General features: G+C 72.4%; 46 protein-coding genes, 1 tRNA gene, 1 other RNA gene and 2 pseudogenes (1 of these 50 only partly in view). 15 read left to right on the top strand and 35 right to left on the bottom strand.

Annotation, left to right across the window (positions count from 1 at the left end; genetic code table 11):
• Both MNY60_RS07740 and MNY60_RS07735 read right to left on the bottom strand, forming a co-directional pair.
• Positions 1–76, bottom strand: the beginning of a protein-coding gene (locus tag MNY60_RS07740) for an RNA polymerase sigma factor (protein WP_242360317.1). The gene continues 641 nt to the left of window position 1, outside the view; 76 of the gene's 717 nt are visible here — the first part of the coding sequence; it begins with the start codon at positions 74–76; its stop codon lies beyond the left edge, outside the window.
• Positions 77–178: 102 nt separating this feature from the next.
• Positions 179–3913: a chemotaxis protein CheB gene (locus MNY60_RS07735; protein ID WP_242354084.1), complete on the bottom strand. Its 3735-nt coding sequence runs from the start codon at positions 3911–3913 to the stop codon at positions 179–181.
• A gap of 272 nt (positions 3914–4185) precedes the next feature.
• Here MNY60_RS07735 and MNY60_RS07730 point away from each other — a divergent pair, with 272 nt between their 5' ends.
• From MNY60_RS07730 to tesB, 5 genes are all read left to right on the top strand, one after another.
• Positions 4186–4485, top strand: a complete 300-nt coding sequence (locus tag MNY60_RS07730) for an AtpZ/AtpI family protein (protein WP_242336707.1) — start codon at positions 4186–4188, stop codon at positions 4483–4485.
• A gap of 202 nt (positions 4486–4687) precedes the next feature.
• Positions 4688–5800: an acyl-CoA desaturase gene (locus MNY60_RS07725; RefSeq protein ID WP_242336704.1), complete on the top strand. Its 1113-nt coding sequence runs from the start codon at positions 4688–4690 to the stop codon at positions 5798–5800.
• A gap of 151 nt (positions 5801–5951) precedes the next feature.
• Positions 5952–6146 (top strand): hypothetical protein, encoded by a 195-nt coding sequence (locus MNY60_RS07720; protein WP_242336702.1) that lies wholly within the window; start codon positions 5952–5954, stop codon positions 6144–6146.
• A 30-nt stretch (positions 6147–6176) separates the two neighbouring features.
• Positions 6177–6605: a GFA family protein gene (locus tag MNY60_RS07715; RefSeq protein WP_242360316.1), complete on the top strand. Its 429-nt coding sequence runs from the start codon at positions 6177–6179 to the stop codon at positions 6603–6605.
• 62 nt (positions 6606–6667) lie between these two features.
• On the top strand, positions 6668–7549 hold the full coding sequence (gene tesB, locus MNY60_RS07710; RefSeq protein WP_242354109.1) for an acyl-CoA thioesterase II: 882 nt from the start codon (positions 6668–6670) through the stop codon (positions 7547–7549).
• A gap of 49 nt (positions 7550–7598) precedes the next feature.
• On the opposite strand, the gene MNY60_RS07705 is transcribed toward tesB, so the two are convergent.
• Positions 7599–8861, bottom strand: coding sequence for a M20 family metallopeptidase (locus MNY60_RS07705; RefSeq protein ID WP_242354123.1), 1263 nt, complete (start codon positions 8859–8861; stop codon positions 7599–7601).
• A gap of 198 nt (positions 8862–9059) precedes the next feature.
• On the opposite strand from MNY60_RS07705, the gene MNY60_RS07700 reads away from it, so the two are divergent.
• From MNY60_RS07700 to MNY60_RS07690, 3 genes are all read left to right on the top strand, one after another.
• Complete coding sequence (locus MNY60_RS07700) at positions 9060–11087, top strand: autotransporter assembly complex family protein (protein WP_242336694.1); 2028 nt, start codon at positions 9060–9062, stop codon at positions 11085–11087.
• Positions 11088–11201: 114 nt separating this feature from the next.
• Positions 11202–15800: a translocation/assembly module TamB domain-containing protein gene (locus tag MNY60_RS07695; RefSeq protein WP_242360315.1), complete on the top strand. Its 4599-nt coding sequence runs from the start codon at positions 11202–11204 to the stop codon at positions 15798–15800.
• A 152-nt stretch (positions 15801–15952) separates the two neighbouring features.
• On the top strand, positions 15953–16639 hold the full coding sequence (locus MNY60_RS07690; RefSeq protein WP_242360314.1) for a Crp/Fnr family transcriptional regulator: 687 nt from the start codon (positions 15953–15955) through the stop codon (positions 16637–16639).
• Between the two features lie 48 nt (positions 16640–16687).
• Here MNY60_RS07690 and MNY60_RS07685 read toward each other — a convergent pair whose 3' ends face one another.
• The 5 genes and pseudogenes from MNY60_RS07685 to MNY60_RS07665 all read right to left on the bottom strand — a co-directional run.
• Entirely contained in the window at positions 16688–17701 is a 1014-nt protein-coding gene (locus tag MNY60_RS07685; RefSeq protein ID WP_242360313.1) for a hypothetical protein, read from the bottom strand.
• A gap of 183 nt (positions 17702–17884) precedes the next feature.
• Positions 17885–18304 carry a co-chaperone YbbN gene (locus MNY60_RS07680; RefSeq protein ID WP_242360312.1) on the bottom strand — a complete coding sequence of 140 codons (420 nt, stop codon included), beginning with the start codon at positions 18302–18304 and terminating at the stop codon, positions 17885–17887.
• Positions 18305–18306: 2 nt separating this feature from the next.
• Positions 18307–18813, bottom strand: coding sequence for a DUF4395 family protein (locus tag MNY60_RS07675; protein ID WP_242360311.1), 507 nt, complete (start codon positions 18811–18813; stop codon positions 18307–18309).
• A gap of 473 nt (positions 18814–19286) precedes the next feature.
• Entirely contained in the window at positions 19287–19502 is a 216-nt protein-coding gene (locus tag MNY60_RS07670) for a hypothetical protein (RefSeq protein WP_242360310.1), read from the bottom strand.
• Between the two features lie 60 nt (positions 19503–19562).
• Positions 19563–19682: pseudogene (locus MNY60_RS07665) on the bottom strand (transposase domain-containing protein); the annotation flags it as partial.
• 100 nt (positions 19683–19782) lie between these two features.
• On the opposite strand from MNY60_RS07665, the gene MNY60_RS07660 reads away from it, so the two are divergent.
• Entirely contained in the window at positions 19783–20148 is a 366-nt protein-coding gene (locus MNY60_RS07660; RefSeq protein WP_242360309.1) for an OsmC family protein, read from the top strand.
• 786 nt (positions 20149–20934) lie between these two features.
• Here the strand turns inward: MNY60_RS07660 and MNY60_RS07655 are convergent.
• Positions 20935–21489, bottom strand: a complete 555-nt coding sequence (locus MNY60_RS07655) for a hypothetical protein (RefSeq protein ID WP_242360308.1) — start codon at positions 21487–21489, stop codon at positions 20935–20937.
• 51 nt (positions 21490–21540) lie between these two features.
• Positions 21541–21936, bottom strand: a complete 396-nt coding sequence (locus MNY60_RS07650) for a hypothetical protein (protein WP_242360307.1) — start codon at positions 21934–21936, stop codon at positions 21541–21543.
• Between the two features lie 591 nt (positions 21937–22527).
• On the opposite strand from MNY60_RS07650, the gene MNY60_RS07645 reads away from it, so the two are divergent.
• On the top strand, positions 22528–23037 hold the full coding sequence (locus tag MNY60_RS07645; protein WP_242360306.1) for a putative zinc-binding protein: 510 nt from the start codon (positions 22528–22530) through the stop codon (positions 23035–23037).
• Positions 23038–23397: 360 nt separating this feature from the next.
• On the opposite strand, the gene MNY60_RS07640 is transcribed toward MNY60_RS07645, so the two are convergent.
• Both MNY60_RS07640 and MNY60_RS07635 read right to left on the bottom strand, forming a co-directional pair.
• Positions 23398–23471 (bottom strand) — tRNA-Pro (locus tag MNY60_RS07640).
• A gap of 216 nt (positions 23472–23687) precedes the next feature.
• Entirely contained in the window at positions 23688–24182 is a 495-nt protein-coding gene (locus MNY60_RS07635; RefSeq protein ID WP_242360305.1) for a flavin reductase family protein, read from the bottom strand.
• Between the two features lie 488 nt (positions 24183–24670).
• Here MNY60_RS07635 and MNY60_RS07630 point away from each other — a divergent pair, with 488 nt between their 5' ends.
• Positions 24671–25267, top strand: coding sequence for a sensor histidine kinase (locus MNY60_RS07630; protein WP_242360304.1), 597 nt, complete (start codon positions 24671–24673; stop codon positions 25265–25267).
• A 126-nt stretch (positions 25268–25393) separates the two neighbouring features.
• Here MNY60_RS07630 and MNY60_RS07625 read toward each other — a convergent pair whose 3' ends face one another.
• The 5 genes from MNY60_RS07625 to MNY60_RS07605 form a co-directional block, all read right to left on the bottom strand.
• Positions 25394–25951: a hydrolase gene (locus MNY60_RS07625; protein WP_242337971.1), complete on the bottom strand. Its 558-nt coding sequence runs from the start codon at positions 25949–25951 to the stop codon at positions 25394–25396.
• Between the two features lie 67 nt (positions 25952–26018).
• Positions 26019–27671, bottom strand: a complete 1653-nt coding sequence (locus tag MNY60_RS07620) for a thiamine pyrophosphate-binding protein (protein ID WP_242355218.1) — start codon at positions 27669–27671, stop codon at positions 26019–26021.
• A gap of 91 nt (positions 27672–27762) precedes the next feature.
• Entirely contained in the window at positions 27763–28098 is a 336-nt protein-coding gene (locus tag MNY60_RS07615; RefSeq protein WP_308197060.1) for a YfhL family 4Fe-4S dicluster ferredoxin, read from the bottom strand.
• 150 nt (positions 28099–28248) lie between these two features.
• Positions 28249–28437, bottom strand: coding sequence for a YfhL family 4Fe-4S dicluster ferredoxin (locus tag MNY60_RS07610; RefSeq protein WP_242337976.1), 189 nt, complete (start codon positions 28435–28437; stop codon positions 28249–28251).
• Between the two features lie 140 nt (positions 28438–28577).
• Entirely contained in the window at positions 28578–28958 is a 381-nt protein-coding gene (locus MNY60_RS07605) for a hypothetical protein (protein WP_242355216.1), read from the bottom strand.
• A 68-nt stretch (positions 28959–29026) separates the two neighbouring features.
• Between MNY60_RS07605 and MNY60_RS07600 the strand changes: the two are divergent.
• Positions 29027–29623, top strand: a pseudogene (locus MNY60_RS07600) (SAM-dependent methyltransferase); the annotation flags it as partial.
• A gap of 319 nt (positions 29624–29942) precedes the next feature.
• On the opposite strand, the gene tyrS reads toward MNY60_RS07600, so the two are convergent.
• From tyrS to ssrS, 4 genes are all read right to left on the bottom strand, one after another.
• Entirely contained in the window at positions 29943–31193 is a 1251-nt protein-coding gene (gene tyrS, locus MNY60_RS07595; RefSeq protein WP_242360303.1) for a tyrosine--tRNA ligase, read from the bottom strand.
• Positions 31194–31196: 3 nt separating this feature from the next.
• The gene (locus MNY60_RS07590) at positions 31197–31991 is read right to left on the bottom strand and encodes a TIGR00282 family metallophosphoesterase (RefSeq protein ID WP_242338020.1); all 795 of its coding nucleotides are present in this window, start codon (positions 31989–31991) and stop codon (positions 31197–31199) included.
• A gap of 35 nt (positions 31992–32026) precedes the next feature.
• Positions 32027–32647 carry a 5-formyltetrahydrofolate cyclo-ligase gene (locus MNY60_RS07585; protein WP_242355210.1) on the bottom strand — a complete coding sequence of 207 codons (621 nt, stop codon included), beginning with the start codon at positions 32645–32647 and terminating at the stop codon, positions 32027–32029.
• A 4-nt stretch (positions 32648–32651) separates the two neighbouring features.
• Positions 32652–32845: non-coding RNA, 6S RNA (ssrS, locus tag MNY60_RS07580), on the bottom strand.
• Positions 32846–33038: 193 nt separating this feature from the next.
• Here ssrS and MNY60_RS07575 point away from each other — a divergent pair.
• Positions 33039–33950 carry a serine/threonine-protein kinase gene (locus tag MNY60_RS07575; RefSeq protein WP_242355208.1) on the top strand — a complete coding sequence of 304 codons (912 nt, stop codon included), beginning with the start codon at positions 33039–33041 and terminating at the stop codon, positions 33948–33950.
• 81 nt (positions 33951–34031) lie between these two features.
• Here the strand turns inward: MNY60_RS07575 and MNY60_RS07570 are convergent, their stop codons facing one another.
• The 9 genes from MNY60_RS07570 to glgX form a co-directional block, all read right to left on the bottom strand.
• Complete coding sequence (locus tag MNY60_RS07570; RefSeq protein WP_242355206.1) at positions 34032–35174, bottom strand: cysteine desulfurase family protein; 1143 nt, start codon at positions 35172–35174, stop codon at positions 34032–34034.
• Positions 35171–36298 carry a bifunctional oligoribonuclease/PAP phosphatase NrnA gene (locus MNY60_RS07565; RefSeq protein ID WP_242355204.1) on the bottom strand — a complete coding sequence of 376 codons (1128 nt, stop codon included), beginning with the start codon at positions 36296–36298 and terminating at the stop codon, positions 35171–35173. Before MNY60_RS07565 ends, MNY60_RS07570 begins: the two co-directional genes overlap by 4 nt.
• Positions 36295–37125 (bottom strand): deoxyribonuclease IV, encoded by an 831-nt coding sequence (locus MNY60_RS07560; RefSeq protein WP_242371308.1) that lies wholly within the window; start codon positions 37123–37125, stop codon positions 36295–36297. Before MNY60_RS07560 ends, MNY60_RS07565 begins: the two co-directional genes overlap by 4 nt.
• A gap of 232 nt (positions 37126–37357) precedes the next feature.
• On the bottom strand, positions 37358–38119 hold the full coding sequence (locus MNY60_RS07555; RefSeq protein ID WP_242337994.1) for a Fic family protein: 762 nt from the start codon (positions 38117–38119) through the stop codon (positions 37358–37360).
• 419 nt (positions 38120–38538) lie between these two features.
• Positions 38539–39453, bottom strand: coding sequence for a branched-chain amino acid transaminase (locus tag MNY60_RS07550; protein ID WP_242337996.1), 915 nt, complete (start codon positions 39451–39453; stop codon positions 38539–38541).
• Positions 39454–39551: 98 nt separating this feature from the next.
• Positions 39552–40979 carry a patatin-like phospholipase family protein gene (locus MNY60_RS07545; protein ID WP_242355200.1) on the bottom strand — a complete coding sequence of 476 codons (1428 nt, stop codon included), beginning with the start codon at positions 40977–40979 and terminating at the stop codon, positions 39552–39554.
• 68 nt (positions 40980–41047) lie between these two features.
• Positions 41048–44092 carry a bifunctional [glutamate--ammonia ligase]-adenylyl-L-tyrosine phosphorylase/[glutamate--ammonia-ligase] adenylyltransferase gene (gene glnE, locus MNY60_RS07540; protein ID WP_242360302.1) on the bottom strand — a complete coding sequence of 1015 codons (3045 nt, stop codon included), beginning with the start codon at positions 44090–44092 and terminating at the stop codon, positions 41048–41050.
• An 8-nt stretch (positions 44093–44100) separates the two neighbouring features.
• A complete protein-coding gene (locus MNY60_RS07535) occupies positions 44101–45525 on the bottom strand; it encodes a sigma-54 dependent transcriptional regulator (protein ID WP_242338002.1) in 1425 nt (474 codons plus the stop codon).
• Positions 45526–45603: 78 nt separating this feature from the next.
• The gene (glgX, locus tag MNY60_RS07530) at positions 45604–47739 is read right to left on the bottom strand and encodes a glycogen debranching protein GlgX (protein WP_242338004.1); all 2136 of its coding nucleotides are present in this window, start codon (positions 47737–47739) and stop codon (positions 45604–45606) included.
• A gap of 243 nt (positions 47740–47982) precedes the next feature.
• On the opposite strand from glgX, the gene MNY60_RS07525 reads away from it, so the two are divergent.
• Positions 47983–49098, top strand: a complete 1116-nt coding sequence (locus MNY60_RS07525) for a glycosyltransferase family 4 protein (protein WP_242355194.1) — start codon at positions 47983–47985, stop codon at positions 49096–49098.
• 338 nt (positions 49099–49436) lie between these two features.
• A complete protein-coding gene (locus MNY60_RS07520; protein ID WP_242338008.1) occupies positions 49437–50336 on the top strand; it encodes an RNA polymerase factor sigma-32 in 900 nt (299 codons plus the stop codon).
• Positions 50337–50406: 70 nt separating this feature from the next.
• Here MNY60_RS07520 and MNY60_RS07515 read toward each other — a convergent pair whose 3' ends face one another.
• From MNY60_RS07515 to MNY60_RS07495, 5 genes are all read right to left on the bottom strand, one after another.
• Positions 50407–51171, bottom strand: coding sequence for an SDR family oxidoreductase (locus MNY60_RS07515; protein WP_242338010.1), 765 nt, complete (start codon positions 51169–51171; stop codon positions 50407–50409).
• A 123-nt stretch (positions 51172–51294) separates the two neighbouring features.
• On the bottom strand, positions 51295–52821 hold the full coding sequence (locus MNY60_RS07510; RefSeq protein ID WP_242338012.1) for a PAS domain-containing sensor histidine kinase: 1527 nt from the start codon (positions 52819–52821) through the stop codon (positions 51295–51297).
• A complete protein-coding gene (locus tag MNY60_RS07505) occupies positions 52818–53471 on the bottom strand; it encodes a hypothetical protein (protein ID WP_242338014.1) in 654 nt (217 codons plus the stop codon). Before MNY60_RS07505 ends, MNY60_RS07510 begins: the two co-directional genes overlap by 4 nt.
• A gap of 29 nt (positions 53472–53500) precedes the next feature.
• Positions 53501–54925 (bottom strand): BamA/TamA family outer membrane protein, encoded by a 1425-nt coding sequence (locus tag MNY60_RS07500; protein WP_242355192.1) that lies wholly within the window; start codon positions 54923–54925, stop codon positions 53501–53503.
• A gap of 85 nt (positions 54926–55010) precedes the next feature.
• A complete protein-coding gene (locus MNY60_RS07495) occupies positions 55011–56951 on the bottom strand; it encodes a serine/threonine-protein kinase (protein WP_277956894.1) in 1941 nt (646 codons plus the stop codon).
• Positions 56952–57261: the final 310 nt, after the last annotated feature.

The raw sequence follows: 57261 nt of genomic DNA, 5'->3' as shown, positions 1-57261 counted from the left end.
CACGGTGGACCACGTCCGCATCCGAGGCGCCGCTCGCCTCGAAGGCCTTCGGTCGTGCGTCAGCGCTGAGAGCCATGGACCTGCCTCCTTGCTCTCCATACGATGCGCCGGCGGCGCGCGGGTTACACGGGTAGCCGCCCGGGTTGGAAGCACGCCCCGTCAGAGCACCCCCCGGTTGTCACCGGGCCGCGACTGGACCGCCGCCGCGCGGCGGCGTCCGGCGCGGCGCACGGTCCATCGCCTCCTGGAGCTCCTCGACCGTCGCCGGCTTGGTCAGGTGCGCGTCGAACCCCGCCTCCGCGGCGCGCCGCTGATCCTCCGGACGGGCGTATCCCGTGAGCGCGATGAGGAACGTGTCCCGCAGGCCGGGTTCGCTCCGCATCGCCTTCGCCACCGCGTAGCCGTCCATGCGCGGGAGCCCGACGTCGCAGACCACCACCTCTGGCATGAGCTCCCGGGCTCGCTCGATCCCCTTCGGACCGTCGTGCGCCAGGAAGACCTCGTGGCCCTCCATCTCGAGCGCGAGCTGCAGGCTCTCGGCGGCGTCGAGGTTGTCCTCGATGACGAGCACACGGCGGGGGCGCGGAGGTGACGCCGGCGCGACCTCGATCCCCGCGGGCGCCACCGAGAGCGGCAACCGCACGATGAACTCGGTGCCTGCGCCCTTGCCGCCGCTCCTCGCCTCGACCGTGCCGCCGTGCGTCTCGACGAGGCCCTTCACGAGCGCGAGACCGAGCCCGAGCCCGCCGAGGCTGCGATTGAGGGTCGCGTCGGCCTGCGCGAACGGGTGGAAGAGGCGCGGGACCATCGCAGGCTCGATGCCGATGCCGTTGTCCCGCACGCGCAGCACCGCGAACCCCTCGACCGCGTCGAGTGACAGGCGGACCGAGTCGCCTCCGGAGGTGAACTTGGCCGAGTTCTGGAGCAGGTTCCCGATCACCTGCGCGAGGCGCGTCGCGTCGCCTTCGACCCACAGGGGCTCGTCCGGGAGCGCGACCTCCAGCGCGACCTCGCGCGTCGTGAAGAGGCTCCGGTGGTCGTCGGCGGTGCGCTGCGAGAGGGACCGGAGGTCCACGGGCCGACGCTCGACCTGGAGCTTCCCGTTCGCGATGCGCGTCACGTCGAGCAGGTCGTCGACGAGGCGAGCGAGGTGCCCCACCTGGCGGGCGATGATCTGGTGCGCTCGCGCCGCCGCGTCCGCGTCCGCGGGCGCGCGCTCGAGGACGTGGAGGCTGCTCCGGATGGGCGCGAGCGGGTTTCGCAGCTCGTGGGACAGGACGGCGAGGAACTCGTCCTTCCGCCGGTCCGCGTCCCGCAGGGCCGCCTCGGCGCGCTCCCGCTCCCCCACGGCCTGCCGCAGGGCCGCCTCCGCCTCCTTCAGCCTCGTGACGTCGATGAAGGAGACCACGACGCCCGCGACGACGTTGGACGGCGTGCGGTACGGGTTCATGCGCATGAGGAACCAGCGCCCTCCCTGCGCGAGGCCCACCGTGCGCTCGACGGGCTGGAGCGTCGCGAGGACTCGCTTCACCTCCTGGGGCACGTCCTGCGCGTCGAACAGCGCGGCGAAGTCCGAGAGCGGCCTCCCCACGTCGCCGTCGGCGAGCCGGAAGATCGCCGTCGCCGCCGGCGTGAAGCGCGCGATCCGGGACTCGCGATCGAGGAAGATGGTCGCGATCTGCGTGCTCTGGAACAGGTTCTGGAGGTCGCCGTAGAGCAGCTCGAGCTCGTCCACCTTCTTGCTGAGCTCGGTGTTGAGCGTGTTGAGCTCCTCGTTCACCGACTGCAGCTCCTCCTGCGAGGTCTGCAGCTCCTCGTTGGACGAGTGCATCTCCTCGTTCATGGACTGTAGCTGCTCGTTGGACGTGCGGAGCGCCTCGTTCGCGTTCTCGAGCTCCTCGATGGTGACCTGGAGCCGCTCCTGGGTGCTCTCGAGATCGCGCTGCAGCAGCCGGTGGCGCTCCAGGGTCGGGGCGTCGAGCGGCGTGCCGTGCGCGATGGGAGAGGCCTGCAGCTCCTCGAAGACGACGAGGAACAGCGCGTCCGGATCCTGCTCCGTGGGCGGGAGCGGCCGGACGACGAGGTTCAGGCGACGCTGGACGCCCTCCGCCTCGACCACCACGTCCTTGTACGTGACCGGCTTCCCCTGGCGCGCCGCGTTGTGGAGGGCGGCGGAGAGCTCGACGCGGAGCTCGCGCCGGGCGAGGTGCATCAGGTTGGTGGCGGGTGCGCCGGCGCGGGGCGGCAGGAAGTCGGACAGCTTCGTCCCCCAGTAGTACCGGATCTCCCCGCGCGCATCGACCACCACCGAAGGCGGCGCGTACTCCTCGAGCACGATCCTTCGCGAGCGATCGGCGGCGCTCTTCACCTCGGGATCGCCTCGCCGGCTGGGCGGCGCCAGCTCGAGGGGAGGCGCCCGCCGCCCCGGAGGCAGGATCGCCGGACGCCGATCCACCTCGCGCCGCCGGAACACGCGCTCGGTCTTGTCCACGACCTCGAACAGCTCCAGCTCGCGCGCGTCGATCATCTCGGCCTTGCCGAGGAGGAGGTAGCCGCCCGGCCGGAGCGCGTAGTGGAGGAGCCCGATGATTCGCTTCTGGAGGTCGGGCTCCAGGTAGATGAGCAGGTTGCGGCAGGACACGAGGTCCATCCGGGAGAACGGCGGATCCTTGACGAGATCGTGCTCCGTGAAGATGCAGAGGTCGCGGAGGGGCTTCGTGACCGTGTACGTGTCCCCGCGCCTCGTGAAGAACCGCTCCAGCCGCTCGGGGCTCACCTGGCGCTCGACGACGCTCGTGTACTGGCCTCGCCGCGCCTCCGCGAGGGCAGACGCGTCGATGTCCGTCGCGAAGACCTGGAGCTGCGGCGGGCGCTGGAGGCCGTCGCCCTCGCAGAGCAGCATCGCGAGCGAGTAGGCCTCCTCTCCGGAGGAGCAGGCCGGCACCCAGACGCGGATCCCGTCGGCGCCGCGCCGCTTCAGGAGGTCGGGGACGACGATCTGCTCGAGGATCCGGAACGGCGCCTCGTCGCGGAAGAAGCTCGTCACGTTGATGGTCAGGTCCTCGGCGAGGCGGCGGGCCTCGTCGGCGTCGCCCTCGAGCAGGGTCGCGTAGTCACGGACGGTGGCGGTGCCGGTCGCGCCCATGCGCCGGTGGAACCGGCGGAGGATGGTGCTGCGCTTGTACCGGCTGAAGTCGTGGCCCGTCGTCCGCCCGATCACCTCGAGCGCCCGGTGGAGCCCCTCCGCCTCGCCCCGCGCGCTCTCGGGCGGGTGGCGCCGGCGCTCGGCAGCGAGCTCGCCGAGCGCCGCAGGGATCTCGCTCGCGGGGAGGACCTGCTCCACCATCCCCGTCGCGATCGCGGCGGCAGGCATGCTCTCGTACCGCGCGTCGCCGGGGAGCTGCGCGAACGTCCTGCCCCCGTGACGCCTCACGGCGGCGATGCCGAGCGCGCCGTCGGAGCCGGTCCCGGAGAGCACGACGCCGACGGCGTTCTCGCGCTGGTCCTCCGCGAGCGAGGTCAGGAACGCATTCACCACCAGGCGAGAGCCCTTCGGCTCCGCCGGGACGAGGCGCAGGGCGCCGCCCTCGACGACGAGGCCCGTCCCCGGTGGAATGACGTACACGTGGTCGCGCTCGACGCGCTGCCCTTCGCGCACGGTCTCCACCGGGAGCTTCGTGGCGCGGGACAGGATCTCGACGAGGCTGCTCTCGTGCTCGGGAGAGAGGTGCTGGACGAGGACGTACGCCAGCCCGCTGTCCGACGGGAGCTGGCCGAGGAAACGCTCGAACGCCTCGAGGCCGCCCGCAGAGGCGCCGACGCCCACGATGAGGAGACGCTCGCCTTCCCGGGCGCGCCAGTCGGCTTCATGCTCGTCGCTCGGATGGGGCGGTACGGAGCTGCGGTCGGGCATGGGGGCGCCGTCCTCTACCGGCTGTGTAGCAGGTTCGGGTGCCCCCAGCCCGGTAATGGACCCGAGGGGCGTCAGATGGGCCGTGCGGACGTCTGCCTCGGGGAGCGATGGGGCGCGACGAGCGCGCGCGGGGATCGCGCTGGCGTTACGTTCTCCTCGACCGAGCGTTGACGTCCTGCTCGGCGATCCGGCCCCCGCGCCGAGCCGCGTCCGACTCCCGCCTCTGGACCGCTCCGCTGACCTCCACGTCGAGAGGGTCGAGGAGAGACCGAATGGCACAGCGAGCGCGAGCCCCGACCGGCGGGCCGGGCGGTGGTGGTGCGGCGGACCCCGAGCGCGGGCTCTCGAGCCTCGCAGCAGGGTACCGGAAGGCCGAGCCGTACATGGCCGCGTCGAGCACGCTGCTCGCCTCCGTCGCGGTCTTCACGCTCCTCGGCTATGGGCTCGACCGCTGGCTGGGGCACTCCGTGCAGTGGATGCTCGTCGTGGGGGCGGTGATCGGCATCGGGGTGGGGTTCACCGCCTTCTTCACGAAGATCGCGGCAGCGACGCGCGCCGACCATCGGACGTGAGAGTCCGCTGGCGAGAGCCCGACTGTCTCCAAGTCATCGACCGGAACGGCCGCCTCCTCGACGAGGGCATGACGGCGCGGGCGCCCGCGCGCCGCGCTCGCCGCCGCCCTCGCCCGGAGCATCGTGACCCGCTCATGACAACGAGCGCACAGGTAGGACCGTCACGAGGCTCCGCGGCAACGCCGCGGGAACGGGGGAACGGGTGACCTTGTCAGCAAAGCAGTCGCAGTCCCTGCGGGCGGAGCTCGATGCGCTCCGGCAGGAGTACGTGGCGAAGATCGGCGCGCGCGACGCCGACTACATCCGGACCGTCAGGGCGGTCGCGCGGATCTCCCGCGTGGCGGGGCGCCTCCTCATCCACTTCAGCCTGGAGCCGATCAGCTGGGCAGCCGGCGTCTGCGCGCTCGGCACCTACAAGGTGCTCGAGAACATGGAGATCGGCCACAACGTGCTGCACGGTCAGTACGACTTCATGCGCGACCCATCGCTCAGCTCGGCGACCTACGAGTGGGACATGGTCGGCACGGCGAAGAGCTGGAAGCGGGCCCACAACGCCAGGCACCACGTCTTCACGAACGTCATCGGTCGAGATCGCGACTTCGGCTACAACGCCTTCCGCTTCTCCGCGGAGGTGCCGTGGAAGCCCATCCACCTGCTCCAGCCGCTGGTGAGCCCGCTCAGCGGGCTCTTCTTCGAGTACTCCATCGGCGCCTACGACCTCGGCCTCCTCGATGGGCTCGGCCCGCCGTCGAGCGAAGCGGCCAGACGGCGGCGTCCTCGTCGCGAGGTGGCCCGCGATCTCTGGGCCTTCGCGCGAAAGGCCGCGCGGAAGGGGTTCGTCGAGTACGTCTTCTACCCCGCCCTCGCGGGTCCGCTCGCGGTGAAGGTCCTCGCCGGGAACGTGCTCGCGAACGCGCTCCGAAACGGCTGGGCGTACGCCGTCATCTACTGCGGCCACCTCACGGAGCGGACGGCGACCTTCCGCGAGGAGGAGCTCGCGGGCGAGGATCGGGCCGGATGGTACTTCCGGCAGATCGCGGGCAGCAGCAACTTCGAGACCGGGCGGCTCGGCCACGTGCTCAGCGGTCACCTCGGGTTCCAGATCGAGCACCACCTCTTCCCGAACGTCCCCGCCTGGCGCTATCCGGAGATGGCCCCTCGCGTGCGCGCCATCTGCGAGCGCCACGGGGTCCCGTACACGACGGGCTCGCTGGCCTCGCAGTTCGCGAGCGCGATGCGCCGGCTCGTCCGGTTCGCCGTCCCGCCGCGCGAGGAGCGTGGCGGCGGAGCCGTGGCGGCCGCGAGCGCGGCGTGACGCGCGAGGGGGCGCGCAGCTCCGGCTCCAGCTCCCCAGGCGCGCGCTGGCGCGCGTGCGCCCGGGAGGCAGGCACCTTCGTGTCAGCCCTGAACGCCTCGGTCTGCCGGTGCGGCGTCCGCTTATATGCAGGCAGAGGGGAGGGCGATCCATGGCAACCCGGACGAAACGAGAGTCCACGGCGCTCGACGAGCTCAAGGCCGTCAGGGGTGCGCTCCTGGAGCTGGCGCGCGCGCTGCTCAACGCGGCGACCACGACGTTGACCGCCGCCGCGGGAGCGATGACCGCGCTCACGGACGAGGCGCTGCGCAGGGTGCGGACGTCGACGCGGAAGAAGACGGCGTGACGGGGGCGCTTCACGCGCGCTGAGCTTCTCATGCGATTCGAAGGACGATGTCACTGCGGCAACCTCGAGGTCACGTTCGAGACGTCGCAGCGGCCCGAGGCGCTCGCGCCGCGCGAGTGCGGATGTACGTTCTGCCGCCGGCACGGTTCGATCGCGGTGTCGGACCCGGCGGGCTCGCTCGAGGTGCGGATCCGCGACGCCGGGGAGGTCTCTCGCTACCGCTTCGGTCTGCGCACCGCGGACTTCCTCGTCTGCCGTACGTGCGGCGTGTACGTCGCGGCGGTGAGCACGATCGAGGGGGCCACCTACGCGACCCTCAACGCGAACGTGCTCGACGCGCGGGAGGCGTTCACGCAGCGCCCCGTGCCGGTGGCCTACGACGGCGAGACCGCGGAGGAGCGGCTCGGGCGCCGCCGGCGCGCGTGGACCCCCGCGGTCGTGCGAGGCAGGCCTCGCTGATCCTCTCCGGGCGCGATCCACGCGGTGTCGAGTAAGCTTGGCGCCGGGGAAGGAGAGGACGAATGGACCCGTCGCTGAGCGCGCTCATCCGGCAGCTCGATCTGGAGCAGCTGGAGGTGAACCTCTTCCGGGGCGAGTCGAGACACCTCGGCTCGCCCCGGGTCTTCGGGGGACAGGTGATCAGCCAGGCGCTGGTGGCGGCGGAGCGCACCGTGGACGGTCGCCTGCCGCACTCGCTCCATGCCTACTTCCTGCTGCCCGGCGACGTGACCGCGCCCATCGTCTACCAGGTGGATCGGATCCGCGACGGGCGGAGCTTCTCCGCGCGACGCGTCCAGGCCATCCAGCACGGGCGGCCCATCCTCTCCATGATCGCGTCGTTCCAGAAGCCGGAGCCCGGCCTCGAGCACGCCGCGTCCATGCCGGAGGTGCCGCCGCCGGAGGCGCTCGCGAGCTACCCCGAGCTGGTCGAGCGCTGGCTCGCCGACGCGGGCTCCGTGCCGCCGCAGACCGCCGAGGCGATGCGCACTCCCGGGGCGATCGAGTTCCGGCCCGTCGAGCCGCAGAACCCGCTCCGCCGCGTCCACGGTGAGCCGCGCCAGGCCGCCTGGTTCCGCGCCGTCGATCGCCTTCCAGACGATCCCCACCTGCACCGGTGCATCCTCGCGTACGCGTCGGACTCGACGCTGGCGGGCGCGCCGCTGCGGCCGCATGGCAGGAGCTGGTGGCAGCCGTCGATGATCGTCGCCTCGCTCGACCACGCGCTCTGGTTTCATCGCCAGGCGCGCGTCGACGAGTGGCTCCTCTACACAATGGACTCTCCGTCCGCGCAGTCCGCGCGGGGGCTCGCGCGCGGGCTCGTGTTCGACCGCAGCGGGCTGCTCGTGGCGAGCGTGGCGCAGGAGATCCTGATGCGCGACACGGGCCCGGCACGGTCCGCCTGACGGCGCCGGGATCGACGCCCGAGCCGGAACCCTGCCGCGAGCGCGGTGTTCATGGCGAGAGCCAGGCCATCGCGGCGGCGACTGCCGCCTCCACGCCCGTGCGCAGGGTCGGGTGCAGGACCGGCGCGAAGCGCGGGTTGTGGTTGGTCGGAAGGTCGCCCATTCGGCCCGCGTCCCGGGCCCGCCGGTACGCCTCGGGATCGGTGCCGCCCACGAACCAGAACACCGACGGCACGTGCCACTCCGCGCCGAAGCAGCCGAAGTCCTCGCTCGCCGACGTCGGCTCCACCTCCCGCACGCGTTCGGCGGGGAAGGTCCGCTGGAACGACGCGACCACGCGGCGCGTCGCCTCCGGGTCGTTCCGGACGGCTCCGTAGCGGTCGAGCGGCGTGATCTCCGGCGGCCGGGGCGCCCCGGACGCCGCGGCCTCCGCGTTCACGATCCGCGCGATGGCGGCGAGCACGCGAGCGCGGACGCCCTCGTCGAAGGTGCGGACGTTCAGCTTGATGAGGGCGTCCTCGGGGATGACGTTCTCCTTCGTGCCCGCCTGCAGGGCGCCGATCGTCACGACGGCGGCCTCGGTCGCGGCGAGCTCCCGGGAGACGATGGTCTGGAGGCGGAGGACGGTCGCCGCCGCCATCACCACGGGGTCGATGCTCGCCTGGGGCATCGACCCGTGGGCCCCGCGCCCGAAGAGCCGGATCTGGAGGCTGTCGCCGGCGGAGGTCATGACGCCGGCGCGCCAGCCGAGGACGCCCGCGGAGCCGACCATGACGTGCTGCCCGAGGACGACGGCCGGCTTCGGAAACCGGGTGAAGAGCCCGTCGTCGATCATCGCCTGGGCGCCCGCGGCGATCTCCTCCGCCGGCTGGAAGACCGCGAGCAGCGTCCCCCGCCACGCCTCGCGCGCGCGGCCGAACAGGGTGGCCGCGCCCGCCAGCCAGGCGACGTGCACGTCGTGGCCGCAGGCGTGCATCACCGGGACGACCTTGCCGTCGCGGTCGGTGGACGTGGCCTTGCTCGCGTAGGGCAACCCCGTCAGCTCCTCGACGGGCAGCGCGTCCATGTCGGCGCGCAGCATGACGGTGGGGCCATCGCCGTTGCGCAGCAGGCCGACCACGCCGGTCTTCCCGAGGCCCGCCGTCACCTCGTAGCCCGCCGCGCGAAGCCGCTCCGCCGCGATGCCCGCCGTCCGGGTCTCCTGCATCGAGAGCTCGGGGTGCGCGTGGAGGTCGGTGTAGAGCCGCTCCAGGTCAGGGAGCAGGCCGTCGAGCGGAGTGAGCACACCCTTCGCGCCGAGCGCATGCGCCACGTGCTCCTCCTTTCGACGCGCATCCGCGTCGCCACGGAGTCCCGATCCTTCGGGACAGGTCCGTTCTTCACTCACGGCGCGCGCGTTTGCACGGTCAAAACACGGGTTCGCCGAACGAATCCATCCGAGTCGGAAACGAGAACGGGTGTCCTGGAGTGGGGCATGAGCGCGCGACCGTGCGCGACAAAGCTTGTGTGGATGGTCGAGCGACGACGGATCTGGCGGGTGGTGGCCGTGGTCCTGGCCATGGGCTGCGCGACGGGGGGAAGGCGGGAGGGGCCGGAGGTGCACTCGGTGCGTATCGAGGGCGCGAGGAAACTCGAGGAGGGGGACATCAAGAAGCGTCTCCTCACCGCGGAGAACAGCTGGGTCCCCTTCTCCAAGAAGCAATACTTCGACGAGAGCGCGTGGAAGACGGACCTCCGGCGCATCGAGAAGTTCTATCGGGCGCAGGGCTACTACCAGGCGAAGGTCACCGCCACCGAGGTGAAGCCCCGCGGGCGCAAGGCGGTGGACGTCCGCGCCACGGTCGAGGAGGGCGAGCCGACGCGCATCCGCTCGGTCGACCTCCTGGGGCTCGACGATCTCCCGGAGAAGGACCGGAAGCTGCTGCGCGACCAGGTCGGGCTCGAGGCAGGTCAGATCTTCATCGTGGATCGCTGGGAGGGGCTGAAGGAGAAGCTCCTCCACACGCTTCGAGAGCAGGGCTACGCCGCGGCCACGGTGCAGGGCGAGGTCGAGGTGGGCCTCGACACCCGCGCAGCCGATGTCAGGGTCAGCGTCGACCACGGTCCGCGATACCGGTTCGGCGCGCTGTCCGTGAGGGAGCACACGCCCTCGCGTGTCCCGCCCTGGCGTGTCACCGAGCAGGCCGCGGCGGACACGACGCCGGGCGACTGGTACTCCTTGAAGGCGCAGAGCGTCGCGGAGGCGCGCGTCTTCAGGATGGGAGTGTTCGGGGCCGTGAAGGTGAGCCCCGGGGAGCCCGACCCAGGGACGCTCACCGTCCCGATGCAGGTGGACGCCCAGGAGTCTCGCTTCCACACGCTCAGTGTCGGGGGCGGCATCGCGGTGGACCAGACGAGCCAGGAGGCCCGCGTGAAGTCGACCTACGTCGACCGCGACTTCCTGGGATCTCTGCGCAAGCTGACGCTCGACGCCGTGGTCGGCTACGCCTGGATCCCGACGTTCTATGCGACGAGCGCGTCGGGCGCCCAGAGCGGCGTGGTGGGGAGCCTCGGCGCGGAGCTCGAGCAGCCCAGGTTCTTCTTCCGCGACCTGAAGCTCGACGGCAAGCTCACCGCGGAGCGGGGGATCGAGCCCGCCTACCGCTACTACGGCGGTCGCGCGAAGGCGGGCGTGGTCTACGCGCCGACGATCAACCTGTCCATCACGACCTCCTACAACCTCGAGCTGTATCGGCTCGAGTCCGGGTCCGCCCAGCTGGCCGGCGGCGCACCGACGCTGCTCTTCGGTTGCCCCGAGAACTGCGTCCTCTCCTACGCGGAGGAGCTCGTCGAGTGGGACGAGCGAGATGACCGCCAGGAGCCCCACCGCGGCTACTACCTCGCCCTGGCGTTCCAGGAAGGTGGCGGAATCCTGGGCGGCAGCTTCTCGTACTTCCGCATCATCCCCGAGGCCCGCGGCTACCTGTCCTTCCTCGAGCGCGACAAGCTGACGTTCGCCGCGCGGCTGAAGGTGGGGACGCTCATCCCCAGCAGCGGGGGCGACACGGCGAGCCCCATCGTCTCCCGCTTCTTCTCCGGCGGGAACGGAATGCGCGGCTTCAACAACCGCAGGCTCTCTCCCCAGTTCGTCGTTCCTCGGCCCGGGTCCCCGACCTCCGGCTACACCGTACCGATCGGCGGCAACGGCCTGTTCGAGTCGTCGTTCGAGGTTCGCTACGGTCTCACCGGCGCCCTGGTGCTGGCGGCGTTCGTCGACGCGGGCTTCGTCACGCGCGAGCACATTCGCGCCAGGGCCTTTCGCGACGACATGCTGCTCGCCTTCGGTGGTGGCCTCCGGTACCGGACCCCCGTCGGCCCGATCAGGCTGGACCTCGGCTACCGCCCGGACATCGGCCCGCCGCTGGCGGTGGTTCAATCGCCCGGTACATCGCTCAGCTACCCGAGGCGGTCGAGCTGCTTCGGGATCGGAAGGGGACCCAGCGCCGGAGCCCCCGAGGGCCCGTGCGTCATCCACATCTCCATCGGAGAGGCCTTCTAGCGCGACGCACGCCCGCCGGCCGGGCTGGCCCCCACGCGCTCGCCGCGGTTCCGGCCGGGACCCCGCGCCCCTAACGTATGAATGAACGGTTCTGTTCGGGCGAAGGGGCGGAGCTTGGCCTCAGGGACGTCGAGGAGCGGCGAGCCACGGAGCACGCGGCGGCGCCGGTGGCTGTGGCGGCTGGGGATCGGGGCCCTGTCGCTCGTCGGCGTCGTGCTCGTCCTCGTGCTGGGCGCGCTCGCATACCTCGCGACGCCGGCAGGGGGAGAGCGGCTTCGAAGGATCGTCCTCGAGCAGGCGAACGCCGCCATCGAGGGCACGCTCACCGTTCGAGAGCTCTCGCTTCGCGGCGGGCACCTGATCCTCCAGGGGGTGGTGCTCCGCGAGCCGGATGGCGGGATCGTCGCGCGGGTCTCCGAGCTCGAGGTTCGCCTCCGGCTTGCTGAGCTCGTCCACAAGCGCATCGACGTGACGCTCGTCCGCCTCGACCGGCCGGAGCTTCAACTCCGCCAGGATGAGCGCGGGAGCAACCTTCAGCGGGCGATCGCGGCGCGGAACCCGACGCCCGAGCCCGAGGGGGAGAGCCAGAAGAGCAGCCTGGGCTTCGTGGTGGAGGACCTCCGGATCGTCCACGGCGTCATCGACGTCGTGCAGCGCTCCCCGGATGCGTCCCGTCACGTCCACCTGGACGACCTGGGAGCAAGCGGCTCGGCCTCGCTCGTTGGAGATGCGCTCCGCGCGCAGCTGGAGATCACGGCCGGCGTCGCGGCTCCCTTCGAGGGTCCCTTTCACCTGAGCCTCCACGCCACGGGCGCGGGTGAACGGAAGGACGCGCGGCTCGGGCTCGAGCTCGGGACCGCGAGGCTCGTAGCCATGGCGCACGTCGAGAGCGAGACCACCGCGGACGTCCAGATCGAGTCGCTCGTCATCCCGCCGGAGATCGCCGACGCCTTCTCTCCGGGCTACCCGCTCCGCGCGGACGCCTCGCTCTCGGCGAAGGCCGTTCGGAAGGGCGATGCGCTCTCTCTCCGCCTCGACGCCAGGGCCGCCTCGGCGACGGTGCGGGCGGACGTGACGCTCGACCTCGTGGCGAAGACCCTCCACGAGGCGACGGTGACGGTTCGCCACGTGGATCTGAGCGAGCTCTTCCGCGGCGGTCCCTCGTCCGACGTGGCGCTGAACCTGGTCGCGTCGGGGGGAGGAACCTCTCTCGAGGATATGGCCGGCCGGCTGGAGCTGACCGTGCCCCCCTCGTCGATGGCAGGGGAGACCATGGGTCCGGTGCGCGTGCTGGCTTCGGCGAACGATGGCGAGCTGCAGCTCTCCGAGCTGCTGGTCAACGTGCCCGGACTGCGGATCGAGGCGAGAGGGCAAGGACGAAAGGAGCGGCTGGCCTTGGGTGGAAAGCTCGTGGCCAGAGACCTCGAGGCATTCGGCCGGACGCTGGGCAAGCTCGTCGGCCCCGGAGCGCGCTCCATGAAGGGCCGCGGATCAATGGGCTTCGCGATCGGGGGTTCGGTCGAGCACCCATCGATCACGGCGCACGGCGGCTTTCCGTTTCTCGCGTATCAGAAGAGCACGGTGGCCGGTCTCGCGCTCGACCTGAACGTTCCGGACTTGAAGGCGCCGACCGGGGTGAGGACGCGCCTCGCCGCGAGGAGGCTGGCGCTCTCGCCCGGGAAGGTGTTCCGGGCGGTGCACCTCGCGGTGGAGGGGCGTCGCCAGGACCTCACGCTGGACGCGGCCGTGCACGGCTACGCGGAGCTGAGCCTCCGTGCGCAGGCCACGCTCTCCCGGGATGGGCGCGGTGGGACGTTGACGGCGCTGTCGCTGGGTTACCCGGAGGCCCAGTGGTCCCTCGTCGCGCCGGTCCGGCTCGAGTCTCGCGCCGGCTTGCTCTCGGTCTCGCCGTTGACCTTGAGGTCCGGTCAGGAGGCCATCTCGTTCAGGATGCTGAAGCGCGGAACGAAGCTCGACGCGTCACTCGATCTCCGCTCGCTCGATCTCGGGAGGCTCCCGAAGGCCCTCGTCGACCCTGCGCTCGCGGTGGGCGGGGTCCTGGATCTGGAGGCGCGTGTGAGCGGCCCGAGCTCGAAGCCGGAGGCGAAGGCGCGGGTCGACCTTCGGGGCGGGCGCTTCAAGAGCTATCACGACGTCGAGCTTCACCTGGATGCGTCGTACGCCAAGGACCAGGCGAAGGGAACGCTCGCCGCAAATGGCGAAGGGATCAGGCTGACCGGCGCCTTCGACGTCCCCGTGAAGGCGCTTCAGGAGGGGCGGCACGTCCCCGTGAACGTGGACATCCGGATGGCCGAGCTGCGCCTCGACGAATCGCTGCGGAAGCTCGGTATCGAGAAGCCGATCTCCGGGCTCGTCTCGGCGGAGGTCTCGCTGAGAGGGACGGCGGACGACCCCAGGCTGAAGGTCGCGCTCGAGGGCCGCAGGCTGCGGGTGAAGCAGCTCGCGGCCTCGGAGCTCGACGTCGTCGCGAAGAGCGCAGACGACGGCCGGCTCGGGCTGCGCGTGGACCTGGGGATGGAGGGAGAGAAGAGCTTCATCGAGCTCGCGACGCCGTTCACGCTCGGCCAGCTGATCCGCCAGCCGCCCACGCTAACCGCGCTCATGGCGGCCGAGGTCCGGCTCGAGGCGGACGTCCGCGAGGTTCCGCTGAAGCTCCTCGCCGAGGCCGGAGTGAGTGACCGCCCGCTGGATGGCACGCTGAGCGCGCGGGTGCACGTGACCGGCTCGGCCAGGACTCCTCGCGGTGAGGTCTCCATTCGCGGGCGAGGCCTCGCGACGCGGGGCGTGACGCCGCTCGATGCCCTCTTGCGTCTCCAGCTCGGAGACGAGCTTCAGGCCGAGGTCCGGGCCGAGCGGGAGCGAAAGTCCATCTTCACGGCCAGGGCGCGCGTCCGCGCCGATCCGAAACAGCTACAGGACAGCAGCCGCCTGGCAGGGACGCCGCTCTCACTGGAAGCGAACCTCGGTCCGCTCTCCTTGTCCGAGGTTCAAGCCGCGGCTCAGCCGGCGAACGAGGACCCTGCGCAGGCCCCTCCTCGAGTTCGCGGCACGCTCACGGGGCGGCTCGGCTTGAGCGGCACCCTCCACGACCCGCGGCTGACCCTTCGGATGCGTGTGGATGGGCTCGGCGCCGAGACTGGACCCGACGGACAGGTGGTGGTCGCGCTGGACTATGCGGATGCGAAGGAGATGCTCGACCTGTCGCTGACGTCGAAGAACGGTGGCGCGCTGCACGTCGCGGCCACCGCACACGTGGACCTTTCCTACCCCGCCGTGGGTCGGACGGAGCGGCTCGATACGGCGCCGGTGGTCGCGACACTCCGGGCGAAGGACTTCGACCCGGCCTTCCTCTCGAACCTGAGCGGCGCCGTGGAGAAGGTGGGCGGGCTCGTGTACGCGGATGCCCGCGTGAGCGGGACGATGGGCGCGCCGACGGTGAATGGACGGCTCGAGTGGAAGGATGGCCTCGTCTTCACCCGAGAGAACGGCGAGTTCACGAAGGTTCACCTGCTGGCAAGGGGAGACAACGACCGCATCGAGCTACAGGACCTGTCCGCCACGGCCGGAGGCGGCACCGCGAAGCTCTCGGCGCAGGCCACGCGGACCGGCAGCAAGGCGTTCAAGCTTCACGCCGAGGCAGCTCTGGACAAGTTCCCCGTGGTGACCCAGGGGCAGGTCGCCGCGACGCTGTCGCTCCGGAGCACGGCGGACGGCAACGTCTCCCCCACCGACGTGACCATCAGGAACCTCAACATCCCCGAGGCGCACGTGGTCCTCCCCGACGTGCAACGAAAGGACTTGCAGAAGCTGGACGATCCTCTGGACGTCGTCTTGACGATGAACGGGAAGCCGGTCCGTGGCACGAAGCGCAAGGCGCCAGCGGGAGCGAGCGGCGAGACGGGGCTGGTTGCCTCGCGGGAAGCAGGGACGGGATCGACCGGCTCGGGGCGCGCGGGGACGCAGCTCACCGTCCTCGTGAATGCTCAGAGAAACCTGTGGGTCAAGGGCAACGACGTGAACATGGAGCTCGGATTCTCCGACGGCTTTCGCATCGAATACGCCTCGGAGCCGAAGCTCTTCGGGGACCTGAACGTGATCCGGGGGCGGCTCGAGGTGTTCGGGCGGCGCTTCGACCTGCAGCGCGACTCGAAGGTGTCCTTCAAGGGGCCGGCGATGGCGCCGGGCCTGAACGTCTCCGCCATCTACAAGAACGAGATCGAGCAGGTGACGGTGCACCTCGACGTGCGAGGCGAGCCCAGCAAGCTGCAGCTGCTGCCGACCTCGGAGCCGCCGCTTCCGGAGACGGAGATCTACACGCTGCTCGCGACGGGCCACACGTCTCTGCACCGGGGGACGGGGAAGACGTCGACCTCGGGAGAGGCCGCCTCGCTCGTGGGCTCCTTCGCGGCCTCCCAGCTCAAGACGACGCTCTCCAGCAAGCTCCCGCTCGACGTCCTCTCCATCGAGGCGGGTGACAGCGGCGTCGCAGGCACGAAGCTCGAGGCCGGCACCTACGTCAACGACCGCTTCTACGTGGGCTTCACCGGCAGGATCGGAGCGGACCCCTTGCGCGGGGAGAACTCCAACCAGGTGGACCTCGAGTATCAGCTCTCGAAGCGCTGGAACGTCAACGGCAGCTACGGGGACGCCCGCGCGGGCGAGGCCAGCGTGAACTGGCAGAAGGAATACTGATCGGAAAGGGATCGCTCGGGGCCGCTGTCGGGGGGCCCCGGTCCATACCGATTGCGATCCCGGTGCTCGCGACGGGGCCTCCGGACCGCGAACGCCGAACGCGCTGCGGCGAGCGTTGGGTGTAGAACCGACCTGCTGGAGTTCCCGGCCCGATGCCCACACGTCCCCTCGCCCCATCGGAAGAGCGCAAGCGTCTCGCGCGGGAGATCTGCGCGCTGCTCGCGCCGTACGCGCACCGCCGCACGTTCGAGGCCGGGAGCCTCCTCTGGCGCGAGGGCGACGACTCCGGGATGCTCGTCGCGCTCGAGTCCGGGCGCGTGAAGATCTTCCGCGCCCTGCCGACTGGGAGCGCGGTCACGATCTATCTCTTCGGCCCCGGAGACGTGTTCGGGTTCATGCCGCTCCTCGACGGCCGGCCGTACCCCGCAGGCGCCCAGGCCCTGGAGGAAGCGACGGGTCTCGTGGTGTCCCGGAGCGATCTGCGGAGCGCGTTCGAGCGCGACCCGCAGGTCGCGCTCGCGGTTGTGAAGCTCCTCGCGACCCGGGTCCGGGAGGCGTTCGACCGCATCGAGCGGTCGTCGGTCCCCGAGGTGCTGCCGCGCGTCGCGGCGGCGCTCGCGGCCCTGCTTCCGGACGGTCCGGACGCGGGTCCGCTCGTCGTGGTCGAGCTGCCGGTGCGCGCGCGGGAGTTCGCGGCCGTCATCGGGGTCGTGCCGGAGAGCCTCTCCCGCGCGCTCACGAAGCTCGTCGAGGCCGGGGTGCTTCACCGGCTCGGCCCGCGCAAGCTCCAGGTCCTGGACGCCGGCGCGCTCCGCAAGGCCGCGGGTGCGCCAGGCTGACGTGGCGCATCCCGCGGCTCGGCCGGCGCCGGCGGGGACGGGGGTTCCCTACAGCCCGAGCTGCTCGCGCAGCTTGGCCAGCCCGCCGGCGTCGTTCACGTCGAAGCTCCAGGTCTGCAGCTCGCGCTCGAGAAGCTCGGCGGCGACCGCGGCTGTGAATGGCGCACGGCCGCTCGCAGGGCGGGAACCGATGGCGCTCTTCAAGTTTCGCCGGTGCAGCTTCGGGGACACCTCGTAGATCCGGGCGAGGATCCCGAGGTCGAAGGTGGCGCCGCGGGGATCGCCCGACGCGAGCGCCTCGGGCAGGGGCTTCGGCCGGAACTTGCACTTCTGCGACATGAACGGGCAGGTCACCTGCGCCTGCTGCTGCCCGTACTCGAAGAACATGTTGCACTGCGCGCAGAAGTACCGGCCCATGGGTCCCGCGCTGACGTCCATGAAGTGCAGGTCCATGCGGACATCGAGCTCGAGCGCCCGCGCCACGCGCTCGGCGCCGGCCAGCAGGGCGCTCCGGCTGCGCTTCTTGTCCGGCATCTCCCGTCCCCAGAGGCGCTGTGCGTCGAGGAGCAGGAACGTCAGACCGGTCTCGGTGCTGCGGGTGGCCACGTCGAATCCGGACGTGTAGATGAGGTACGACTTGATCGTCTCCAGCGGGCTGGCCCGGTACTGCACGTTCCACTCCGCGAGATCGGCGAGGAAGTTGTCCGCGAACGCGATGCCGAGGTCTTCCGGGCTGGCCGCGCGAGCGACCGCGGAGGCGAGCAGGGCCTGCGCGAGCTTCGGGTAGAACAGCCCGATCCGCTCGTAGAACGCGGTGGAGCCCGGCGGCAGCGTCTCGATGGCGATCGGCGTGTTGACGCACATGCTGGGCATGTACGGGCACACGGCGTCTTCCATCTCGAACATCTTCTTGCACATCGCGCACCAGTAATGCCCGGACGGCGACTTGATGCCCCCGGGCATGGCCTCGAGCATGGCCTTCATCCCGGCCGCACCTTCCATACCTCCGGGCATTCCCGCCGCGTGTCCTCCGGGCGTGTTCACCTCGTCGTCGTGTTTCATGATCTTTCTGCCTCCAGTGAAGCCGTGGTGCCCGAGTCGAGCTCCCCGCGAGCACGAGTGACGATGCGACCCGAGCGGTTGCGCACGTTCGACCCTACCCGCCGGCCGCCGGTTCCCTCGAGCAGCCGCCCGTTGACTGCAGTCAACGCTTCGCCTCCGGGGGACACCCGCGCCGCGCCAAGATCACCTCCGATGCCCGTCCTGGGAGGACACCTGGCGCCGCAACGTCGGCTCGCTGGCGAGGCCGTTGTTCACGTGTTCCACCTCGCCGCTCGAGCCGATCACGTAGGTGCTGGGCACCGTGCTCACGCCCCACGCGCGCGCGACCTCCCCCCTCTCGCTCACGTCGATCGAGATCAGGTGCAGCCGGTCTCCGCCCTCGCGGGCGAGCAGCCTCTCGAGGATGGGCCTCTGGGTGGTCCGGCACACCGCGCAGGATGGGGAGTGGAAGTAGACGATCGACACCTTCCCCGGCTCGAGCCCGGCGAGGGGACGCGCCCGGCTCGCCCTGAGCTTCTGCCACCGCTTCAGCGCCGCGGCCGCGAGCGCCAGCGTGAGCAGGATCGCCACGGCATGGAGGCCCCGCTCCGCGATCGTCCCCATGCTCACCGCCCTCCGCTCCGGGGCGGACGGATACCGGGGAAGGCCGCGCCGATCGGAGCGCGACCGAAGAACCCGCGCGCGCCGAGGCGATGGAGCACGTAGTACGTGAAGCAGCCGGCGCACCAGCCGAAGAAGGCGATCCCGCCGAGGATCGCCACGGTCAAGGCGAGCATCCACCCCGCGGTCGCGTGCCCCTTCGCGAGCAGGAAGGCGGCGACGGCGAGCACCGAGAATCCGAAGGCGGCGGCGAAGCGGTGGGGCTCCGGATTGTCCACGCGCAGATCGGGCGCCACGAGACCGAGGGGCCTCAGCACCCATCGGTACAGGAGGGCGTAGGGCCCCAGGGCGTCGTGCAGCGCCGTCAGCAGCAGGAACCCGCCCTGCAGCGCCACCAGCCGCCAGTCGTCGATGACGTAGGCCCCCACCAGCACCAGCGGCCCCAGGGCCTGCTGCGTTCGGATCTCGCTCTGGTCGAGCCAGCGACTGCTTGCGTCGGCGTTCCGGTCCATCGTTCCACTCCCGCGTCGTGCGACCTCCGATGCGCCCGGTGGCGGAGACCGCCTCCGCCTTGCCGGCCGATCGCGAAGCGTGCGCGCCGGTAGGTGCCGCCTGGGGCGCCGGTCGGTGCGGAAGAACGAGCGCACGTTGAGCGCGGTCAACGACCGTCGAGTCTGGTGGAAGCGCCGCGGTGTAGCGCCGGCACGTGCGGGCGCTGGCACGATCGCCAGGGTCCCTGTCAAAGACCGATGCCGTCTTTGACGAAGTGGAAGGTGGTCCCGCCCGGCCGCTCCCAGGGGTCACGCTTCTCGTCGTCACGACGAAGACCGGCGTGTGGAACGGCGCCTCCTCCGGCCACGCCTGCTCGCCGAGGTCGACCATGCGGAGATGTTCCGCTCGAGTCATCGTTCGGCCGGCAGCGAATCGGGATCGCGCGGGCGTCGCGGAGATCGGCTTGCGGCACGCCGAAGTGGTACCTACAACCTCAGTTGTAGATGCAACCGTCGTTCGCCAGCGCGTGCGCCCGCGAAGAAGACGCGGCGCAACGATCCTGCGCGAGCGAGAACTCGTCGATCAGGCCGGCGTTCACGTCCTCTCTCGCCCGTGCTGTTCGGCTCCGGAATCCGCCCGCGATGCGGACGTCCCGGTCGCCGGCGGCCTCGCGGGCCTGGTCGAGCGCGGGCGCGAGCGTGATGGGCAATTGATCGCGAAGTTGAAGGCGTAGCGCGCGGAGCTCAAGAAGGCGCTCGAGTCGCGGCGTTCAGTCGTGCGGCAGCAGGTCGTCGATCCGCGAATCCGGGTGGGTCTGCACGCGTATGAGCACGTCGCCGAGGTACTCGACGGGGTTCACTCCATTCGCCTCGCAAGTCGCAATCACCGCGATCTTCTCGGCACTCCTGCCGAGGAGGCCACCCGGAAGAACCGTGCATCAGGAGTGGGGCGAGACTTTCCCCCTGCCCATGGCGACTCCAGCGCAGGCGGTGAGCGAGTACGACGTTACGGCTCGCTCGACCGACGTGTTCGGCCGCGTCTTGTGCGGCATCCGGGACCACCACTTCATCATCGACGGCCCGGTGATAAACGGCGCGCCCGGCGAAGAGGTGACGCCCGTAGAGGTCTCGCTCTCCGCCGTCGCGGCCTGCGGGGTCGAACTGATTCAGGCGCTTGCCCGGAAGGAAAACATGCCGCTGCGGACTGTGGGCGTGAAGATGCACGGGGTCCTTGACCGAGCCAAGCAGCCGCGCAGCGACGTGAGGACGCTCAACTCCGTCGCCATGGACTTCACGCTGGGAGGCGTGGACGACTCGCAGGCCGCCGTGCTCGTAGCAGGCTTCAAGCGGCTCTGACCGCTGTATGGCGCGGTCGCGGTCGCGATCCCCGAGGTGCTGGTCCGCTACGCCGTTGCATAGCGTTGCAGCTGCGCGACGCCGGGCCCGGTGTGTCGGGGTGGCGCGTGTCTACCCTGACCTCGAAAGACATGAAGTCGCCGAGGTCGAGCCTGCCCGCTTATCGAAAGCCGCGTGCGGCGCGGTATCTACCGCATCGTTCACTGTCCGCCCGGCGAGCACGAGGAGCTCGCCGAGGTCTGGCTCTGGTCGAAGCAGGCGGGCGTTCTCGCACGAGACGGCGCCGTCGCTCCACGGCCTCTCCGATGTCCTCCCGAAGCGCGTCCACCTCTCGGTCCCGGCTGACTGGCGGCGGAGGCGCCCTCACCCGCCCGACTCTACGTACCTCTTGGCGCGTCGGCAGGGAGGCAGGACACCGCATTGGCCAGGGGTTACTGCCGACCCGAAGGCATCAACGCAGCAAGCGCGAGACAGCCGAGACCAACGCCAAGCAGGATGAGGCCTGGCCGAGTGAACGCGCCCGTCATCGCGACTCTCTCGAAGAAGCTCTGGGTGAGGGCCTTCGGACTTGCGCGGGGAAATGGCAGCGCCATTGCTCCGATCGCGGCAACGCAGATGCCTACGACCAGCAGGATCTGTCTCGCGCGTGCCACAGGAACGAGCATACCGGGTGTATCGAGCCTGCGGGAATACTTGTCGAGACGTGCCAGGAAGATCGGTAACGGCCCGCGGCGGGGCCCGGTGTTCGGGTCGTGATGATGGGCGCGCGGTGCGCGTGGACGCTGTTCAGGCGGGCCCCAGACGCGGCTTGAGCGATTCAACGATCGAGGACGCCTCGTCCTCGTCGACGGTGAAGATCCGGATCGTGCGGCCGCCATGGTCGAACGCGACGACTCCGTTCCCGAATCCCCAGTACCTCATGCTCCCCGCGAACGAGAAGGGCTGGAGCGGCGCGGCCGCGACGCGAAGTGCCCGGACCTGATCGAGAGGGTACTCACGCGTGCGACCGATCCCGAGCGCGTGCTGGCGGATCCTCAGGGTCCGGCCGCTGATCTCGAGCGTCTCGCGCCCGAACGCGTTCCACAGGAAAGCGGCGATGGCGAGGGCGCCGCCAAACGTCCAGGCGCTGAGCCAGACCACGAGAAACCCGATCGGTCTGGGCGAGTTGGAGATCTCGGGGGCTCCCGCGAGCGTGCCGATCACTGTGATCTCGCCGAATGCCCAGCCAGCGAGCCACACGGGAAGGAAGAGAAGCATCGGCCAGTTCTTCCGGACCGCCACGGTGATCCGGATGCCCCCGGGAATCGTTTCGGTGACCGCGCGACCTCGATGCTTGGACATGCGCCTCGCCAGGCCACGGGTTGCGTCGCAGGCGGGGCCAAGGACCAGGGCTTATCCATCCCAACCCAGGAGCAAGCTGGCGAGCAGGAACAATGCTCCCGACATGCCCAGCACGCCCAACCAGACACGCCAAGGCTCACCGCGGTCTTCGCCGTCTTCCCGGCCCGTGCGGTAGATCGGTACGCCGATCCGTTCGAGGGTCGCTGCTGAGGCGATGAAGAAACCGAGCGTGACGCCGATCCGGGGGAACGCCCAGATCGCCCGGGACATGTCAGCGGTCTCCGGGTCCAGCGCGGTCGCTCGAAACCACAGAGCTGCCGCAACTGCGGCGCCGACGAGCGTCACAGCCAGCAGCAGCTGGCCCGGGCCGGTCAGAATGCGATCTATGGGACTCGCGTCACCCGGTTCGTCATCGCGACAAGCATTCGGCTGTTCGGGACCGGACACGGCAACCCTCCCCGGCCCCACTCTATCCGATCACCGTCACCCATGGCGGAATCGAAGTTCATGACGCGGCGCCGTCTCCGAACGATGGCAGCGCGCGACACCATTCGCAGCGCAGGCTCGCGATGGGCTATGACTTTGGGTCGCGGCTCGCGATGAACGTGGACGTGGCGAAGCTGCGAAGCCTCGCCGCGCATCGACCCATCGTCATCGGTGACGGCTCGATGGTAGGAGCGGGCAGCGTCGTGCTCGACCCCGTGGCGCCGCACACGCCGTCGCGGGAGTGCCCGCGAAGCGGGTGGGCATCCCGAAGGCCGAGGTCCCGGCGTTTCAGATGGAGCAGGGCTTCGATATCGACGCGCCCGCGGGAGAGAAGAAGGACGCGAGCTGGCGATTACGCAGTCGCTGCAGCGGCGCCGGGCGTCGCCGCGCTGGAGGTCGAGCTCGGCATTCTCACCTGCGCGCCCAAGGTCGACGACCTCGTCTCCCCGAACGCCTGGGTGAGCGGCTCCCGTATCCTTTCAGGTTCGCGGTTCGTCTGCGGGAGGAGACGAACACGATCCGCCTCGAGATCGCTCGAGGCAGGAGGACCAGATGGAAGGCAAGACACCGGACTTCTCGCTGGACGTGCAGGGTGTGAAGGGCTTCTGCCCGGTCGGCGAGACGTACGCGAAGCAGCAGCTCGAGGAGAAGAAGATCCCCGTGCTCTCCTGCGAAGGACCCTGCGTCCGCGGGGAGATCGCGAGGCTCGCAGCCAACCTCGTCGCGAAGGCGGAGCCGACCCTCGCACGCGCGTGCCATGGCGAGGCCTTCTTCGTGCCTCACTCCGCGATGGCGTCGTGGGTTAAGGGCGCGGAGAAGGTCGTCATGATCGACGGCTGCTTCCTGCAGTGCCACGGGCGCGCCCTGAAGGGCCTGATCGGAGAGGAGAAGGTCGTCGAGATCGACGCGCTGCCCTTCCACAGGAAGTACGGCGATCTCTTCTCGATGGACGCCGTGCCCGAGCAGGAGCTGAAAGCAGTGGCGCGCCAGGTGGCCGACAAGATCATCGCCACGCTGAAGCAGTCGGGTGAACTCGCCGGCGACCGTTCGCGGAAGGAGTGATCGACGATGTGGCTGATCGGAATGGCCGTTTGCGCGGCCCTCATGCTCGCTGGCCACGCGGCGATGAACGCGGGCCACGGCTCACACTCGAACGGACGCGCCGCCGCGGCAGCGCGGCCGGCTCCGACTGCGCCCGCGCCGGATGGCGTCGAGGCGGAGAGCGCGCCCCAGCCGGCGCCCCAATCTCACCATTGACCAACTCGGAGAGGCCGGTGCTCGTACTGGCGGAGGTGGTGCCCGGAGAACGCCGGACAGCGGCTTTTAGGTCCGGTTGCTGCTCCCTTGCTGTCAGCGCGCACCAAGCCGTAAGACGAAGCCCCCGGAGCGCCGCTTTCGCGAGTGCATCCGGGGGCTTCTAAGTCGGGGCGACTGGATTTGAACCAGCGACCACTTGCACCCCAAGCAAGTGCGCTACCAGGCTGCGCTACGCCCCGGGAACTGCGGGGAGCGGATACGTAGCACCGCGACCCGAGACGGTCAACGGGGGAACGGTGCCGTTCGGCGGGTCGGCCGCTCCGCCCCGAATCCCGGCCGACGAAGGCGGGGCGCTGTCCGGGTCCGGGATGCCCGCGCCCGCGGGGAACCAGGCCTTCCGCGCGCCCGCGCCGAGCGCTGCGGCGAGGACCAAGCCGGGCCGCCGGCTGCGCGGCTCAGGGGCGCGCCTTCCCGTACTGCACGCCATCGGTGGTGAGGAGGGCGGGGCCTTCGGCGAGCACGCGCGCGTCCACGACGCGGCCGATGCAGAGCAGGTGATCGCCCACCTCGAGCGTCCGCACGAGCTCGCAGTCGAGCCAGGCGAGCGCGTCGTCGAAGAGCGCCGCTCCGGTGACGCCCTCGTGCGTGCGCACCGCGTCGAGCTTGTCCTCGCCCGTGAAGCTCTGCCGCGCGAAGTGGCCGGCCATCCGCCGCTGGTCGGCCTTGAGGATGTTCACGGCGAAGTTCTTCGTCGAGACGAGGAAGTCGATCGAGTAGTGCTGCCGGTCCACCGCGATGAGGACGTGCGGCGGGTCGAACGAGACGGGGCACGCCCACGACACGCTGAGCGCGTTCTCCGCGCCTCCCCGGCCGACGGTGACGACGCTCACCGGCAAGGGGAACCGCTTCAGGACCTCCTCGAAAGGCATCTTCTCAGCGCGCGTGGGCATGGGGGTCTCTCCGGCCGCGAATCCTGCCCCGGGATCGAGGATGGCGCCGAGTTCCCTCGGGGCGGGCCCCGACCGCGGGGCATCGCCGAGGAGCGGGCGCGTCGCGCAAGGGGCGCGGGCGTGGACGTCCAGCACGCACCGTGAATCTGGCCGGCGCGCGTCCGGGCGGGGAAGGCCGGCAGCGGGTCGCGCCGCGAAGCGGTCCGCCGCCGAGCGTTCCACCGCGCGGCGCGCTCGACGGAGGGCGTGAGGCGCGCCTGCTGACCGCACGATGGGCAGACTTTCCACTCGCGCTCGAGCTCCGCGCGCTCTCGCAGCCCTCGCATTTCGCGAGATGCCCGGGCGCCGAGCACGAGCGATCGCTCGGCTCCTCGGCCGCCGAGGGCCGACGAGGCGAGAAGGGGCGCAGGAATTTCCGGACATCCGGCGCCCGTTCCATACACGCCAGCACCTCGGCGATTCACGCCCAACGGCGCAGCGAGGAAAACGTGTCGATCGAGACGAACCACATGGATCAGATGCCTTCCAGGGAGACTCCCCGGGAGCCGATCGAGCGCCCTGCCGCCCGGACGCCGGGCGTGGAGGGAGAGTTCCCGCTCGAGTGGACGCACACCAGCCTGGCCGAGCTCTGCCCCGCCGCGCTGGCGGAGGTCCGGGCGCTGGCGGACGACGTCGAGTACGCGCCGGATCCGGATCGCGAAGGTTCCGGCGAATGGGACGCGAGACGCGTCGCGTACGCGATCACGATCCTCCTCGAGGACGCCATCAAGCGCTCCGCCGGCGCCGGACCGGTGTCGCTGCGCTGGCGGGAGTACGAGGACGAGGTGGTCTTCCGCGTCCAGTTCCCGCGCCCGCTCGCGCGCGGCGACCGCTTCGTCACCTACTTCGAGGAAGGCGTCCGCCCCGACGGGGCCGACGACACCGTCGGCACGCTCCGCCTCGTCGTCGCACGGAAGATCGTGCTGCAGCACCGCGGACGGCTCGCGCGCGTCCGCACCCGCGCCGGCACCTGCTACGTCGCGACCCTGCCGCGCTCCTCCGCGCGCGCGGTGCGCGCCGAGGAAGACGCCCTCGAGCTCGAGTAGGCGGTCGGAACCGCTCCGCCTGCCGCGCCCCGGCAGGCAGGAGCCCAGGGACGACCGGCTCCCGCCGACTTCCTCCCGCTCGCCCGCCGACAGGCTCGGCGCGAGCGGGCAGGTCGTCCGCCGCCGCTACTTCACGAGCGGCGCCACCTTCCGGAACTCGGGGGTCGCGGCCTCGTGCAGGAGGTCGAAGATAGCGGTCTCCGCGGTGGTCACGATCGCGCCGACCTCGCGGCAGAGCTCGAGGCCCACGCGGCGGTGCTCCTCGGTCCGGCTCGACACCGCGTCCGCGCAGACGTGGACCTCGTAGCCCATCGCCACGAGATCGCGCGTCGTCTGGAACACGCAGACGTGCGTCTCCATCCCGACGACGATGACCTGCCGCCGCCCGGTCTGCTCGAGCGCCGCGGCGAAGCCGGGGTCGGCGCCGCAGGAGAAGCGGGTCTTCTCGAGGGGCGGGGAAGGGAGGAGCTCGCGGAGCTCCGGGATCGTCCGGCCGAGCCCCTTCGGATACTGCTCGGTCGCGAGGATCGGCAGCCCGAGCTCCTTCGCGGCGCCGATCGTGGCGCGCGCGTACTTCACGAGCCGCTCGAGCGTCTCCTCCGGCATCGCCGGCGTGAGCCGCTCCTGCACGTCCACCACCAGCACCGCCGCCGTGGTGCGATCCAGCTTCACCTTGCGTCCCATCGCGTCACCTCCAGTTCGAACGGGGGCTGCGCCCCCGCCCCGCCTTTTCGCGATCCTGATCGGTCGCTCAGATCGCGTACCCCGCCGCCCCGCTCGCCGCCGCCGCCTCCGGGTCGATCGCCACGTCCACGCAGTAGACCGTCCCCGACGCGAACGCGCGCTCGAGGGCGGGCTCGAGGTCGGCCGGGTCCTCGACGTGCTCGCCCTTGCCGCCGAACGCCTCGACGACTCGATCGTATCGGGTGGGCGCGAGCTTCGTCGCGACCGCGTGGTCGTCGCCATAGAGGCCGCGCTGCGGGACGAGGATCTGCCCCCAGGCGGCGTCGTTCCCGACGACCACCACCATCGGCAGCCCGAACCTCACCGCGGTCTCGAAGTCGAAGCCGTTCAGGCCGAACGCGCCGTCGCCCTGGACGACGCACACCGGCCGCTCGGGCGCGAGCAGCTTCGCGGCGATCGCGAACGGCGCGCCGACGCCGAGGCAGCCGAGCGGGCCCGGGTCGAGCCAGCGCCCGGGCTTGCGAACCTTCAGCACCTTGGCCGCGACCGCCACCACGTTCCCCCCGTCGCCCACGAACGTCACGTCGCCCGCGCGCGAGGCCACCCGGTCGAGCGCCTTCGCCAGGCGGAAATGATGGATGGGCCGCTGGTCGCTCTCCTCGAACGCGCGCTGCTTCTCCGCGCGGGCCGTCTCCTTCTCGCGCAGGAACGCCCGCCACTCCGCCGCCGCCGGCGTGAGCTTCACGCCCGCCTCGAGCGCCTCGAGCACGCTCCGCGCGTCGCCGACGATCCCCACCTCCACCGGCCGGTTCCGGCCGATCTCCCCGCCCTCGACGTCCACCTGCACGACGCGCGCGCCGGGCGCGAAGGTGGGCTCGGTGCCGTAGCCGAGGCGGAAGTCGAGCGGCGTGCCCACCACGACGACCACGTCCGCCTGCGCGAGCGCCTCCTTGCGAGAGAGCTGGAACGCCGACGGGTGGTCCGGCGGGAGGCAGCCGCGGCCCATGCCGTTCAGGTAGACCGGGATCCCGCTCCGCGTGGCGAGCCGCGCGAGCGCGTCCACGCCGTCGTCCCACCAGACCGACGACCCGCCGAGCAGCACCGGCCGCTCGGCGCGGGCGAGGAGCGCCAGCGCGGCGTCGAGCTTCCGCGGATCGCCGGGCATGCGCGCGTCGGTACGGTACAGGGTCTGCGCCTCGGCGAGCGCCTCGTCGGCGCCGTTCGAGAGCACGTCCCAGGGGAGCTCCAGGAACACCGGGCCCGGCCGGCCGGCGCGCGCCACGCGGAACGCCTTCGCGAGGAAGCTCGGCACGAGGTCCGCGGAGGGGACGCGGTCCGCCCACTTGGTGATGCCGGCGAAGAGCTGGACCTGCGGCATCTCCTGCAGCGAGCCGCGCCCCTGGTTGAACGTCGGCGCGGCGCCGCCGAGGAGCACGAGCGGCACGTTCGCCGCCCAGGCGTTCGCGACGCCGGTGACCGCGTCGGTGACGCCCGGGCCGGCGGTGACGATGGCCACGCCCACGCCGCGCGTGAGCCGCGCCCAGGCGTCGGCGGCGTGCGCGGCGGCCTGCTCGTGGCGGGTGTCCACGAGCCGGATGCCCTCGTCCACGCAGCCCGCGTAGATGGGCGCGACGTGCAGGCCCGAGAGCGTGAAGGCGGTCGAGACGCCCTCCTTGCGCAGCATGCGGGCGACGAGCCGACCACCGGTGAGCGTCTCCATCGGGCCTCCTCGGGGATTCCCCCGGGACGACGACGCCCCGCACGCAGCGAGGCGAGCAGGGCGTGCGGGACTCCGGGCCGACCAGGCCGGGCTACTTGCGGAAGCGCGACAGCGCCGAGGTGAGCTCGGCGAGCGGCGGGAACTGCTTGTCCGGGTGGACCGTCGCGAGGCGCGCGTAGAGCTGCTCCTCGGTCTCGGCCTTCTCCTCGTCCGGGATGCAGCAGTCCACCGGGCAGACCGCCGCGCAGGCCTCCTCACCGTGGAAGCCGACGCACTCGGTGCAGAGGCTCGGATCGATGACGTAGATGTCGTCGCCCTGGGTGATCGCGCCGTTCGGGCACTCGGGCTCGCACGCGCCGCAGTTGATGCACTCGTCCGTGATCTTCGTCGCCATGCTCTGCTCCTGGTGCGGCGCGCGGGCCGCGATTCGCCGGGAAGCTCGCCGCCCGGCGCGCGCCAGGATACTCCAAGCGTCCCGAGGGTCCTGGCGCCCCGCCCGGGCCGTCCAGCCAAAAGCGAAGCGCCGGCGCGTCCCCTGGGGACGGGCCGGCGCGGGGTCACCGCCGTCTAGGTCCGCTTACGCGGCGACGCAGCAGTCGACCGGGCAGACCGCGGCACACGCCGGGGCGTCGTTCTGGCCCTTGCACTCCGTGCACTTCGCAGCCTCGATGATGTAGAGGTCATCGCCCTGCGTGATGGCGGTGTTCGGGCACTCGGGCTCGCACGCGCCGCAGTTGATGCACTCTTCCGTGATCTTCAGGGCCATCTCTTCGATCCTCTCGTTTCGCCGTTGGCAGGGCGGTGGGTTGCAGAGGCTTTATGCCCGCGCGCCTTCGTCGAGTCAAGCGTGGGCCCGCGAATTTCCTGGGGAAAATCCAGACCTTTCCAATCGACATTTGCCATCGGTCAGGACCGATTCGGTCCCCGTTCCGCGTTCGCCCGGACGTGCCGGCGGTCCTCCTCGACCTCCGCGGCGAGCCCCGAGAGCACGCGCCCGGCGCCCAGGACGAGCGCGGCGCCTGCGATCGCGAGGGCTCCGAGGAGGCGGTCGCGGCGGGCCGCGGCGAGCGCCAGGGCGAGGTCGCGGCGGCGGTCGAAGGCGAGCCGCTGGCGCTCGGCGTGCTCCCCCCGCAGCGTCTCGACGAAGGAGGCGCCCTCTGCCTGCCCGGCGACGCGCGCGGACTGGAGCTCCGTCTCGAGGCCCCGCACGCGGAGGGAGGAGCGGACGGTGGCGGCGAGCCCGGTGAGGGCGACGGCGCAGAGCAGGGCGGTCTTGGTCCGGGACATGTCGGCTTGACTGCTCTGCGAGAGCGCGCAGGATACCCGCCGCCGCCCCGGGGCGGCAAATCGAGCACATGGCCAAGCCCTACGATCCGAAGGATTTTTACTACCGCAAGGCGAAGAAGGAAGGGCTGCGCGCGCGCTCCGCCTTCAAGATCGACGAGATCCTCCGGCGCCACCGCCTCCTGAGGAAGGGCCAGGCGGTCCTCGACCTCGGCGCGGCGCCCGGCGGGTTCCTCCAGATCCTGGCCGACGAGGTGGGCGAGACCGGCGTCGCGGTGGGCGTGGATCTCGAGCCCATCCGCCGCCTCGGCAAGGTCTGGGTGAAGACCGCCATCGTGGACCTGCTCTCGCCCGGCGCGCTCGACGCGATCCGCTCCCTCCACGCCGGCCCGTTCCAGCTCGTCACGAGCGACATGGCGCCGAAGACCATCGGCGTGAAGATCACCGACGAGGCCCGGTCGCTCGAGCTCGTGCGGATGGCGCTCTCCGTCGCGGAGCGGACGCTCGCGCCCGGCGGCGCGTTCGTCGCGAAGGTCTTCATGGGCGGCGAGTTCCCCGCGCTCAAGAAGGAGCTGCAGGCGCGGTTCGACGAGGTTCACGTCATCCGCCCCGAGGCGGTGCGCGAGTCGAGCTACGAGGTCTACGTGCTCGGCAAGGGCCTACGGCGCTCCGGCGGAGCGAGGACCGTCGAGACCGCGACCCCGGCCGCGACTTCGGCCCCGGCCGCGACCCCGACCGCGGCCCCGACCTCGACAGCGACCCCGAGCGCGTCCGCGACCGCGGCCCCGGCCGCTACACCGCCCCGGCCCCCGCCCCCGCGCGCCGCCGCGAAGCCGAAGCCGTCCGGAAAGCCGCGCCAGAAGGCGAGCCCCAAGCCGCGCCCGAAGCGACCCGCTGCGCCCGCCGCGAAGTCCCGCGCGAAGAAGACGAAGGCCCGCGCGCGTTGAGTTCGGTCACCGAAGGTGATCGCGAATCACGAACTGTCGTCTAGGCGAGCTTCAGCCGGACGAAGCGGCGCTTGCCCACCTTCACGAGCCACTCGCCCGCGCCGAGCGTGGCCTTGTCGTCCGACACGCGCTCGCCGTTCACCGACACGCCGCCCTGGGCGATGAGCCGGCGCGCCTCGCTCCCGGAGGCGACCACCTTCGCGTCCGCGAGCAGTCGCGCGAGCGGGAGGCTCGGCTGGCCGTCGAGCGCCACCGCTCGCTCCTCGACCTCGTCCGGCACCTCGCGCCGCGCGTGCACCTGCGCGAAGTGCGCCTCCGCCCGCCGCGCCGCGTCCGCGTCGTGGAAGCGGGTGACGATCTCCTTCGCGAGCGCGATCTTGGCGTCCTTCGGGTGCCCGGCCCGGAGATCCGCGATCTCGTTGCTCGAGCGGTCGGAGAGGAGCTCGTAGTAGCGCCACATGAGGTCGTCGGTGACGCTCATGAGCTTGCCGAACTGCTCCTCCGGCGCTTCGGCCACTCCCACGTAGTTGCCGAGCGACTTGGACATCTTGCTGCCGACGATGCGGCCGGAGTCCGCGTCGAGCTTCGCGTCGAGCCCCTCGAGGATCGGGCCGGTGAGCACCACCTGCGGCGCGAGCTTGTAGTCCGGCATGATGGCGCGGCCGACGAGCAGGTTGAAGAGCTGGTCGGACGAGCCGAGCTCGACGTCCGCCGCGAGCGCGACCGAGTCGTACGCCTGCGCGAGGGGGTAGAGGAACTCGTGCACGCTGATGGGGACGTTGCCCGTGTAGCGCTTCTTGAAGTCGTCGCGCTCGAGCATGCGCGCGACGGTGTAGCGCGACGCGAGGCGGATGACGTCGGCGAAGCCCATCTTGCCGAGCCACTCGGAGTTGTAGCGGACCTCGGTCACGGCGGGATCGAGGATCCGGAAGACCTGCTTCTTGTAGGTCTCGGCGTTCTCCGCGAGCTGCTCGGGCGTGAGCGGCGGCCGCGTGCTGTTGCGGCCGGTCGGATCGCCGATGAGCCCGGTGAAGTCGCCGATGAGGAAGATGACCGTGTGGCCGAACTGCTGGAAGCGGCGCATCCGGGAGAGGAGCACCGTGTGGCCGAGGTGCAGGTCGGGCGCGGTCGGGTCGAACCCCGCCTTCACCCGCAGCGGCACGCCGGTGTCGTAGGCCTTCTGGAGCCGCGCGCGGAGGTCCTTCTCGAGGTGCAGGTCCACCGACGCCCGGGTGACCTCCTGGAACTGCTCGTCCGGCGTCGCGCTCCTGAGCTTCGCTTTCGGGTCCATCGCCTAGGTCTCCTCGAGCCTCTCCTGCACGCGCGCGATCGCGCGCGCGCGGCCGGTCTCTTCGTCGATGTCCACGATGGCGCCCTGGAGCCACACCTCGCGCTTCGCGGGCTCGAACGGCACGGGGCGCGCCGTGAGGAAGCGCTCGACCACGAGCTCCTTCTTCACGCCGATGACCGAGTCCCACGGCCCGCACATGCCGACGTCCGTGACGAAGGCGGTGCCGCCGGCGAGGACGCGCGCGTCGGCGGTCTGCACGTGCGTGTGCGTGCCGAGCACCGCCGACACCCTGCCGTCGAGGAAGTGGCCCATCGCGTTCTTCTCGCTCGTTGCCTCGCAGTGCATGTCGACGAGGATCGCCTTCACGCCCTCGGCCCGCAGCGCGGCGATCTGCTCCTCGGCGACCCGGAACGGATCCTCGAGCGACCGCATGAACACGCGGCCCTCGAGGTTCACGACGCCCAGCCGGCGGCCGTCGGGCGTGCGCGCGACGCCGCGGCCCCGGCCCGGCGTGCCCGGCGGGTAGTTCGCGGGGCGGAGCAGGCGGGCGTCCGGGCGCTCGAGGTACGGCACGATCTCGCGCTTGGACCAGATGTGATTGCCGCTCGTGAGGAGATCCACCTCGGCGGCGAGGAGCTCCTCGGCGGTGTCGGGCGTGACCCCGATGCCCGACGCCGAGTTCTCCGCGTTCGCGATGACGAGGTCGATCCCCTCCCGCGCGATGAGGCGTGGGACGAGCCGCTGCACGGCCTGGCGGCCGGGCTTTCCGAAGACGTCTCCGAGGAAGAGGACCTTCAAGGTCTTCGAGGTGTCGCAAGCGGGAGGGGCCCGCGTCAACGGGATTCTCGGCGGAACAGGAGCGTGCGCGCCTCGGTGACGAGCGCGTCGAGGCGCGCGTCGTGCGCCTCGAACGGCAGCGCGGGCACGACCTGGAGCTCGAAGCCGAGGCCGATGCGCGCCGCGCGCGGCATCGCCTCGAGGGTGGCGTCGTAGTAGCCGCCGCCTCGGCCGAGCCGGTGACCGTCCGCCGAGAACGCGACCCCGGGCAGCAGGACCGCGTCCACCGCGTCGCGCGGGACCTCCGGCGCGTCCGCGGGCGGCTCCAGCGCGCCGAGGGGCCCGCACGCGAGCGCGTCCGGAGCGCAGCGCCCGAAGGCGAGGCGGCGGTCGCCGGGCACGACGCGAGGGAAGACGAGCAAGGCGCCGCGGGCGAGCGCGCGGGCGGCGATGACGGCCGTGTCGACCTCGCCGCCCAGCGCGGAGTACACGGCGAGCGTGCGCGCCGAGCGGAAGACGGGGACCTCGTCGAGGCGCGCTGCGATGGCGCGGGACTTCTCGAGGCGCTCGGCGGCGGGGAGGGCGCGGCGGGCGGCGACGAGAGCCGCGCGGAGGGCGCGCTTCTCCTCGCTCGCCTCGATCTCGCGCGTCCCGCTCAGCGCCGCCTCCGCGGGCAAAAAAAGAGCCCCCGCGTAGAGCCGTGTGGCCCGGTTGCTTGGACCTGTATTTCACAGGTGGGGCACCCGGTGCACCAGCGTCCGTAGGCTTCTCCCTCGCTGCTTGGGAGCTTGCTCATGGACGAGGGCGGGCGCTCCGCTTTGGCACAAAGTCGGCCCAAACGACGCGGGGCCCAAGCACGAGCTCGGCAGGGGCAGATCTAGATCAAGAAAAAAGAGCTAACACCGCGGAACACGCAGCGTTTTTACAAATCAGATCGTAGGCGGCCGCGGCGGCACTGTCAAGCGGTGACGTCAGCCTCCACGGGTAGAATCCCCCCGTGCGGGCACCCCTTCGTACGCTCGGTAGCGCCACCCCCGGCGCGGCGCCGCTCGCCGGCGGAGGCCGCGCGTGAGCGGCCTGCCGGAGATCGCGGGCTACACGCTCGAGGCGCTCGTCGGCCGGGGCGGCATGGCCGAGGTCTTCCGCGCGATCGCCCTGCGAGGCCCGCACGCCGGACGCACGGTGGCGCTGAAGCGGCTCCTCCCCGAGCTGGCGCGCGATCCGGAGCAGGTCGCGCTCCTCGCCGAGGAGGCCGCGGTCACGCGCCGGCTCCGCCACCCCGCCATCGTGGAGGTCCTCGAGACCGGCGTCGCCGGCGGCTCGCCGTTCATCGCCATGGAGTACGTGGACGGGCGAAACCTCCGCGACGTGCTCGGGCGCTGCGCGGCGCGGCGGATCCTCCTCCCCGTCGACTTCGGCTGCTACGTGGGGCACGTGGTCGCCGGCGCGCTCGCCCACGCGCACGAGGGCCTCGACGAGCAGGGCGCTCCGCTGGGGGTCATCCACTGCGACGTCTCCCCGTCGAACGTGTTCGTCTCGCGCCTCGGCGCGGTGAAGCTCGGGGACTTCGGCGTCGCGCGCGCCGCCGGGGCGAGCGGACGCACGTCCGGCGCGATGGGGAAGGTGCACTACCTCGCCCCGGAGCTCATCCGCGGCGGGGCGCCCGCGCCGCGGACCGACGTGTTCGCGCTCGGCGCGGTGATCTTCGAGCTGCTCACGAACGAGCGGGCGTTCCCGGGGCGGGACGTGAACGAGGTCGGCCAGCGGATCCTCGCGGGCCGGCTGCGCGCGCCGTCGGAGGTGCGGCCGGAGCTGCCCTTCGAGCTCGACGCCCTCGTGCTGCGCTGCCTCGCCCCGGATCCCGCCGAGCGCTGGCGGAGCGCGGCCGAGGTCGCCGGCGAGCTCGCGCTACGCTACGACAAGGCGATCGGGACGGACCTCGCCATCGCGGCGGTGGTGCGGGGGTTGTTCGGCGCCTGACGCGACGCCCCGGGAATCCTCACGGCGTCGCTGGACCGCGCGGCGCGGCCGCGTCGCCGCAGGCAACCCAGCGGGAACGCGTCAGGCCGCCGGGATCGCCGCGCGGACGCGCTCGACGAGCGGCGGGACCGTGCGCAGCGCGGCGTCCACGTCCGCGGCGGTGGTGGTCCAGCCCAGCGAGAAGCGGATCGTGCTCCGCGCCTCCGCCTCCGAGAGCCCGAGCGCGAGGAGCACGCCCGACGGCGTGGTCGAGCCCGAGTGACAGGCCGAGCCGGCGCTCGCGCACAGGCCCTCCACGTCCATCGCCATGAGGAGCGCCTCGGCGTCGCAGCCCTGGAACGTCACCGAGGCGGTGCCCGGCAGCCGCGGCGCGTCCGCCCCGTTCACGCGCGCGCGCGGCACGGCGGTGAGCAGCCCCGCCTCGAGGCGGTCGCGGAGGGCTCCGATCCCGGCGGCCTCCTCCTCGCGCGCCGCGCAGGCGGCCTCGATGGCCGCGCCGAGCCCGGCGATGCCGGGGAGGTTCTCCGTCCCGGGGCGGAGGCCGCGCTCCTGCTCGCCGCCGGAGAGCGGCGCGAGCGGCAGGCCGGGGGTCACCCACAGCGCGCCCGCTCCGCGCGGCCCGCCGAACTTCTGGCCGGTGAGCGCCACGAGATCCGCGCCGAGCGTCCGCACGTCGAGCGGGATCTTGCCGATCGCCTGGACCGCGTCGCAGAAGAAGAGCACCCCCGCCTCGCGCGCCGCGTGGGCGAGGTCCGGGACGGGGAGGAGGACGCCGGTCTCGTTGTTCGCGCGCATCGCGCAGGCGAGGGCCACGTCCGCGCCGAGCGCGGCGCGGAACCGCTCCGGGTCGACGAGCCCGCGGCGGTCCACCGGCACGACCGTGAGCGGCGTGCCGGTCCGCTCGAGCGCGCGGGCGAGCGAGAGCACGCAGGGGTGCTCGACCGCGGTGACGACGAGGCGGCGGCGTCCGGCGGGCGCGCGGGCGAGCACGCCGCGGATGGCGAGCGCGGCGGACTCGGTCGCGCCGCTCGTGAAGACGAGGTCGGCGGGCGCCGCCCCGAGGGCGGCCGCCACCTGGCCGCGGGCGCGGTCGAGGACGTCGCGGGCGGCGCGGCCGGCGGCGTGCACCGAGCTCGGGTTCCCGAACACCTCGAGCGCCGCGCGGACCGCCGCGATCGCCTCGGGGCGCATGGGGGTGATGGCGTTGTGGTCGAGGTAGATCAAACCAGGTTGCGGACCTTCCGCGCGCTCACCCCGAAAGCGTCGAGGAAGCTCCGGACGACGTCCTCGCGGAGGCGCTTCTTCGCCGCGCCGGAGAGGCCCTTCATCGGCAGCCGCGCGCCGGCCATGGTCCCGTGGCCGCCCGCCGAGCCGCCCTTCGCCTCGATGACCTCGCGGATGAGCCGGCCCGCGTTCATGCGCCGGTCGCCCGTCCGGACCGAGAAGTAGAGCTGGTCCTCGTACTCCGCGAAGGCGAGCGACCAGCGCATGCCCTCGAGGTACATGAACCGCTCGGCGATCTCCGCGACCATGTCGGGCGTGTAGATCTCGCCGAGGTCGCAGATCACGACCTCGTCCTCGTAGACGTGCGCCTTCTCGATCGCCACGTGGTAGAGGCGGAAGTAGTCCTCGGGGAGCCGGGGGTGCTCGATCTCGCCGAGCGCCTCCTTGTCCACCATCGGGAAGAGCCAGAGGTAGGCGTCGACGTCGATGTCCGTGGTCTGCCGGCCGAGGTCGCGCGTGTCCGCCTTGATCCCGTAGAAGAGGGCCGTCGCGACGGGCGCCGGCATCTCGAGCCCGCTCGCGCGGAAGTACTCGGCGAGCACGGTGGAGGTCGCGCCGAGCGGGCCGCCGACGTCGGCGATGGGGGCGAGGTGCGAGTCGGGCCGCTCCGGGTGGTGGTCGATGACGACGTCGGGGAAGTGGCGCGCCGGCAGCGAGTGGTTTCCCTGCTCCGGCTGGGTGTCGACCATGCAGATGAGGTCGTACTCGTCGAACACGACGCGCGAGACCGGCACGACCGGGAGCTTCAGCACGCGGACGAGGGCGCGGTTCTCCGCGCGGCCGACGATGCCGCCGTAGGCGACGATCGCCTCGACCCCGGCGAGCTTGTCGAGGAGGTGGGCGAGCGCGACGCCGGCCGCGATGGAGTCGGGGTCCGGGTTGTCGTGCGTGAGGATCAGCGCGCGCTTGTGCGAGCGGGCGTACTCGATGAGGCGGTCGAGCTTCGCCTTCGTGCTCGCCACGTGGCGCGGGTAGAGCGCCATCCTGGCGGAGCGCACGGGCGGCCGCGCACGTGATCGAGTCGGCTCTTCGTTCGGTTGGCGCATGGGATGGGGAGACTTCATCGGCGACGGACGAGGCCGCGGAGGACCTCGATGTTCTCCTTCCAGCGAGACTCGGTCTCCACGAACCCGGGCAGCTCCGCGAACCGGGCGTCGTTGACGAGGAGGCGAAACGGAGCGAGACCCATCGCTCCCTCCCCGATGTGCTCGTGCCGATCGACCCGGCACCCGAGCGGCTTCTTCGAGTCGTTCAGGTGGAACGCTCGCACGTGCGCGAGGCCGACCACCCGGTCGAGCTCCTCGAACGTCTGCGCGTAGCCGGCCTCGGTCGTGAGGTCGTAGCCCGCCGCGAAGAGGTGGCAGGTGTCCACGCAGACGCCGACGCGCCTGCGCGGGGCGGCGGGGATCGCTGCGCGGATGGCGGCGAGGTGCTCGAACCGCCAGCCCAGGCTGGTCCCCTGGCCGGCGGTGGTCTCGACGAGCAGGCGCGTCTTCCCCGGGACCGCGTCGAGCGCGCGCTCGATGGCCTCCGCGACGAGCTTTAACCCCTCGGTCTCCACGCCGTGGCTGCCGGGGTGGAAGATGAGGTGGGGGATCCCGAGCTGGGCACAGCGGCCGAGCTCGTCGGCGAGGCCCTCCCAGCTCTTGTTCCGGATCTCGGGGTCCTGCGCCGCGCAGTTGATGAGGTAGGAGGAGTGGGCGGCGGTGGGGAGCTTCGTCCGCCTGGCCTCGCCCTTGAAACGGGCGACGTCGTCGTCCTCGAGCGGCTTCGCCGCCCACCCACGCGCGTTGCGCGTGAAGATCTGCAGGCAGGCCGCGCCGTCCGCTTCGGCGCGGGAGAAAGCGGTCGACACTCCGCCTGCGATGCCTTCGTGGGCTCCGAGGTACATTGGGCGCGCATCTATACAATAGGCGGGCGTGGCCTCGCCATGCTCGCCCCGATCGTCCCGACCGGGACGAAAAGCTCAAACGATGCGCACCCTTGGCCGCACTGCGGGCGCCTGTCCCAGGGCAGGCCCGCCGCGCCGATCTCCTCCGAGCTCCTCCCGAGAGTGAAACGATACACCCGGTCGGGGGACTCCCCGACCGGGCGCAGAACTGCCGGAACGAGGTCCGGAGCGGCTAGCGGGCAGCCTTCTTGGCCCGGACGTTCGCCGCGAAGAACTTCTCGGCCTGCTCGAGCGCGTTGTCGAGCGCCTCCACGGTGAGGTCCCGCAGCACCGTCTCCGCGAAGCGCAGCGAGTCGTAGTACCGCTGCCGATCGGTGGAGTGGACGATGAGCAGGAGCGGGTAGCCGGCGTGCAGGAACAGGAGGTTCGCGAGCAGCCGGGCGATGCGGCCGGACTGGTCGGTGTACGGGAACACCTGCATGAAGCCGTGCTGCAGCCGCGCGACCTGCTGGATCGGGTGCAGGTGACGGAACTCCGCCGTCTCCGTCGCCTCGAGGACCTTCTCGAGACCGGCCGGGATCTTGGCCGGCTGCGCGATCTCGTGGAAGTACGCCCGGTGAAGGGGCATGTCCTTCCGGAAGTCGGGCGGCGTCTTCTCCGGCCCGCCGCACAGCGTCTCGTAGAGCCGCTTCACGAGCGCGACGGTGAGCTTGGGTCGCTTGGCCTTCGCCTCCTCGCGGACGAGGTCGAGGGCGGTCTTGTGGTTCCGCAGCGCCGAGAGGGCGGTGACGAACGTCGCGTCCGCGAGCGGCTGGTTGGCGAGCGCGGCCGCGAGCTCCTGGGGCGTGTAGACGACGCCCTCGAGCGCGTTCTCGTGGTACAGCCACGACAGCTCGTACTTCTGGAGGAAATCCGCGCCGACCTCGGGTGCGCTCTGCATCCGGTCGCCGAGATCCTCCATGCGATCGTCGATGTCGACGTATCGGGTCCGCATTTTTTCGTGCTCCTCGAGCCCCGGCGGTCTTCGCGGGAGCCTTGCCCGGTGACCAGCCTCAAGTGCATGTATTGTGGGGTGATTTTCAGGTCATCCTGACCGGAAGCCGCGCGCAATCTAGCCGAAGGCTTCGCCCATCGTCAACCCAACATCGACCTCGGCGGTTGGAACGGGCTCTCGGCCGGTTTTGTTCCGCGCGCTCGCACGGCCGCCCGGACCACGTCGGGCCGAGCAAAGAGAACGTTCATAATTCGACTGGTTACGTGGAGGAGCCGGGCGTCCCGATGTGATGACCCTCTTGGGGCAGCCTGCGCCTCCCACGGGCGCGCTGGTCCCAGAAAGGGAGACGCCGCCGGCGGGAGCGCGGCGGCGTCGGAGCGGGCTCGTCTCGCGACGATGGCGCCCTTCGAGGCGGAGGGTCAGTACGCCGTGAGCCACTCCCGGTAGCGCGGCTCCTCGCCCCGCACGGCCCGGAAGAAGGTCTCCTGGACCTTCTTCACGACCGGCCCCGGCTCGCCCCTGCCGATGCGGCGGCCGTCCACCTCGCGCACCGGGGTCACCTCGGCGGCCGTGCCGGTCATGAAGAGCTCGTCGGCGAGGTACATGGTGTCGCGAGTGAACTTCTCCTCGCGCACCGGGATCCCGAGGTCGCGCGCGATGCGGAGGATCGAGTCGCGGGTGATGCCGGCGAGGACCGGCGACGAGAGCGGCGGCGTCTGCAGCACGCCGTTCTTCACGATGAAGATGTTCTCGCCCGCGCCCTCGGCCACGTACCCCTCGGTGTCGAGCAGGATCGCCTCGTCGAAGCCGCTCAGGGCCGCCTCGCGGGTGGCGAGGAACGAGTTCACGTACTGGCCCGAGATCTTGGCGCGGACCAGGTTCACGTTGACGTGCATGCGCGTGAAGGAGGAGACCTTGGCGCGGATGCCGCGCTTCAGGCCCTCCTCGGAGAGGTAGGCGCCCCAGGGCCAGGCGGCGACCATGACCTGGACCGGGTTCACCGCGCCGACGCCCATGGCCCCCGCGCCGAAGAACGCGAGCGGCCGGAGGTAGCCGGCGTCGAGCTTGTTCGCCTTGAGCGTCTCGATGCAGGCCTGCTCGACCTGCTCGACCGAGTAGGGGATCTCCATCAGCACGATGTGCGCGGAGTCGAAGAGCCGCTGCACGTGCTCGTGCAGCCGGAACACGGCCGGGCGACCGTCCGCGCCGCGATACGCGCGGATGCCCTCGAAGACGCCCATGCCGTAGTGCAGGGCGTGGGTGAGGGCGTGGACCTTCGCGTCCTCGAAGGCGACGAGCTTTCCGTCGAGCCAGATCTTGTCCGCCTTGATCATGCCGGCCTTCCCGCTTTCTGTGGTGGTGGGGGTCGAACATGCCCGACGGCGGGGGGCGTTTCAAGGGCCGGGGCGGGCGCGCGCGGCGGGGGCAGCCCTCAGACGGCGAGCGGGGGGAAGGGCCGGCACATGCGCGCGATGAACGGCATGTCCGGGTGGAGCTCGGCCTTGCCCGCCTGGATGGCCCGCTGGAGCGCGCGCTCGGAGGGCACGACCTCCACCGGCGAGAGCACCTGCGCGAACGAGCGGTGGTGGTGCACGAAGGGCCGGTTGCGCGCGACGTTCTGGGCGGCGAGCTGCTCGAGGCCGAACCAGAGCGGCTGGGTGAGCTTCGGCCCGAAGCCCTCGAGCGCCAGCACGAACGCGTTCCGCGCGCCGATGGCGCCGCGCTGCACGGTGGCCCACGCCTCGCGCGCGGGGAGGTTGTCCACGAGCCCGCCGTCGACCAGCCGGAACAGGTCGTGGCGCTCGAAGAGCTCCGCGAGGAGCCGGTGCATGCGCTCGTCGTCGCGCAGCACGTCGTAGTGGATGACGCCCGGCAGCGCGGAGGAGAAGCCGACCGCGTCGATGGCGTCGAACGAGCGGGTCCCGTCGTCGCCGCCGAGGTAGAGGCGGGCGAAGCGGTCGCGCTGCACGATGAGCTCTCCGACCGCCTCGAAGACCTCCGCCATCATCCGCTTCACGACGTGCGGGCGGGCCTCGCGGCCGTGCAGGTCGAGGAGGTGCTCGTAGTAGCTCGGGTCGCGCGGGAGGGCGCCGTTGCGGATGCCGGTGACCGCGACCACGAGCGGGACGGCGAGCTGGCCGAGCGTGAGCGGGTGGCCGTCGGGGCCGCGCAGGAACTCGCCGATGGCGGCGCGCAGGTAGAGCCGCATCGCCGCGGGCAGGCCGTAGCGCGAGCCGGTCTGGAGGAAGCGGAAGATCGAGCGGAACGAGAGCGAGCGCATCGCCTCGTCCACGTCCGTCGGGTGCCACCGCAGGCGGCGCGCGCGGAAGAGGAGGAGCACCGCGCCCATGCTCGTGCCGGCGAGGAGCCGCGGCACGAGGCCGTACTGCTCGAGGAGGGCGAAGGCGCCGAGATAGGACCAGGCGACGCCGCCCCCGCCGCCCGCCACGAGCACGAGCGCCTTCTCGCAGACCTCGCGGTCGATGGCCTCGGGCGGCAGCCGCCCGGCGAAGGCCGCCGCGGCGCGGCCGCGCCAGGCGCGCGCGTGCAGCGAGAGGCCGGGGACGACGCGGGCGACCGCGGCGCGGTCGATGCCGCCCTTGCCGAGCAGGGCGGGCAGCGCGAGCGCCCGGACGTCCTCGCGGAACGGCGCGAGGAGGCCGGAGAGGTCCACGTCCCCGCCGTCGGGAGCGCGGACGAGCGTGGTGCGGGCCAGGTTGAGCGCGTAGCGGAGCGCGGCCTCGTCCGGCTCGGAGAGCCAGGGCGAGCTCGACACCACGTCGCGGACGAGCGCGGCCTCCGCCTCGCAGAAGGGCCGGAGGTCCTGGTGCAGCGCGTCGAGGGCGTCGTCGGAGGGCAAGGCGGCGGGGATTGTAGACGAGTCCCCTCCGGCGACGAAAACCGCCGGGACGGCCTACCCAGGCCCCGTCAGCGCACCACGGCGTCGAACGCCTGGCGGACCGCGCCGGTGGTGCGCGCGTAGTCCGCGAGGAACCGGTCGCCGGGCGCGGGGCCGTAGTACCCGAGCCGGCGCGCGAGCTGGTGGAGCGGCGGGCCGCTCTCGGGGAGGTGGTCGATCGCGAAGTCGTGGACGATCCGGAGCCGGAGCTCGACCCTTCGCAGGAACTCGTAGCCGCGCGCGAGCGCCTCGAACTCCGCCTCGCGCAACAGCCCCGCGGCCCGGAGCCGCTCGAGGGCGACCGGCGTGGAGCCGGTGCGGATCTCGGGGTGCGCGTTGCCGTGGGCGAGCTGGAGGAACTGCGCGGCGAACTCCACGTCCACGAGGCCGCCGTGTCCGGTCTTCGGGTTCTTGCCTCGCGAGGCCTCCTTGGCGAGCTCGCTCTCCATCCGCTCCCGCATGCGACGGATCTCGGCGGCGAGCTGGGCGCGATCCTCGCGGGGCCCGTACACGGCCGGCACGATCACCTGGGCCTCGATCTCGGCGAACGGCGCGGGATCGCCCGCCACGTGCCGCGCGCGGAGGAGCGCCTGCCGCTCCCAGAGCTGGCTGCGCACCCCGCCGGCGGCGCCGTCGCGCGCGCCGCCGCCCGGGAGCGCCTCGCCCATGTGGTAGCGCGTGAACCCCTCCGTGCCGATGACGAGCGCGCCCTGGTTGCCGGACGGGCGGAGCCGCGTGTCGATGGCGAAGAGGCGCCCCTCGCGGAGAGGCATCTGCAGGAAGGACATGAAGCGCTGCGCGAGCCGGGCGTAGGCGGTGTGGTGCTCGCCGCCGCCGCCGCGGTAGAGGAACACGAGGTCGAGGTCGGAGTGGTAGCCGAGCTCGCGCCCGCCGAGCTTGCCCATGCCGACGACGCAGAGCCGCGAGGGCGGCAGCATCCCCTTCGCGCGCGCCTCGCCCTCGGCGAGCTCCAGGCAGCGCTCGAGGCAGACCTCGGCGAGGTCCGAGAGCTGGCGCGCGATGGAGGGCAGGTCGATCGTGCCCGCGATGTCGTGGATCGCGATGCGCAGGACCTCCTCGTTCTTGAAGCGCCGGAGCTCGCCGAGCTGGCGCTCCAGGAGGTCGTCCGCCTCGAGGTCGGACGGGAGCGCGGCGAGCCGCTCCTCGAGGTCGGTGCGGAAGCGGGCCGCGTCCTTCTCGAGCAGGACCTGATCCTGCCGGAGCAGCATGTCGATGAGCTCCGGGTGGCGCAGGAAGCGCTTCGACAGGAAGTCGGAGGTGCCGAAGAGCGCGAGCAGGAGCCGCGAGACGCGCCGGTGCTGGGCGAGCATGCGGAAGTACGGCTCGGGGTTCGAGAGCGCGGCGGCGAAGTCGGCGAGGTGGGAGAGCGCCTGGTCGGGATCGGGCGTGCCGAGCGCGTCGGAGAGGAGCGCGACCGCAGCGGCGGGATCGCCGTGGGGCGAGAAGGGCGTGCGCCGCCGGGCCATGGCGTCGATCGCGGCGAGGACGCGATCGGGGTCCACGAGGCCGCGCCGCGACGCGATCTCTGCCCGGCGCGCCGCCTCGACGTCGGGATCGGCGAGGAGCGCCAGCTCCGGGTCGAGCGGCGCCTCCTCGGCCGCCGCCCCGAGGAGCCCGCCGAAGAGCTTCGCCACCCGCTCGCGGTGCGCCGCGAGGGCGGCCTCGAACGCCTCCTCCGTCGCGTAGCCCATCCCGCGCGCGAGGCCGAGCCGCTCGCCCGCGGCCGGGAGCCGGTGCGTCTGGGCGCCCTCCACCATCTGGACGCGGTGCTCGGCGCGGCGCAGGAACAGGTACGCGTCCGCGAGCACGTCGCCGTCCTTCGCGGGCACGACGCCGGCGAAGAGGAGGCGATCGAGGGCGGGCAGGACCGCGCGCTCGCGCAGCGCCTTCCCGTCCGGCCGGCCGCCGTGGAGCAGCTGGAGCGCGGAGACGAAGAACTCGGCCTCGCGGATGCCGCCCTTGCCGAGCTTCAGGTCGTCCTTCCCCTCCGCGCCGGCCCGCGCGTCGATGCGCGCCTTCATCGCCTGGATCTCGGCGAGCACGTCGAGATCGAGGCTGCGCCGCCACACGAACGGCTCGAGCTGGCGCAAGAGCTCGTCCCCCACCGCGAGATCGCCCGCCGCCGGGCGCGCCTTCACGAGCGCGTTGCGCTCCCAGGTGCGGCCGAACGACTGGTAGTAGAGCTCCGCGGCGCGGACGCTGTTGACGATGGGGCCGTTCTGCCCGTCGGGCCTGAGGTTCAGGTCCACCCGGAAGACGAACCCGTCCTCGGTGGGCTTCGCGATCGCCTCGGTCACGAGCTCGGCGAGCTTCGCGAAGTAGGCGAAGTGCGTCAGCGGCCGCTCGCCGATCGTCTGTCCGTCCCGGTCGTAGACGTAGACGAGGTCCACGTCGGAGGAGAAGTTGAGCTCGCGCGCGCCGAGCTTCCCCATGGCGATCGCGCAGAAGCCCGCGCCCGGCTCGCGGTCCTCGAGCCCCGCGGGCGCCCCGTGCCGCGCGCGCAGGCGCCGGTCGTGGAACCGGATCGCCGCGTCCAGGCAGGCGGTCGCGAGCGAGGCGAGCTCCGCGGTGACCTCCTTGACCCGGGCGCGCCGGAGATCGCGCAGGGCGATGCGGACGATCTCGCGCGCGCGCAGCGCGCGGAGCAGGCGCAGGAGGCCCGCGACGTCGTCCGGATCGAGCCTCCGCACGGCGCGGGCGAGGAGCCGGCGCAGATCGGCCTCGGAGCGCTCGCGGCCGAGGAACGGCGAGCGCGCGGCGCGGCGGAGGAGGCGCGGGTCCCGCGCGAGGAGCGCCGGGACCATGCGCGACGAGCCTGCGAGGAGGACGAGGGCCTCGAGCAGATCCCGCTCCGCGGGCAGCTCGCCCGCGCCGTCCACGTAGCGCTCGACGCCGGCGAGGGCGAGGTCGGGATCGGCGGCGAGCCGGCACAGCGCGAGCACCTCGTCGAGCCGGTCCGGCGCGCGGCGCCCGAGGCGCGCGAGGCGCTCCTCCGACTCGGGCGCGCGGGGGGCCGCGGAGGGGAGGCCGGGGATGGCGTGGGCCGGGCGCATGGGGCGGGTCACCCCTCGTCGCCGTCCGGGTCGGGCACGGGCGCGCCCCGCCCCGCGCGCGAGAGCCCGTGCTGCTTGATCTTCTTGTGCAGGTTCGTGCGCTCGACGCCGAGCGCCTGCGCGGCCTGCGTGATGTTCCAGTCGTGCTCCTCGAGCTTCTTCAGGATGTAGTCGCGCTCGACGAGGTCGCGGAGCTCGCGGAGCGGGACCTCGCCGTAGCGCGACAGGTCCGACGCGCCGGCGGCGGGCGCGGCGGCCTGGCGCGGCCCGACCGCCTCGGGCACGTCCGCGGCGGTGATCCGGTCGCCGCTCATGATCACCATCCGCTCGCAGACGTTGCGGAGCTCGCGCACGTTGCCGGGCCAGCGGTAGGCGCGCAGGCGGTCGTACACCTCGGGGTCGATCGCCTTGGGGCGCGTGCCGTTCTCGCGCGCGGCGAGCTGGAAGAACCGCTCGGCGAGGAGCGGTACGTCCTCGAGCCGGTCGCGCAGCGGCGGCGAGACGAGCGGCACCACGTTCAGGCGGAAGAACAGGTCCTCGCGGAACGTCCCCTCGCGGACCTCCGCCTCGAGATCCTTGTTCGTCGCGGCGATGACGCGGACGTCCACGGTGAGGGCGCGCTCGCTGCCGACCCGCACGATCTCGCCGGTCTGGAGGGCGCGCAGCACCTTCGCCTGCGCCGACAGGCTCATGTCGCCGATCTCGTCGAGGAACAGGGTCCCGCCGTGGGCGACCTCGAACTGGCCGCGCCGCCGCGCCGCCGCCCCGGAGAAGCTGCCCTTCTCGTGGCCGAAGAGCTCGCTCTCGATGAGCTCGGAGGGGATGGCCGCGCAGTTGACCTTGACGAACGGCCCCTGCGCCCGCTTCGACTGCCGGTGGATCTCCGCGGCGACCAGCTCCTTGCCCGTGCCGGACTCGCCGAGGACGAGCACCCGGCCGCTCGTCGGGGCGACCTTGGCGATGTCCTCGCGCAGCCGCCGCATGGCCGGGCTCTCGCCGAGCATCTCGTCCTGGAACTTCCGCTCCCGGGAGGCGAGGACCTGGACCTTCTCCTCCAGCGAGCGCCGGGCGAGCGCGTTCTTCACCGAGACGAGCACGCGGTCGCGGTCGACCGGCTTCGAGAAGAAGTCGGTCGCGCCGCGCTTCACCGCGTCGACCACGTCGCTCGTGTCGGCGTGGCCGCTGATGACCACCACCGGCAGGTCCCGCCACAGCTCGCGCGCGCGGGAGAGCAGGGCGAGCCCGTCCATGCCGGGCAGGCGGATGTCGAAGATGCCGAGATCGACCGGCTCCCCCTCGAGGATCTTGAGCGCGTCCTCCGCGCTCTCGGCCTCCGAGACCGCGTAGCCCTCCGCCTCGAGGACCATGCGCAGCGTGCGGCGGATGTTGCGCTCGTCGTCCACCACGAGCACGGTCGGCTTCGTCGCGTCCATGGGGCGGGGATTATAAGGCCGGGCCGGGGCGGCCGCGCGAATCGGCCGCCGCCGGGAGCGCCTTCCCCGCGCGCCGCGTCAGCGATCGGCCGGGCGGGAGAGGATCACGAGGGAGCGCGCCTCGACCGGCACGGCGCCACGCGCCTTCACGTGCTCGTGCTTCTCCTCGGACGCGCCGGCGGTGTCCACGAGCACCTGCCACTCCTGCCCCCAGTCCACGTCGGGCAGGACGTAGGTGACGGGCTCGTGCCAGGCGTTGAGGAGGACGAGCAGGGAGTCGCCCATGATCCGCTCGCCCCGCTCGTCCGGCGTCGCGATCTGGTCGCCGCCGAGGAGGAAGGCGACCGACCTCGCGAACGGCTTCTGCCAGTCCTCCTCCGTCATCTCCGAGCCGTCGGGGCGGAACCAGGCGAGGTCCTTGAGCGACGAGTCCCACGGGTGGCCGCCGCGGAAGAACCGGCGCCGCTGCAGCACCGGCTGCTCCATCCGCAGCTTGACCATCCTGCGCACGAAGGCGAGGAAGGCGCGGCGGCGCTCGTCGAGGTTCCAGTCGAGCCAGGAGAGCTCGTCGTCGTGGCAGTACGCGTTGTTGTTGCCCCCCTGCGTCTTCCCCAGCTCGTCGCCGGCGGCGATCATGGGGACGCCCTGCGACACGAGCAGGGTCGCCATGAGGTTCCGCATCTGCCGGTCGCGCAGGGCGAGGATGGCGGGGTCGTCCGTCTCGCCCTCCGCCCCGCAGTTCCAGGAGTGGTTGTCGTCGGCGCCGTCCCGGTTCTCCTCGAGGTTCGCCTCGTTGTGCTTGTGGTCGAAGCTGACGAGGTCGCGCAGCGTGAAGCCGTCGTGGGCGGTGACGAAGTTCACGCTCGCGTAGATCTTCCGGCCGGCCCCCTCGTAGAGGTCGGCGGAGCCGGTCAGGCGGTAGCCCATCTCGCTCGCGAGCTCCTCGTCCCCCTTCCAGAAGCGGCGCACGACGTCGCGGTACTTGCCGTTCCACTCCGACCAGCGCACCGGGAACGCGCCCACCTTGTAGCCGTCCGGGCCGAGGTCCCACGGCTCGGAGATGAGCTTCACCCGCTCGAGCACCGGATCCTGGTGGACGGCGACGAGGAAGCGCGACGCCTCGTCGAAGAGCTCGGGATCGCGGGCGAGCGTGACGGCGAGGTCGAAGCGGAAGCCGTCGACGTGCATCTCCTCGACCCAGTAGCGGAGCGAGTCCATCACGAGCTTCAGCGTCTGCGGGTTCGTCGTGTCGAGCGAGTTCCCGCAGCCGGTCGCGTCCCAGTAGTGGCGGGGCGACTCGTCGACGAGCCGGTAGTAGCTGCGGTTGTCGAGCCCCTTCAGCGAGAGCGTCGGGCCGAGGTGGTTCCCCTCGCAGGTGTGGTTGTAGACGACGTCGAGGATCACCTCGATCCCCGCGGCGTGCAGCGCCTTCACCATCTCGCGGAACTCGGTCACCTGCTCGCCGCGGCTGCCGCGGGCGTACCGCTGCTCCGGCGCGAAGAAGCCGAGGGTGGAGTAGCCCCAGTAGTTCGTGAGGCCCTTCGCGTGCAGGAAGGGGTCGTCGAGGTACTCGTGGACCGGCAACAGCTCGACCGCGGTCACGCCGAGCCGCTGCAGGTGGGCGACGGCGGGCGGCGAGCCGAACCCGGCGTAGGTGCCTCGCAGCTCGGGCGGGACCTCGGGGTGACGCGCCGTGAAGCCCTTCACGTGCACCTCGTAGATGAGGCTCCGGTGCAGCGGGGTGCGCGGCGGACGATCGTCGCCCCAGTCGAAGCCCCCGCCCACGACGACGGAGCGCGGGACCGCCGCTGCGCTGTCGCGGTCGTCCATGGCGAGGTCCTGCTCGGGCGCGTCGGGCCGGTAGGCGAAGATCGGACCCGCCAGATCGACCTCGCCCGAGATCGCGCGGGCGTAGGGATCCACGAGCAGCTTCGCGCCGTCGTAGCGGAGGCCCACCTCGGGCTCGTACGGGCCGTGGGCGCGGTAGCCGTACAGCGCCCCCGCCTTCACGCCGGGCAGGTAGCCGTGCCAGACGTGCCCCGTCCGCTCGGTGAGCCGCACGCGGCGCAGCTCGCGCGCGGGATCGGCGGGATCGAAGAGGCAGAGGTCCACCGCGTCCGCCTCGCGCGCGTACACCGCGAAGTTCGTGCCCTCGTCGTCGCAGGTCGCGCCGAGGGGGTGGGGCCGACCCGGCCAGAGCATCTCGTCCGCCATGGGGGGGCCCGCTCCATGTCCGGGCCTCCCTCAAGCTGCTCCCGCACCGGACGGACGGCCATCGGGCAACTGCCCGACCGGCGGGGGCGCGCGCCGGCGCGGGACCGCGACCGGCGGATGGCGTAGTACTCGAACCCGAGTCGCGCATCTCGCCGGGGCGCTCGCGGAGGGCGGCCGCTACGATCCGGAGATGGAACGCATCGTCGAAGTGCAGGTCGTGCTCGACCGGATCTCAGGGCGCCGATGAAGGTCCTCCTCGTCGCGGACGCCCTCGGGGGCGTGTTCACCTACGCGGTCGAGCTCTCGCGCGCGCTCGCCGCCCGGGGCGTCGCCGTGGTGCTCGCCACCGAAGGGCGCCTGCTCACGCCCGACCAGCGACGGGCGCTCGCGGGCATCCCGGGCCTCGTGCACGAGGAGCGCGCCTTTCGGCTCGAGTGGATGGAGGACCCCTGGGAGGACGTCGGCGCCGCGGGCCGCTGGCTCCTCGAGCTCGAGGCGCGCGAGCGCCCCGACGTCGTCCACTCCAACGCGTTCGCGCACGGGGCGCTCCCGTTCCGCGCGCCGAAGCTCGTCATGGGGCACTCCTGCGTGCTGTCGTGGTTCGAGGCGGTCCGGCACGAGGTCGCGCCTCCGGAGTGGAACCACTACCGCGACGTCGTGGCTGCCGGGCTGCGCGGCGCCGACGCGGTCGCGGCGCCGAGCGCGGCGATGGCCGAGGCGCTCGTCCGCCACTACGGCCCGATCCCGCGCCCGACCGTCATCCCCGGCGGCCGCGACCCCGCGCGCTTCCGCCCGCGAGCGAAGGCGGAGCTGGTCCTCGGCGCCGGACGGCTGTGGGACGAGGCGAAGAACGCGGCGGCGCTGGTGCGCATCGCGCCGCGGCTCCGGCTCCCCTGGCGCGTCGCGATCGCCGGCGAGACCGAGGAGCCCGCGCGCGCGACCCGGGCGCCCCGCGTGCCGGAGGCCGGTGGCGGCGCGAAGCTCCTCGGCCACCTGCCGGAGGAGGAGCTCGCCCGATGGATGGGAGAGGCGGCCATCTTCGCGCACCCGGCGCGGTACGAGCCGTTCGGGCTCTCGGTCCTCGAGGCGGCGCTCGCGGGCTGCGCGCTCGTCCTCGGAGACATTCCCAGCCTTCGCGAGAGCTGGGCGGGCGCGGCCGCGTTCGTCACGCCGGGCGAGGACGACGCCCTCGCCGCGGCCATCGGCGCGCTCGCGGCCGACCCCGGACGGCGCGCGCTCCTCGCCGGTCGCGCGCGGGCGCGCGCGCGGCGGTTCAGCCCGAAGCGGATGGCGGACCGGACGCTCGAGCTGTACCGCTCGCTCACCGGCCGCGCCGCTGCCCTCGGAACCCCTCCATGAGGTTCGTCCTCTGCGCGAGACCGGTCGCTCGCCCGCTCGCCGGGCGCTCCGGCGCCCGGGCGCTGGTCGTCGTTTCTGCAGGCTCTGGCTCCCTGGAGCACGAGCGCACGAGCGAGCGCCGCCGTGACCGGCGAGGCCTCGCGCCCGCGGATGGCCGCTCCTGTCGCGGTTACCGATCTCGAACCGGGCGACTGCGTTCGTTCTTACAGTCTGCGTCCGCTCCGGCGGCGCGGCACCCCCCGGTTTTGCGCCAGAAACAGGGGACCTCCTCCCCGGCACGCCCATTGCTCGATGGCTCTGACGCGACATCACCACGAGGCCACCAGGAGGCAGGAACGATGAATCGAACGACCGGCGCGAGCAGCACCCTCGACCAGTACCTCCGCGAGATCAACAAGGTCGCGCTCCTCACCGTGGAAGAGGAGCGTCGCCTGGCCCGCGAGTACCGGGACGAGGGGAAGACGCGCGCCGCCCACCGGCTCGTGGAGGCGAACCTCCGCTTCGTCGTCAAGGTGGCCTTCGAGTACCGCTCCTACGGGCTGCGGATGGCCGACCTCATCCAGGAGGGCAACATCGGCCTCATGAAGGCGGTGCAGAAGTTCGATCCGGACAAGGAGATCCGGCTCATCTCGTACGCGGTCTGGTGGATCCGGGCGTACATCCAGAACCACATCCTGAAGTCCTGGTCGCTCGTGAAGATCGGGACCACGCAGGCGCAGCGGAAGCTCTTCTTCTCGCTCGCCCGCACCCGCCACGAGATCGAGCGCGTGACGCCGGGCGCCGGGCTCGAGTCCGAGGGCATCGACGTGAACCTCGTCGCGAAGAAGCTCCGCGTCCGGGCGAGCGACGTCATCGAGATGCAGCAGCGGATGGAGGGGCGCGATCTCTCGCTCGACGCCCCGGTCGCCGACGGGACGAGCACGCACCTCGAGTTCACCCCGGCCGACGCGGATCCTCAGGACGAGGAGCTCGCCCGCGTCGAGGAGGACGCGATCGTCAACCGGCGCGTGAGCGAGGCGATGGGCCGCCTCGACCCGCGCGAGCGCCACATCGTCGAGGCCCGCATCATGGGCGACGGCAAGGAGACGCTGCGGGATCTCGGCCAGCACTTCGGCTTCTCTCGCGAACGCGCGCGCCAGCTCGAGATCCGTGCGCTGGAGAAGCTCCGCCGCGAGCTGCAGCCGCTCGCCGACGAGATCGGCTACCCGGCGACGATGGGGGCCGAGGCGACGGAGTAGCGCGGCGATCGAGGCCTCGACGGCGCCGCCGCTCCCCACGGGCCGGCGGCGCCGCGCGTCTCGGCGAGGCTCACTTGCGGCTCACCGCGAACGGCGCGAACGCCTGCTGCACGGGCATGAGCTCGAGCGCGTTCACGTTCACGTGGGCGGGACGCGTCACGCACCAGACGATCGCGTCCGCCACGTCCTCGCCCGAGAGCGGGGTCACGCCCTCGTAGACCTTCTTCGCGCGCTCGGCGTCGCCGCCGAACCGCACGAGCGAGAACTCCGTCTCCGCCATCCCGGGCTCGATCGACGTCACCCGGATGGCCGTGCCGAGGAGGTCGGCGCGCAGGTTGAGCGAGAACTGCCGCACGAACGCCTTCGTCGCGCCGTAGACGTTGCCGCCCGGGTACGGGTAGCTCCCCGCGACGGACCCGAGGTTCACGACGTGCCCGCGGTTCCGCTCGACCATCCCGGGCAGCACCGCGCGCGTCACCGTCACGAGGCCGGTGCAGTTCGTCGCGATCATCGTCTCCCACTCGTCGAGCGACGCGCGCTGGGCGGGCTCGAGCCCGAGCGCCAGCCCCGCGTTGTTGACGAGCACGTCGATCGCCGCGAACCCCGGGGGGAGGCCGGAGATCGCCGCCTCGACCGCGCCCCGGTCGCGCACGTCGAGCACGAGCGGGTGGACCCGGCCGCCGCCCCTGGCGGCGAGCGCCTCGAGCCGGTCCTCGCGCCGCCCCGTCGCGACCACCCGCGCGCCCGCGCGGAGGAGCGCCTCCGCGCACGCCGCTCCGAACCCCGCCGTCGCGCCCGTGACCAGCGCGACCTTGCCGTCGAGATCGTATGCCATGGCGGCGGATGCTACAGCGTTGCGCGCTCGAGCTGAACCCGCCGTCGCAGCGGGGACCCGGGCCCGGCCGGGCTCCGCGCCGCCCGCGGGGGGCGACGCCGGGCCCGGGCCCGCCGCGGACCGTCAGGCGGCCCGCTGCGCCTCGGGCGCGAGCGGCAGGGCGATGGTGAAGGACGCGCCGCCGCCCGGGCGATCGCCGACCTGGATCTCGCCGCCGTGCTGGAGGACGATCTTCTTCACGATCGCGAGGCCGAGGCCGGTCCCGCCGACCCCCTTCGTCGTGAAGTACGGATCGAAGATCCGGTCCCAGAGGTCCCGGTCGATGCCGGGCCCCTCGTCCGCGACGGTGAGCACGGCGCGCTCGCGCGTGCGCGCGATGCCGAGGTGGATCCGGGCGCGCGCCGGGCGCGCCGCGTCGATCGCGTTCTGGCAGAGGTTCGTGAGCACCCGGCGCATGAGCTGGCGGTCGAGCGCGACCGGGCAGGGGCCGCTCGCCTTCACGACGGACAGCTCGGCGGCCGCCCCGAGCTGCTTGCTCGTGCGGAGGAACTCCTTCACGAACGCGCCGAGCTCCGACGGCTCGGACCGCACCTCCGGGAGCTTCGCGAACGCCGAGAACTCGTCCACGAGCCGCTGCAGCGTGCCGATCTCCTCGCGCACGATCTCGCCCGCCTCGCCGAGCAGCTTGCCGAAGTCGGGGTCCCGGACCCGGGTTGCCTTCCAGCGCGCCTCGAGCTGCTGGAACGCGAGCTTCATCGGCGTCAGCGGGTTCTTGATCTCGTGGGCGAGCCGGCGCGCGACGTCCTGCCAGCCCGAGATCTTCTCGAGGTAGACGATCCGGTCGCGGCTCTCCCGCACCTCGCGGACCATGGCGTTGAACGCGCGGGCGAGGCCGGCGACCTCGTCGTTCGCCCGCCCGGGATCGACCTGGACCGAGAGGTCGCCCGAGGCGAGCTGGCGGACCGCCCCGACGAGCCGCGTGACCCGCCGGGTGGTGCGGCGCGCGAGCAGGATGCCGATCGCGGCCGCCCCCGCCGCCCACGCGACGAGGAGGAGCGCGAAGGCGCGCACGTAGCTGCGCCGGATCTCCGAGCGGAGCGCGTCCACGCCCTGGACGAGCTCGCCCACCTCGCGCGCCTCGCCGAGCTCGGCGAAGTAGCGCGCCTCGATGGCGAACGTGCAGTCGAGGCGTCCGCCGCCGGGGAGCGCCACCCGCGCCGGCGCCTCCCGCCACTCGCCCTCGGGGTTCTCCGCCTGCGTCTCGGCCTCGGCGACGACCGCGCCGTCCGCGGCGTGGAGCGACACGCGCCGGAGCCGCGGCGTCTTCGCGAGCGCCGACTCGAGATACGCGTGCGTCCGCCCGCGGTCCCTGGGGAGCCCGCGCGCGAGCGCGCGCGCCTGCTCGGCGTAGAGCTGCTTGCGGGCCTGGAAGAGGTCGCCGTACAGCGCGGGCACCGCCTCGAGCCGCTCCACCACGCGGGGGTCGAGGCCGAGCGCGAGGTTCTCCTCGGCGAGCTTCCCGGCGAGGAGGAGCGCGCCGAGGAGCGGCAGCGTCGCCGAGACCACGAGGGCGACCGCGATCTTCGCCTCGAACCGGGAGACGCGGAGCGCGCCGGCCGCGCGGCGGACGAGGGAGGGCGCGCCGCTCACCGCCCCGCCCCCGACGCCGCGGCGCCCGGCGCGAACGAGCGCGAGCGGAAGAGGTGCACGTCGCTGCCGGGATCGGGCTCGCGCAGGAGGAAGCTCGCGACGGCGCCGAGCACGCTGCGCGTCCCGCCCGAGGTGCGGGTGCCGGCGGCGGGGTTCGCGATGTACTCGCGCGTGCGCTGGAGCTGCTCGCGCGAGACGGGGTTCACCTCGACGCGCGCCTCGAGGTGGTAGGGCGCCCCGGGCAGCGCCTGCACCGGACCCAGGTCGACGCCGCGCGCCTCGGAGAGGAACCGGCGCAGCGCCGCGAAGTCCGGCAGCACGTAGTGCACGCCCTGGGGCGCGCGCGGGTCCTTCACCGTCACCGCGTACGTCTCCTCCCAGACGTCGAAGAGGATCTCCACGACCCGCCCGTAGAGCGCGGCCGGCGCGCGGGACCCGTCGGGCACGACCGAGACGTAGATCGCGACGACGTTCGTGAGCCCGTTGCCGAAGTCGCGCTCGGTCGCGGCCGGGAACGCGGCGGAGAGATCGAGGCTCGCCTCGACGCGGCCGGCGCGCGGAGCGACCCGGGCGGCGAGCGGCTCGGGCGGGCCGGCGGCCACGGCGCCCAGCGCGGCCGCGGCGCCGAGGGCGGCGAGGAGGTGGCGCACGGCGCGGCCGGTCCTGCGGGGAGCGCGCGTCACAGCAGGTTGTCCACCGCGTAGCCGAGCGACGCGTTGAAGACGCCGACGGGCGTGTCGAGGCGGAGCGCGAGCTCGGCCGAGACGGGGGTGCGGGAGAAGCGGGTCCGCGCGCCGCCGAGCACCTGGGAGGAGTAGACGCCGCGCGCGCCGAGCGCGAGGTAGCCGCGCCGGAAGAAGGCCTGCCGCTGCCAGAGCGGCACGGCGTACTCGAGGCCGCCCATGGCGACGAACGCGTCGTAGCGCGAGTCGGTCGAGAAGTTGAGCTCGAGCGAGCGCGCCAGGGCGGGACCCACGGCGAAGTAGGCGAGGTCCGCCGGGTAGAAGCGCTCGAAGAACGGCGCGCCGCCCTGCGCGGCGCCCAGCGTCGCCTGGAGGCGGAGGGGGAGGTCGAGGAGCCCGAACGCCGTCTCGAGCTGGAGGAGGTAGCGGCTGTACTCGTAGTCGCCGCCGAGCACGCGCGAGCCGAACGTCACCTGGGCGAGGCCGCGGAGGCCCTCGCGCGGCAGGAAGAAGTCGTCGCGCGTGTCGATCTCGTAGGTCCCCGTCAGCGCCGAGAGGCGCGAGCGGCCGGGCCGGAGCGCCGGCAGGTTCTCGGGCGCGGCCGGCGTGCCCCCGGCGGAGAGCTCCCGGAGGGCCTCGTACCGGTAGCTCGCGAGGAGCCGCTCGAAGGCGCCGGGGCGGATGCCGATGGTGCCCTCGAACGAGGCGCGCTGGTAGCGGAGCCGCGGCGCCGCGCCGAAGTCGTCCGAGAAGGCGTCGCAGTCCGGGTCGCCGCAGGCGAGCTCCTCCCCGCGCACGAAGAGGACGGTCGCGCCGAGGACGAGGCCGCGCTCGCCCCGCGCCCCGCGGCGGGCGAGCGGCAGGTCGGGCGCGAAGAAGCTGCCTCGCACCGCGAAGCGGCCGGGATCCTGCGGCCGGCCCGCGGGCGAGCCGCCGTAGACGAACGCGCCCGAGAGGCCGAAGCCCCGGCCGAGGAAGTTCTGCTGCGAGAGGCCGAGGCCGCCGTAGATGGGCTGCGGCCCCGTCGACCCCAGGACGAGATCCGTGACGAGGAGCGTGTTCCGCTCGACCACCTCGACCACGAGCACCACGAGGCCGCGCTCGCTCCCGCGCTCGACCCGCGTCTCGACCTTGGAGAACCAGCCGAGCTGGAGGAGCCGCAGCCGCGACAGGAGCACGCGCTCCTCGTCGAGCAGGTCGCCCTCCGTGACGAGCAGGTGGCGGCGCACCTCCGGCTCGCGCGCGTGGTGCAGCCCGGAGACGACCACCCGCTCGATGGTGTAGCGCCGCGGGAGGGGCGAGAGGTCGGGCTCGGGCGCGTCGACCGCCGGGGCGGCGATCGGCGGGGGCTCCGGCGCGGCCGGGGCAGCGGCGGCCTGCCCGAGGGCGAGCGCCAGCAGGGCGGGGACGAGCGCGGTCATCGGCGGGCGATTGTAGGCGAAGAGCGGCCCGCTGACCTGGACGCTGCGCTCGGATTGTCTATTCAGCCCGCGGCGGGGGCCTCCCTCAGCGGGCGGCGGGGCCATTCGGCCCGCGGCGGAGGGCGAGGCAGGCCTCGAGGGTCTCCACGTCGAGTGGATCCGCCGCGAGCGCGGCCTCGTACGCTGCGAGGGCGGCGGCCGCGTTCCCGAGCTTGCGGGCGACCTCGGCGCGCGCGCGCTGGCGGCTCGCCTCGGCGCCGCGCGCGGGCGCCGCCCGGAGGAGCTCCGCCCGCCGCGACTCGAGCAGGGCGCGGGGGACGCCCGCGGCGAGGCAGCGCGAGACGCCGAGGGCGTTGCCGCGCTCGGCGTCGTGGGCGAGGCGGGCCGCGGGGGTCGCGAGCGCCGCCTGCGCCGCCTCGAGGCGTACGAGGAGCGCGGTCGCCCGGGCCGGGTGATCGGCCGCGAGCGGCCGGAGCCGGAGCGCCTCGAGCGACTCCCGCAGCCCCCGGGCGGCGCGCCGCACGTCGGCGAACTCCGCGTCGAGCGGCACGGCGAGGAACGCGTAGTGGCTCGCGGAGGCGCGGGCCTCGAGGGCGCGCAGGAGCGGCTCCCCCGTGGGACCCGCCGCCGGCGGCGGGGTCGCGCGGCGCTGGGTGTCGGCGAGCGTCGCGAGCGCGGCGCGGTCCGCGGGCGCGAGGTCCACGAACTGCACCGCGAAGCCGGGGTCCATCCGCCAGGCGGCGGCCTCGGCGGCGGACACGTGGCGCACCACCTCGGCGGACAGCCCGAGCGGCGCGCGCAGCGAGGGGTGCGCGAGGGTGAGCCGGAGCCGCGAGAGGAGCGGCGGGAGCGCCGCGTCGCCGCGGAGGAAGGCGCCGCTCCGGGTGAGCTCGCGGACGGCGAGGCGCACCGGGGGGGCGCCTCCGGCGCACACCTCCGCCTCGACGGCGGCCTCCCGGGCGGCGTCCGCACCGCGCGGGACCGGTGCCGCGCCCGCGGCGGGAGCCGGGGAGGGCGTGCGAGCCGGGAGCTCCGCGCGCGCCTCGCGGAGCGCGGCGGCGAACGTGGCCATGTCCGCGAAGCGAGCATCGGGGTCCTTCTCGAGGGCGCGGAGGATGGCCCGCTCGAGCGCCGGGGCGACCGGGGCGAGCTCGGATGGGCGGGGGGGGACCGCCTCGAGGTGCGCGAGGAGGAGCGCCGCGAGGCTCCTCCCCGCGAAGGGGAGACGCCCGGTGGCGAGCTCGAAGGCGATGACGCCCAGCGCATAGACGTCCGTCCGCGCGTCGATCGGACCGTCCTCGCACTGCTCGGGCGCCATGTACTCGGGGGTCCCGACGATCAACCCCGCCTCGGTGCGGCCGGCGACGCGGGCGCCGCGCAGCTTCGCGATGCCGAAGTCGACGAGCTTGACGAAGTTCCGGCGGCCGCGGCGGTTCACGAGGAAGACGTTCTCGGGCTTCAGGTCGCGGTGGACGACGCCCCGCTCGTGCGCGCACTGGAGCGCGTCGCAGAGCTGCAGGAGGACGTCGAGGGCGGTCGCGGGGTCGAGCGGACCTCCGCGGACCCGCTCGGCGAGCGTCTCGCCGTCGAGGAGCTCCATCACGTAGTAGAAGCGACCCGGCGGGAGCACCGAGAGGTCGTAGATGCCGACGATGTTCTCGTGCCCGATGAGGTTCACCGCCCGCGCCTCGTCGTAGAAGCGCGAGACGACCTGCGCGTCCGCCGACATCGCCTCGTGCAGGAACTTCACCGCGACGCGGCTGCCGATCACGGGATGCTCGGCGAGGTACACGGTGCCCATCCCGCCGCGGCCGAGGAGCCTCGAGATCCTAAAGCTGCCAACCTGCGTCCCCAGGAGCGGATCGACCGCCGCGACCTGCGCCGCGGGCGCCCGCGCCGGGCCGGATCCACCGCCGAAGGCGAGCGTCGGCAGGGGAGACGAGCAGGACGCATCCGCGGGGTGCGCGCCGCCGCACCTCGCGCACGGCTCGAGTCCCCTCGTGGTCGACGTTGCCCGACGGTGCATGAGGCCCCCACCGTTGCGAGATTCGAGCGTAGCAGAGGCGGACGGCCGGCCCAGCCCCGCGCAGGGGGGACACGCGACGCGAACGCCGCCGCCCGCGCGCTGCCGACCCGGGAAACCCCTTGCGGACCGCGGCCAACCCGGATTTCTCTCGAACACTGCCATGGCCGACTTCAGGAAGATGACCGTCGAGAGCTTGCGCGAGCTCGCCCGGAAGGTGCTGGGTCCGGGCCAGTCCAGGAAGACCAAGGGCGAGCTGGTCGCGGCGCTCGAGGCCGCGGAGAAGAAGACGGGCCGCGCGGTGAAGACCGCG

It is taken from the genome of Anaeromyxobacter sp. SG17 (assembly GCF_022690695.1).
In the GTDB taxonomy this organism is placed as follows: domain Bacteria; phylum Myxococcota; class Myxococcia; order Myxococcales; family Anaeromyxobacteraceae; genus Anaeromyxobacter; species Anaeromyxobacter soli.
The sequence above is the reverse complement of the archived record's forward strand: the minus strand, read 5'-3'. Positions and strand labels throughout refer to the sequence as shown.

Coding starts and splice junctions, on each gene's coding strand:
- MNY60_RS07535 (WP_242338002.1), bottom strand. CDS start 45,525: ATGGACGCGACGAAGCCGACCGTGCTCGTGGTGGACGACGAGCGCAAC.
- MNY60_RS07520 (WP_242338008.1), top strand. CDS start 49,437: ATGAATCGAACGACCGGCGCGAGCAGCACCCTCGACCAGTACCTCCGC.
- tyrS (WP_242360303.1), bottom strand. CDS start 31,193: ATGGACCCGAAAGCGAAGCTCAGGAGCGCGACGCCGGACGAGCAGTTC.
- glnE (WP_242360302.1), bottom strand. CDS start 44,092: ATGCGCCCGGCCCACGCCATCCCCGGCCTCCCCTCCGCGGCCCCCCGC.
- MNY60_RS07680 (WP_242360312.1), bottom strand. CDS start 18,304: ATGGGGACGATCGCGGAGCGGGGCCTCCATGCCGTGGCGATCCTGCTC.
- MNY60_RS07555 (WP_242337994.1), bottom strand. CDS start 38,119: ATGCGGACCCGATACGTCGACATCGACGATCGCATGGAGGATCTCGGC.
- glgX (WP_242338004.1), bottom strand. CDS start 47,739: ATGGCGGACGAGATGCTCTGGCCGGGTCGGCCCCACCCCCTCGGCGCG.
- MNY60_RS07620 (WP_242355218.1), bottom strand. CDS start 27,671: ATGGAGACGCTCACCGGTGGTCGGCTCGTCGCCCGCATGCTGCGCAAG.
- MNY60_RS07700 (WP_242336694.1), top strand. CDS start 9,060: ATGGTCGAGCGACGACGGATCTGGCGGGTGGTGGCCGTGGTCCTGGCC.
- MNY60_RS07500 (WP_242355192.1), bottom strand. CDS start 54,925: ATGACCGCGCTCGTCCCCGCCCTGCTGGCGCTCGCCCTCGGGCAGGCC.
- MNY60_RS07525 (WP_242355194.1), top strand. CDS start 47,983: ATGAAGGTCCTCCTCGTCGCGGACGCCCTCGGGGGCGTGTTCACCTAC.
- MNY60_RS07675 (WP_242360311.1), bottom strand. CDS start 18,813: ATGGACCGGAACGCCGACGCAAGCAGTCGCTGGCTCGACCAGAGCGAG.
- MNY60_RS07560 (WP_242371308.1), bottom strand. CDS start 37,125: ATGTACCTCGGAGCCCACGAAGGCATCGCAGGCGGAGTGTCGACCGCT.
- MNY60_RS07730 (WP_242336707.1), top strand. CDS start 4,186: ATGGCACAGCGAGCGCGAGCCCCGACCGGCGGGCCGGGCGGTGGTGGT.
- MNY60_RS07735 (WP_242354084.1), bottom strand. CDS start 3,913: ATGCCCGACCGCAGCTCCGTACCGCCCCATCCGAGCGACGAGCATGAA.
- MNY60_RS07655 (WP_242360308.1), bottom strand. CDS start 21,489: ATGTCCAAGCATCGAGGTCGCGCGGTCACCGAAACGATTCCCGGGGGC.
- MNY60_RS07685 (WP_242360313.1), bottom strand. CDS start 17,701: ATGAAACACGACGACGAGGTGAACACGCCCGGAGGACACGCGGCGGGA.
- MNY60_RS07610 (WP_242337976.1), bottom strand. CDS start 28,437: ATGGCCCTGAAGATCACGGAAGAGTGCATCAACTGCGGCGCGTGCGAG.
- MNY60_RS07645 (WP_242360306.1), top strand. CDS start 22,528: ATGGAAGGCAAGACACCGGACTTCTCGCTGGACGTGCAGGGTGTGAAG.
- MNY60_RS07605 (WP_242355216.1), bottom strand. CDS start 28,958: ATGTCCCGGACCAAGACCGCCCTGCTCTGCGCCGTCGCCCTCACCGGG.
- MNY60_RS07635 (WP_242360305.1), bottom strand. CDS start 24,182: ATGCCCACGCGCGCTGAGAAGATGCCTTTCGAGGAGGTCCTGAAGCGG.
- MNY60_RS07550 (WP_242337996.1), bottom strand. CDS start 39,453: ATGATCAAGGCGGACAAGATCTGGCTCGACGGAAAGCTCGTCGCCTTC.
- MNY60_RS07715 (WP_242360316.1), top strand. CDS start 6,177: ATGCGATTCGAAGGACGATGTCACTGCGGCAACCTCGAGGTCACGTTC.
- MNY60_RS07690 (WP_242360314.1), top strand. CDS start 15,953: ATGCCCACACGTCCCCTCGCCCCATCGGAAGAGCGCAAGCGTCTCGCG.
- MNY60_RS07720 (WP_242336702.1), top strand. CDS start 5,952: ATGGCAACCCGGACGAAACGAGAGTCCACGGCGCTCGACGAGCTCAAG.
- tesB (WP_242354109.1), top strand. CDS start 6,668: ATGGACCCGTCGCTGAGCGCGCTCATCCGGCAGCTCGATCTGGAGCAG.
- MNY60_RS07495 (WP_277956894.1), bottom strand. CDS start 56,951: ATGCACCGTCGGGCAACGTCGACCACGAGGGGACTCGAGCCGTGCGCG.
- MNY60_RS07515 (WP_242338010.1), bottom strand. CDS start 51,171: ATGGCATACGATCTCGACGGCAAGGTCGCGCTGGTCACGGGCGCGACG.
- MNY60_RS07565 (WP_242355204.1), bottom strand. CDS start 36,298: ATGAAGTCTCCCCATCCCATGCGCCAACCGAACGAAGAGCCGACTCGA.
- MNY60_RS07625 (WP_242337971.1), bottom strand. CDS start 25,951: ATGGGACGCAAGGTGAAGCTGGATCGCACCACGGCGGCGGTGCTGGTG.